The organism is Bradyrhizobium sp. AZCC 1719, assembly GCF_036924525.1.
GTDB lineage: Bacteria > Pseudomonadota > Alphaproteobacteria > Rhizobiales > Xanthobacteraceae > Bradyrhizobium.
Map to the genome: position 1 here is coordinate 1,802,963 of NZ_JAZHRU010000001.1, position 56,956 is coordinate 1,859,918.

Here is a 56,956-nt window from a genome sequence, read left to right on the forward strand (position 1 = left end):
GATGTCGCGCGCGATCGACCAGCCATAGGCGCCGTTGCGCTGGCGGCTGAGCTGCACTTCCTGCATCACATTGTGAAACGCGCGCGCGTTGTCCTGCGCGACGCGATATTCGATTTCGACCACCAGCGGTCCGCTGCGCCCCGTGAGCGACAGCCGCACCTCGGGATCGGCAAGCAGTTCGGTGGCATCCTCGTTGCGCGCGCCGACCGGCGGCATGCGCAGCCAGATGCCGAGCAGGGGCGAGATCAGCATCAGCCCGGCCGAGACCAAGAGCGCGGTCTCCACGCCGGCGAGGTCGGTGAGGTGGCCCCAGCCCCAGCTTCCGACCGCAATGCCGCCGGCGATCGACGCCTGGAAAGCCGCCAGCGAGCGGCCCGCAACCCAGCGCGGCGCTGAAAGCTGCACGCCGATATTGAACAGGGCGACCGCCAGCATCCACACCGCGCCGGCGAGCACGAGTGCAATCGCCGTCAGGATCGCGTTGGTACTCAGGGCGACCGCCGCGATCGCGCCGGCCATCGATATCGCGCAGGCGCGCACCGCGGCCTCGCCGCTCATGCGCCGCCGCACCTCGCCGATATTCAGCGCACCGAATACGGCGCCCATGCCGAATGCCCCGAGCATGATGCCGTAGGTTTGCGCGCCGCCATGCAGGAGATCGCGGGCGACCAGTGGCATCAGCGCCGAGACCGAGCCGCCAATGATGCCGGTGACCAGCGTGCGCGTCAGCACGATCTTGATCGATGGCGAATTGGTGATGTAGCGCACGCCGGAGACCATGGCGCGGTTGAGCCGTTCGCGCGGCAGGCGCGACGGCTCGTGGGCGCGATTCCACAGAAACATCACCGCTATCAGCGGCAGATACAGCACCGCATTGACGGCAAACGCCGCCACGGCGCCCGCGGTAGCAACGACGATTCCGCCGATCGCCGGGCCGAAACTGCGCGCAATGTTGTAGCTGATGCCGTTGAGCGCGACCGCCGCCGGCAGCGTTTCCGCCGGCACCTGCTCGGTCACTGAGGCCTGCCAGGCCGGCCCGAACAGCGCCATGCCGCTGCCGACGACGAAGCACAGCGCCAAGAGGATATTCGGCGTCACGAGGCCGAACCACGCCAGCACCGTGAGCGCGGTTGCGCCGACAAGCGCGATGCCGAGCGAGACTAGGGCGACGATGCGGCGGTCGTGCATGTCGGCGATGGCGCCGGCGGGCATCGAGATCAGCATCACCGGCAGCATCAGCGCGGTCTGCACCAGCGCGACCTTGTCGGCCGAAGAAGTCATCTGCGTCATCGCCCAGGCCGCGCCGACGCCCTGGATCAAAATCCCCAGGTTGGAAACGAGGCTGGCGAGCCAGATGCGCCGGAACACCGCGTGCCGCAACGGCGCTGCGATCCCGTCAGTCGCAAGACGCGAACGTTTCGGCTGGTCGGTCATGATCGGTTCCGTTGGCGTTCTGTCACCGGCTTGATTCCATTCGAATATAAAGTGATGCCTGCGAAAGCCCTGGCCTGTCCAGTCGAAGCAGCACTATCGGCGGTGCTATCGCACAGCTAAGGTATTGAAAAGCAACGGAAGGTTTCGGAATGCGGCTGTCGCGGCGGTTGATCCTCAGGGGTGCCGGAGCGTTGCCTTTGCTGGCGGGCGGTCTTCCGCTGCTCGGTCTGCAGGCGCGAGCGCAGACCGCACCAGCGGCCGTTCCGCCGATCCTGTTCGTGCATGGCAATGGCGACCACGCGGCACTCTGGATAACGACGCTGTGGCGAATGGAATCGAATGGCGTGCCACGCGAGCGAATGCTGGCGTTCAATTTTACCGATCCTCTGGCACGCACCGATGACAAGGTGCAGCAACCGAACCGTTCCTCGACCGACGACCAGCGCCGCGAGCTCGGCGAGGCCGTTAAGGAATTGCAGCGTCGCACCGGCGCGGCGCGCATCGCCCTCGTCGGTAATTCGCGCGGCGGCTATTCGATCCGCAATTACATCAGAAATGGCGGCGGAGCTGATGTTAGCCACGCCGTGCTGTGCGGCGTTCCCAATCACGGAATCTATGATTGGGATGACGGCATCAATAACGAGTTCAACGGTCGCGGCCCGTTCTTGCGCGGCTTGAACGAGGGCGATAGCGAGGCGACGCCGGGCACGGCGTTTCTCACCTTGCGCAGCGACGGCAACGACAAATATGCGCAACCCGACGGACGCTTCGTCGGCAAGCCGGGCATGCCGACCGGCGTCACATCAGATGGTCCTGCGCTGAAGGGCGCGACCAATCTGGTGCTCGGCGCGCTCGATCATCGCGAGGTCGCGTTTCATCCGCGCGCGTTTCGCGAGATCTATAAATTCATCGCTGGCGTCGAGCCGTCCCGAATCGAGATCGTGCCGGAAACGGAAGTCAGGCTGAGCGGGCTTGTGACGGGTACGCCGGGCGGCGTTGTCACCAACCGTCCGGTCTCCGGCGCGACGGTCGAAATCTATCGCGTCTCTGCCGAGACCGGCGAACGGACCGGCGGTCCGATCCATTCTTCGCAAACCGCCGCCGACGGCCGTTGGGGCCCGGCGCAGGTCGAGGCTACCTGGTTTCTCGAAATCGTGTTGACGTCAGCGGGTTCGCCGACGACCCATTTCTATCGCTCGCCGCTTCCGCGCTCCTCCGAAATCGTGCATCTGCGTGCCGCACGCCCGCTCGGGCCGGCCGATACCGGCGCGGGCGCCGTGGTCCTGATGTCGCGTCCGCGGGGCTATTTCGGCCTGCCGCGGGACGTAGTGCTGATCGACGGCAAGGAGCCCAGGGACGTGAAATCCGGCGTGCCGACCGATTCGGTCACGACCTTGCGGCTTCCGGCAGAGGAGGTCGGCAGGCCCGTGGTGACCATGTTCAACACCGAGCGGATCGTGGCGCGGGCCTGGCCGGCCTCGGAAAACCGGATTGCGGTTGCCGAACTGACTTATTAGCTGTTTCCTGACGGGTGCGCCTTTGTGGCGCCCGGATCGAATACATAGTTGGAGCCGTAGCCCGCATGAGCGAAGCGATATGCGGGGCGTTGGTCCCGGATATCGCCACGCTCGTCCGGGCTACGAGAGTGGCGCCGATGAGCATAGCCGAAGCCTACGACATGACGGTTGCGCGCGCACCGCTGGTGCCGCCGAGCCCGCCGCGGGCGCCCGACGACATGACGGTGTTCGGGCGGATGAAGGCGATCCGCGAAAGCCCGATCGGTAGCTGGGGCCAGCGGGCCTATGAGGAAGATATCGTCCAGGGCCGCTTCTTTGGACGCAGCACGTTCATTCTCAACGCGCCGGATGCGATCAAGCATGTGCTGGTCGACAATTACGAAAATTATACGCGAACGCCGGCCGGTATCCGGGTGCTGCGTCCAATCCTCGGCGAAGGTCTTTTGATCGCGGAAGGGCGCGCGTGGAAGCATCAGCGCCGCACGTTGGCGCCGGCATTCACGCCGCGCGCGGTGATGCCGCTCATTCCGCACATGCTGGCGGCGACCGACCAGACGGTCGCCAAGCTGAGAGCCGCCAGCAATGGACACGTCGACCTGCGCGAGGCGATGCAGCGGATGGCGCTCGAGATCGCCGGGCGCACCATGTTCTCGTTCGGGATGGATCGCCACGGCGCTGCCTTGCGCGATTTCGTGATGGAATATGGCGACCGGCTGGCGCGCCCGCATTTCCTCGACCTGCTGCTGCCGTTGAGCTGGCCAAGCCCGCAGGATATTGCGCGCAGCCGCTTCCGCAAGCGCTGGACCGTATTCGTCGGCATGTTGATGACCGAGCGCCGCGCCGCCGGCAAGACCGCGGGCGCGCCGGCGCGCGATCTGTTCGACCTGATGGGCGACGCGCGCGATCCGGAAACCGGCGAAGTCTTCTCAGACGAGCAACTCGGCGATCAGGTCGCGACCATGATTCTCGCCGGCCATGAGACGACGGCGACCGCACTGTTCTGGGCGCTCTATCTTCTGGCGCTCGATCCTGCCACGCAGGAGCAGGTGGCGAGCGAAGTACAGACCGCGCCCGTCAACGGCGCGTCCGATATCGAGCGGTTGAAATTCACCCGCGCGGTGATCGACGAGACCATGCGGCTCTATCCGCCGGCGTTCCTGATCGCACGCGCGGCGATCGGGCCGGATAAGATCGCGGGCCTGCCGGTCAAGAAGAAGGACGTCATCCTGATCGCGCCGTGGCTGTTGCATCGGCACGAAAAATTGTGGCGCGATCCGAGTGCCTTCATCCCGTCCCGCTTCATGACGGGCACGCCGCCCGACCGCTTCGCCTATTTGCCGTTCGGCGTCGGCGCCCGCGTTTGCATCGGCGCGCATTTCGCGCTGGTCGAGGCGACGCTGGCGCTGGCGAAGATGATCGGCGCGTTTCGCGTCACGCTCGTCGACAAGGATCCGGTGATGCCGATCGGCGTGGTGACGACACAGCCCGACCGTTCGCCGATGTTCGCCATCACGCCGCGGTAGTATTTTTTTGATCGGGCCGATTGCCGGCCCCGCGAAGAAAATGCGTCAGAGGAGCAAGCGCACCTTGCGCGGTCGCCTCGGGCGCGACATCTAGGTTGTCACCATGAGCGATACCCAGGCCCAGTTCGCAGTCTTGAAGCAGACCGCCGATCCCGCGGTGGTCGATGCCATCTCACAACTGATCGCCAAGGGCGAGGACCGCGACCTCAACCGGATCAACCTGTTGGATTTCGCCGCGCGCTACGGCCTGGACGAGGAAAAGGTCATCTCGGCTTTCCTGCATTCGGCGCGGCTCGGGCTGTTCGATCTCACCTGGAATGTGCTGTGCCCCGGCTGCGGTGGCGTGCTCGGCGCGCACAGCACCCTGAAATCGCTACGCCACGACGATTACAATTGCGCGCTATGCGCCCAAGGTTACGAGGCATCGGTCGACGACCGCGTCGAGGTCGCTTTCACGGTCAGCCCGCGCGTCAGGCGCATTGCCGCGCACGATCCCAATACGCTGTCGATCTGGGAATATAACCGCCAGATATTCTGGAGCTCGGGGATGGACCTGAGCGAGGAATCGATCAAGCGTCTGATCGACGAGATATCGCTGGAAGCCATCGAGCTGCCGGCGGGCGAGAAGGCGGTGCTGTCGCTGCAATTGCCCAACCAGTTCGTGATCGTGTTCGAGCCGGTGACGCATTCGGCGCATTTCTTCGATGTCCAGGGCGAGCCGACCCGCGAGCGGCAACAGTTTTCGATCGTCTTCAACAAGCTGCAGGCGCCCACGGGCTCGACGGTGATGCGGCCGGGACCGCTACGGCTGTCGCTAGACAATCAGACCGACCACCGGGTGCTGCCCGCGGTCTGGGTCGCCAACGACACGCTCCATGAGCTGCTCGGCAAGCGCAAGCCGATCCTGACCGCCAAGCGTATGCTGTCCAACCAGACGTTTCGTGATGTCTTCAAGGCGGATAATCTCAACGTCGATCAGCGCCTCAAGATCACCTCGCTGACTTTCCTGTTCACGGACCTCAAGGGCTCCACCGCGCTCTATGAGCGGGTCGGCGATCTCGCCGCCTTCGACCTGGTGCGGGCGCATTTCCACGCGCTGCTCGAAATCATCGCCTCGGAGAAGGGCGCGGTCGTGAAGACGATCGGCGATGCCGTGATGGCGACCTTCATCAGGCCGGAACATGCGATCGTCGCGGGCCTGCGCATGCGGGCGGCAATGGCGACGCTGAATGCCGAGCGCGGCCGGGAGGACCTGATCATCAAGATCGGCATCCACGAAGGGCCATGCCTGGCGGTCATGCTGAACGAGCGACAGGACTATTTCGGTCAGACCGTCAACATCGCTTCAAGGGTGCAGCACCTGTCGACCTCGCAGGAGATCCACATCACGGGACCTGTGATCGAATCGCCGGCCGTTGCCACCATTCTGGCGAAAGAGGCGATCAGGCCGATCCAGAAGGAAGCGGCGCTGCGCGGCATCGCCGACAAGGTGATGGTGTACGAGATACCCTAAACGGCGCTACTCGATCACGATCTCGCCGGTCATGCCGAGCTCGGCGTGGGTCTTGCCGTCGCTGGTCTTGATGTCGCAGCGTAGATCGTTGACGCGGCCGGCCGCGATCGGCACCAGCCACCATTCGGCGGATTGTCCCGGATAGACCTCGATCTCGCGAATCGCGCCCTTGAATTCGGCGAGCGTAACGGTCTTGCCGTTCTGCTGCTGCGTCACCTGCACCTTGCGCGTGAACACCATCTGCGAGAACGCGTGCGAGGTGAAGTAGTGCGGATCGTTGCTCGAATTGCGCAGGATCAGCTTGTAGAGCTTGCCGGTTTCGAACTTGAGTTGCTTCGGCGCGAATTCGTGTTTGCCGGGCGAGCCGAGATCGACCGTCACCTCGATCGGCGTCTGTCGCGACAGGTCACCTGCCGCAAGCGCTGCTCCGGACGCGATTCCCAACACAACGGCAGCACCAAGTGCGAAGCGCAACGAGGCCATGGTCGTCTCCCCTTTGAAAATAGCTTGCTGAAACAATGAGTTCTTTCCCTAGTGCAAATGCGAATGATTTGCAATTGGATATCGACCGACTGCCTGCGGCGAATCGCGCAGTCGGCCATTGGCCGATAGGCCGTGTCTTGCCGAAGCAGCAAGGTTACATGCTTTGAACCGGGCTCCGACCCAACAGAAAAGCGAAGGCGCGCCGTTCGCCGTGGCGGCTTTGGGCACTGCCCAGGTTTCGCGCAGATGCTTGCGTCACACCCAACGTGACGCCGATTTAATCTGCGCGCCCTGTCAGCCACTCATCGCGCGGATTGCGAAGGTCAAGTCTTCGACCCATATTTGCTCGACAGCTTCTTCGAATTTGCAGGTAGATTGATGCTCGACGGACTGCGCCAATTCATTGCCGACATCGTTGCCCCCAACGCGGATCCGGACTTCGCGTTCGACGATACTGGGTATCTTCTCGCGGCGACTGCGCTACTGGTCCACGTCGTCTCGCTCGACGGCGAGCCGAGCGCGCTCGAGAAGCGCAAATTGCACAGTTTGATCGAAAGCCGATTCAAGCTTGATCCCGGGACGGCGGATCATTTGATCGCGTCGGCGACGCGGGCCGAAGGCGAGGCGGTCGATCTCTATCGTTTCACCAGCGTCATCATGCGTTCGGTCAACGAGGAGGGCCGGCTTCGCATCATCGAGATGATGTGGGAAGTGGTATACGCGGACGGCCAGGTCAGTGAGTTCGAGGATAACGTCGTCTGGCGCGCGGCTGACCTGCTCGGCATTTCCTCGCGCGACCGGATCGACCTCAAGCGTCGGGTGGCTGAGCGGCAGCCGGTCTCGTCCGCAGGTGCGCCGAAGGCCGAAGACGCAGCAATGTGACAATGAGCGGCGCAGCCACGCGTCATTGCAGATGACGAAACTTTGATGTGCGCCGCAACCGGTTGCGGCAGCGCGCGATAAGCCTGAAAACATAGAGACTTCAGCGCGTGGAGCACACAGGCCGGCATGGGCCATGTTTGGGGGATGGCTTGCGCCACACCGCGCGCCTATGCTCTCGTTCCCGTGCTGGCGGCATAACCCTGATTTGATTTTTAAGAGCATTCAACCGTGACCGAGCGTGTGACGCTGATTACTGGTGCATCGGCGGGCATAGGCACCGAGCTGGCGCGCGTTTTTGCATCGAAGGGTCATCGCGTGGCGCTGGTGGCGCGGCGCGCTGATCGCCTGGAAGCGTTGGCGACGGAAATCAAGGCGGCCGGCGGCACGGCGCCGATCGTCATCCCCTGCGACCTTGCGCAACCCGACTGCGGCGACAGGATTGCCGAGGCCTTGACCGCCTCCGGCGTGGAAGTTGAATACCTCGTCAACAACGCCGGATTTGGCGTGTTTGGCAGAGCAATCCAGCGCGATCGGTCCAACCAGCTCGAGATAATCGCCGTCAACATCCGCGCGCTGACGGACCTGTCACTGCGGTTTTCCGATCACCTGATCCGCAATCGCGGCGGCCTTCTCAACGTCGGCTCGATCGCGGGCTTTCTGCCGGGGCCGGGAATGGCGGTTTATTACGCGTCCAAGGCCTATGTGCTGTCGTTCACCGAAGCCATGCGCGCAGAACTGGCGCCACATGGCGTGCGCGTGACGGTGTTGTGTCCGGGGCCCGTGCCCTCGGAATTTCAGGCACGCGCGGGATTTAGACCCGGCTATGATTCGTCGATCCTCAATATGTCGTCGGCCGATGTCGCGCAGCAGGCCTACAGCGGATTGATGGCGAACAAACGGGCAGTGTTGCCCGGCCTCGGCATCAAGTTTGTGCCGTTCATGCTCCGGCTGTTTCCGCGCTCCTTTATCCTCGGGGCGATCGGTCGCTTCCAGCTCCGCCAGCGCTGAAGAATCCCCGGGTTTTTCCGGTGTTCTTGCCCGTTCGCACCGCGGGCCGGGGGAGCTGACCGCATCTGGCCCGCGGTTTGCTTACATTTTTGGATGTGTGTGTGAACTCACGCGAAATTAATACTCACTTAGGTATGGTTTCGATTCGAGACACGTGAGCAACGTCGATGTCGTTCCGGTCGAGCAAAAATGGCGACAACATTGTGCCCTTTCCGGGCAGAGGGGCGCTGCCTGCGCTTGCGCCTGACGCCGCATCCCTGTCACCAGTTCTGATCGTGCTCCACCAGGAAAGCTCGACACCCGGCCGGGTTGGCAACGCGCTGCGCGCGCTCGGCTATCCCCTCGATATCAGGCGACCGCGGTTCGGCGACCCGTTGCCGGAAACGCTGGCCCAGCATGCCGGCGCCGTCATCTTCGGCGGCCCGATGAGCGCCAACGACTCCGACGACTATGTCCGCCGCGAGATCGACTGGATCGAAATTCCCTTGCGCGAGCGGCGGCCGTTTCTCGGCATCTGCCTGGGCGCGCAGATGCTCGCCAAGCAATTGGGCGCGCCAGTCGCGCCGCATCATGAAGGCAGGGTCGAGGTCGGTTACTATCCGATCCGCCCAACCGCTGCCGGTCACGCGCTCTGTTCGGACTGGCCGGAGCGCGTCTACCATTGGCACGGCGAAGGATTTCAACTGCCTGACGGCGCCGAACTGCTGGCGGAAGGCGATGACTTTCCGGTGCAGGCGTTTCGGCACGGCCACGCGTTCGGCTTCCAGTTTCATCCCGACGTCACCTACGCCATGATGCATCGCTGGACCACGCGCGGATGCGTGCGGATGGATTCGCCGGGCGCGCAGCCGCGTCACCTTCACTTCGAAGGCCGCGCCGTGCACGACGTCGTCGAACGGGCGTGGCTGAAGAATTTCATTGCAGGCTGGATCGTGCGCGCGCCGCACGCGGCTCTGCTGGAAGCGGCCGAATAGCCGCCACGCGGAATTTCATCCGCGCCACCGCACGTCTTTCAAAGACCGCTGATGTGATAGTGTCGCGCTCCTGAGCCCGCACGGCAATGACAAGAACGACAGGGAGACCCGCGGTGACCTATCAGCATATTCTCTACGAGGTGAGCGACAAGGTCGCGACCATCACGCTCAACCGCCCCGACCGCATGAACGCGTGGACTGCGACCATGGAGCGCGACGTGCGCCACGCGATGGAGGCGGCCAGCACCGACGACGATGTCCGCGTCATCGTGCTCACCGGCGCCGGCCGCGCCTTCTGCGCAGGTGCGGACATGGAGGCGTTGCAGGCCATCGACCCCAGCGAGATCAGGCGCGGCGAGAACGTCCCGCCCTTCGACATGAACCGCCGGGCGGACTGGCAGACGCGCTACGCCTATTATCCGGCGATCCCAAAACCCGTGATCGGCATGCTCAACGGCGCCACCGCCGGCATCGGCCTGGTCCACGCGCTTTATTGCGACCTGCGTTTTGCGGCCGACAACACCGTCTTCACCACCTCGTTTGCGCGCCGCGGGCTGATAGCCGAGCACGGCATTAGCTGGATGCTGCCGCGCATCGTCGGCCACGCCAATGCGCTGGATTTGCTGATGTCGGCGCGGCGAGTCTCAAGCGAGGAAGCGCTGCGGATCGGGCTGGTCAACCGGATCTATCCGCCGGAGCAGTTGCGCGAGCAGACGTATGCCTACGCGCGCGATCTCGCCGATTTCGTCTCGCCCAGCGCGATTTCGGTCATCAAGCGCCAGCTCTATGACGTGCCGTTCCAGACGCTGGCGGAAGCCACCATCGACGCCAACCGCGAAATGCAGATCGCGCTGAAGGGGAGCGATTTCCGGGAGGGGGTAGCGAGTTTTGTCGAGAAGCGTCCGCCGCAGTTTACGGGGAAGTGAGGGGAGCTGACTACTTGCGGATCCAGCCCGTCTTCGCCCGTTGGGCTTCGCCGGGCACCACGCTTCACCCTTCGGGCATCACGTGGCTGCGCCACGCGTAGCCCGAAGGGCGAAGCGTGGTGGAGCCAGGCGGGATCGAACCGCCGACCTCGTCATTGCGAACGACGCGCTCTCCCAGCTGAGCTATGGCCCCGTCGCGACCGCCTCGATATGACCCGAAGCAGCCGACAATCGGCGCCATTTACAGTCCGGCCCAAGGCCAAGTCAAGAACGGTGAAAGTACCGATTTTGGCGTGATTTTGCCGGGAACTTCCCTTGTTTGCGGGGGGATGAACCGATATCTAGCTGTCTATCCCTCCTCGCGAGCTCCCCCTCCCATGCGCGCTATCCTCGACATCGTCATCATTGTCCTTGACCTATACGTCTGGCTTTTGATCGCCGCGGCCATCCTGTCCTGGCTGATCGCCTTCAATGTCGTGAACACGCGCAACGGGTTCGTCGCGGCGGTGGCGGAATTCCTGTACCGGATCACCGAGCCGGCGCTGGCGCCGATTCGCAGGTTCATGCCTAACCTGGGTGGGCTCGACATCTCGCCGATCATCCTGATCCTGATCATCATGCTCTTCCAGCGGGTAATTCTCTACTACATCTATCCCAACGTCATCTGACCGCGAGCACTGATAGCTGACGGATGCCCGATGGATCCCTGGCGCTACTCCACCGACGGCATCAGTGTCGCGCTGCGGGTGACACCGCGGGGCGGCCGCGACGATATCGATGGCATTGAGACGCTCGCCAACGGCCGCTCGGTGGTGAAGGTTCGCGTCCGCGCCATCGCCGACGGCGGCGAGGCGAACCGTGCGGTCACGGAACTGCTGGCGAAGGTGCTCGGCGTCCCGAAGGCGCGGGTGAAAATCCTGTCGGGCATGACCTCGCGCATCAAGCAGGTCGCCGTTGATGGCGATCCCAAGATTCTTGGCGAAACGCTGCGAAAGGTAGCCGCCGCCAAAGCATGATCCGGACCCGGAGGGCCGCGGAAGCGCAAAGTGGGAACCGGCTTTCCGAAAGGATCATGCGTCAAAGCGAAGACGAAGGATTGAGATGACGGCACGCATTATCGACGGAAAGGTCATTGCGGCGGAGCTTCGCGCCCGTGTCGCGGAAGAGGTCGCGCGGGTCAAAGGCGAGCATCAGGTCACGCCGGGCCTTGCGGTGGTTCTGGTCGGCAACGACCCCGCCAGCGAGGTCTATGTCCGCAGCAAGCACACCCAGACCCAGGCCGCCGGCATGGCCTCGTTCGAGCACAAACTGCCCGCCGACGTCGCGCAGGCCGATCTCCTGGCGCTGATCGCAAAGCTCAACCACGATCCCGCCGTGCACGGCATTCTCGTGCAATTGCCGCTGCCGAAATCGCTTCACGCCGAAACCATTATCAACGCGATCGACCCCGCCAAGGATGTCGACGGGCTGCATCCCAACAATGCCGGCCGGCTGGCCGGCGGCTTTGCCGCGCTGTCGCCGTGTACGCCACTCGGCTGCATCATCCTGACCAAGAGCGTGCATGCCTCGCTGGAAGGCATGAACGCGATCGTCATCGGCCGCTCCAACCTGGTTGGCCGCCCGCTGGTGCAATTGCTGCTGAACGAAAATGCGACGGTGACGATCGCGCATTCCCGCTCAAAGGACCTGCCGCAACTCTGCGCGCGCGCCGATCTAATCTATGCCGCGGTCGGCAAGCCCGAGATGGTGCGCGCCGCCTGGGTCAAGCCAGGCGCCACCGTGATCGACGTCGGCATCAACCGCCTGCCTTCGGCCGACGGCAAGACGCGGCTGGTCGGCGATGTCGCCTTCAAGGAAGTCGCCGAGGTCGCCGGTGCGATTACGCCGGTGCCGGGCGGCGTCGGCCAGATGACGGTGGCGTGCCTGTTGGTGAATACGCTACGTGCGGCCTGTGCGATTCACGGCCTGCCGAAGCCAGCGGTGTAGGAGTTACCGTCGTTCCGGGTTCGATGCTGACGCATCGCCCCGGAATGACACTACCTCGTCAGCGGCCACGACGCGCTGAAAGAAGCTACTTCTTCCTGGCGCGCTCGATGCCTTCCAGGATGAGGCGGTGAGCGTCCTCGGCGCCGCACCAGCGCAGCACCTTCACCCATTTGCCCTTCTCGAGATCCTTGTAGTGCTCGAAGAAGTGCTGGATCTGCTGCAGCGTGATGTCGGGCAGGTCGTTGTAGTTCCGGACTTTGTCGTAGCGCTGGGTCAGCTTTGAGGATGGCACGGCGATGATCTTCTCGTCGCCGCCGGCCTCGTCTTCCATCAGCAAGACGCCGACCGGCCGCACGCTCATCACGGCGCCCGGCACGATGGCGCGGGTATTGGCAATCAGCACGTCGCAGGGATCGCCGTCACCGGACAGTGTATGCGGGATGAAGCCGTAATTGCCGGGATAGCGCATCGCCGTATAGAGGAAGCGATCGACCACCAGCGTGCCGGCTTCCTTGTCCATCTCATATTTGATCGGCTCGCCGCCAACGGGCACCTCGATGATGACGTTGACGTCGTGTGGCGGATTTACTCCGATCGGGATGGCGTCAATGCGCATAAGTGGCTCCGCTTGGCGTTAAGGGGCGCGCCAGGAATCAGGCGTGCGTCAGGGTCCCTTTAGACCCGCAGCCGAGCAGGGAAAAGCCTGAAATAGCTTCAGTTGGTCCAGGCAAAAGCGACTTTATCGAGCGATTTGGCCCCGAACTTCTCCGAGGAGCGGGCCACCATGCGACCGCCGAGCGCGCGGTAGAATTCTGTCGCCGGATCGTTGTCGGACAGCGCCCAGATCACCATGCTCTTCAGCCCGCTCTGCATCAGATCGCGCCGGGCGGCGGTGAACAGGCGGCGGCCGAAGCCGAGGCCCTGGAATTCCGGCCGCAGATAAAGCTCGTAGATCTCGCCTTCGAAATGCAGGCTGCGGGCGCGGTTGCGGCCGTAATTGGCGTAGCCCGCGACCTTGTCGCCGAACACCAGCACGCTGACGCGGCTGCCTTTGCGGATTGCGCTGTCCCACCATTGCGGGCCGCGACGGTTAATAAGTTTTTCGAGCTCGGCGCCGGGAATGATGCCCTGATAGGCGGAGCGCCAGGCTTCATCATGGGTAGACGCCACCGCGGCTGCGTCTGCAGCCTTGGCCGGTCGAACCTCGATCAGGGTTGTGCTCATATCCTGATCAAAGCAAGTCGGCGGGCCGGCTTCAAGGTCCATCGTTAATTATCGGTTAACCTGTGGATTTTCTGCATCAGTTTTATGTTGGTCTGTACCGAAAGAGGACAAGGGGGCTGTCTCATCAGGTGTTTGGCCACGGCAATGGCGGCGGAATCGTTGTTAGAATCATCCAACCAAACGGCCCGGTGAAATCCGTTCACGGAAAAATGCGCGGGATTTGATTCGCCGGCGGTATTCTGTTGGTGACTTCGCAATACGCCCTTCCCTCGGCTGCACCAGGCCAGTTCATGCGTCCCCTAAACATGCTTCCTGCGCTGGTCCTCGTCGCCGCGATCGGTGTGAAGGCGGCCGCCGCGCAGCCCAGCCATGGCGCGCAAGGCCCGGAAGGCGAGCCTCACCGGCTGCAACAATGGCTGGTGCCTGCTCCCGATCCTGCCACCGCCGCGCATGCGGTGCTGTTTCGGCCGCCGGGCAAGGGGCCGTTTCCACTTACCGTGATTGCGCACGCCTCCACCCAGAACGTGTTGCGACGGGCGCAGATGCCGCAGCCCGAATACCGCGCGCTCGCCGGATGGCTCGTGGCCCGTGGTTTTGCCGTGCTTGTCCCTGAGCGCCCGGGCCACGGCGCGACGGGCGGAAAATACCTGGAGGATCAGGGCGGTTGCGACGAGGCTGATTACGCCAGGTCTGGCCGCGTCGTGGCGGATGCGATCGCCGCTGCCGCCGGCTTCATACGCAAGCAGCCGTTCATCCGCGCCGAGGGCATGGTCGTGATCGGCCATTCCGCCGGTGCCTGGGGTGCACTGGCGCTGGCCGGCGAAGATCCGAAGAACGTTGCTGCCATCATCGCGTTCGCGCCGGGGCGCGGCGGGCATGCCGATGATTCTTCCAGCCGGGTCTGCGCGCCGCACACACTGATGGCTGCCGCGGGCGAATTCGGCAAGGCCGCACGCGTGAGAGTGACGTGGCTGGTGGCTGCCAATGACAGCTACTTTTCGCCCGCGTTCTCGCGTCAACTGGCCGATGCGTTTCGCGCCGCCGGCGGCAAGGCCGATTTTCGCGTGCTGCCGGCCCTGGGCAGTGAAGGCCACTGGCTGGTGGAAACTGGCGGCGGTGTAACCCTCGCCGGACCTGAACTCGATCGTGCCTTGAGGGCGCGGTCTCGCACCCCGGCGGCCAAGCGATGACGCTGTATTTCCTCGTCAAATATCTCCATGTCCTCGGCGCGGTCGTCATTCTCGGCACCGGCGCCGGCATCGCGTTCTTTATGCTGATGGCCCATCGCAGCCGGGACGTGGCGTTCATCGCGCGCACGGCAGAGACCGTCGTGATCGCCGACATGCTGTTCACGCTGACGGCGGTGCTGCTGCAGCCGGTGAGCGGTGGCGCGCTGATGTGGCTGTCCTCCACCGCGTGGAGCGAGCGTTGGCTGATGATCTCGCTCGGGCTCTATGCGGTGGCGGGGCTGTTCTGGGTGCCGGTCGTCCTCATGCAGATTGAAATGCGCGATCTCGCGCGCAAGGCGGCGGAGCAAAACCGGGAGTTGCCGTCGCGCTATTTCGCACTTTTCCACCGCTGGTTTCTGTTTGGGATTCCCGGGTTTGGGTCAGTCATGGCTATTCTCTGGCTGATGATCGCCAAACCGTTCTAGGCAGCATGAACGCCGACATCCGAAAAATCCTCGTGCTCGGCGCCTCCGGCCTGATCGGCCGCTTCGTGACCGACGATCTGCGCGGGAGGGGATTTCGTGTGGTCGGCGTCGCCCGAAGATTATCCGCCTCGCAGAAGAACGGCGCGCTCGATCTCGAACTGCCGCTTATGTCGATGGATGCGGCAGCACTTGCGCGACTGCTGCGCGATCAAGGCATCGGTGTCGTCGTCAATTGCGTCGGCGTGCTGCAGGACGGCCCCGGCAGCGACACCGCCGCCGTGCATCGCGAATTCGTCGCGCGGCTGTTGCAGGCGATCCGCGAAAGCCGCCTCGCGATCCGGCTGGTGCATATCTCGATCCCCGGTGTCGCCGAGACCGACGCCACCGCCTTCAGCACCACCAAGCGCGAGGCCGAACGGCTGATCGCCGATTCCGGCGTCCCGTACACGATCCTGCGGCCGGGTTTCGTGGTGGCATTGGCCGCCTATGGCGGCAGCGCCATGCTGCGCTCGGTCGCAGCACTTCCGATCGATCTTTCGCCCGCCGAACGGCTGACGCCGTTCCAGCCGGTCGCCATGGAGGATATCGCGGCGACGATCGCCTGGCTTGCCGCGCGCGATCCGGGCGAGGCGAACGCGGTGACGTGGGACCTGATGCAGGAGCAGCCGGTCACGCTCGGCGACGTGATCGATCAATTTCGCGAGGTGTTCGGCACCGGCAAATGGTGGCGCATTGTGATGCCGGCGTTCCTGCTCGATCTCGGCGCCAGGCTCGGCGACCTCACGAGCTTGCTCGGCTGGACGCCGCCGATGCGAACCACCGCGATTGCGGAGCTGCGGCGCGGCGTCAGCGGCAGCCCCGCGGGCTGGATGGCCGCCACCGGCATCATACCGAAGACAATCGGGCAAATGGCGGGAAAACGCGTAGCGACCATCCAGGACAAATGGTTTGCCCGGCTGTTTCCGATCAAGGCCCTGATGATCGCAAGCCTCGTGCTGTTCTGGATCGTCTCCGGCTTCATTGCGCTGGTGATTTCCTATGACGCGGCGGCCGGAATCCTGCGCAGCCACGGTTTTCCGCCGGCGCTCGTCGCCCCCATCACGGTAGGTACCAGCCTGATGGACATGACCATCGGCGTGCTGATCGCGTTCCGCCGCACCTCGGCATTTGGCCTTGTCGCGGGTATCATTGCCTCGCTCGGCTATATGATCGGCGCCGCAATCCTGACGCCGGACCTCTGGATCGAGCCGCTCGGCGCGCTGGTGAAGACGGGACCCGCGGTCGTGCTGATGCTGGTGGCGCTGCTGACGCTGGATAACCGATGAGCCCAAATCCGTGACCCAATGGCCCGATGATGACGTGATCCTCTATGACGGCGTCTGCGTCTTCTGCTCGCGCTGGGTCCGCTTCGTCGCGAAACGCGACGTCGAGCGGAGGTTTCGCTTTACGGCGATCCAGTCGGGGTACGGTACACGACTGGCGCAGACGTTTGGCATCGATCCAAACGATCCCGACACCAACGCGGTAGTGCATGGAGGTGTCGCCTATCTCAAGTCGGACGCCGCGCTGACAGTGGTCGGCATGCTGCCGGGCTGGCGATGGACGCGCGCGCTGTTTACGGTGCCGAAGCCGCTGCGCGACGCGGTCTACAGCCTCGTGGCGAAAAACCGCTATCGAATATTCGGGAAGTATGACGAGTGCTTCGTGCCGGACGCGGAGATGCGGGCGAGGGTGATGGAGTAGGTCGCCGTCATTGCGACCAGTTGGCTCCGCGCAATGACAGCGTAGACGTCAGCGCTTCGTCGTCGCAGCCAAAACTTCCTCTGCCGCCCGCTCACCCGAATCCCTTGCGCCATGCGCGGTCGAGAAGAACTCCGGCGAGGTTGCTTCTCCGGCGAAGAACAGCCGGCCATCGACGGGCGCGGCGAGGACCTCGCGATCTCCCGCATGCCCCGGCAGCGCGTGTGAATAGGAGCCGCGGGCGAAAGGATCATGCGCCCAGCGTGACTCCGCGAGCGGCTTCAGCTTGCGGCGAAAATCGTTGCCGAGGATCGAGACGATCTCGTCGATGCTTGCTGCGGCCAGCGCACCGGGGCCGGCGTCCTCCAGCGATTGCGCAAAGCGGCCGCCGAAAAAGCCCTCGATGCAGGGTTGGCCGAAGGGGCGGATGTGATAGGTGCCCATTTCGGTGCGCATGGTGGCGGCGCGCAGATTGCCCTCGACGGGCAACGCCTCCGGCTCATCCACTGCCAGCGTCACCTTGTCGGCGAGGCCAAGCGGCAGGCCGCGCGCGGCATCGACCTTTTGCGGCAATGGCGGGTGAAAGCGGATCGCCTCGTCGGCGATCAGGCTGGTCGGCACCGTGATGATCACCTTGTCGGCCGTCAGCGTGCCGCGCGACGTCTCGATGCGGACGCGCTTGGTGGAATGATCGATCAGCGTTACGGCGCAATTGAGCGCAAGCGGACACGTGGCGCCATAGGCCGCTATCAGCGCGCCATAGCCGCGGCGGACGCGCCAGTTGATGTCGGTGTCTTCATAGGCGTCCATGTCGAGGATCGAGACCTGGTCGAGCTCGCAGCCGTTGACGTAAGTCGAGATCGCATCGATCATCGGGTTCCAACGATTGCCGGGCTCAAGATAAAGGCTTGCGGCGCAGTCGCGGCCACTCTTCTCGGCTTCCGCCGCTGCTACTTCGGCGCGGTCGTAGAACGCATTGAGCGCGTGCATGAAGTCGTCGCGCTCGGCCTGCGGAAACGCCTTGCCGTGAGCGCGCTCGCGCCAGGGCGGCAGTGACCTGTTGATCTCGAAACCGAGCTGTTCGGCGATTTTGACGAAGGAGTTCTCATCCGCCGAATGCAGCCAGCCGCAGCCGACGTCGAAGGTGACGTCAGGCGAGGCCATGATGGTGTGCGCGCGGCCGCCGACCCGGTCACGCGCTTCCAGCACGATGATGGAGAGGCCGGAATTTTTCAGCGCATTCGCCGCGCCGAGCCCGGCAGCGCCGGCGCCGATGATGGCGACATCGACTGAGGAGGGGAGAGACGTCATGCGCAGGCTCTAGCACGTTCGCCGCGAGGGCTGAATAGGCCGTAACGCCGCCTTGAAGCCAGTTGCCGATTTGCGCGGCCGGCGCAAAGCTGCTTGTCACTCTGCCTGAAGTTGTGTTGAATGAACCATTCCCTTTTTATATTTTTAGGCAGGAATTTTCCCCATGACCGATGCCGAATTCGACAAGGCTCACAAGCGAACGGCGGTGCTCGTCGTCCATGGCATTGGGAGCCAGCGGGCGCTGGAAACCGTACGTGGCGTCATCAAGGGCGTCTGGTTGAACAGTGAAAATCCCTATGACGCGGGCCGAAGGCTGTGGAGCCATCCCCAACGGGACGGCGCGGATATCGACCTGACGGTGATGACAACCAACGAGGTGCCCGAATCAAGGGACAAGCGCGCGGTCGATTTCCACGAACTTTATTGGGCCCACCTGATGAGCGAAACCAAGCCGGTCGCAGTTTTGCTCTGGCTGTACGAGCTTTGCCGAAAGGGCCCGATCATGAAGGAGGGGATCAACGGGCTCTGGTGGGTCGCGTCCATATTCCTGTCTTTCATGAATCTTTCTCTCGCCCTGCTGGCGCTAAAAGGCGCGGTCATTTTTGCGCAAGTCTCTGTCGTCCAGAATCTGCTGGTCGCTCCGTTCCTGCTGATCTTCAGCTCGCTGGTATTCGGCTTCTTTATCGCGCTGAAATGGCAGGCTTTCCGTCTCATCAGAAAGCTTGCCGCGTTTTGCGTGATCGGCGTGATTGTCAGCGCGGTCTACTTTGGCGTTGAGTTCAATCCGCTTTGGGAGCCGACGGAGAAATTACCGGATGCGGCCGAGCTCGCCACCATCGTAGCGCTCCCAACGCTGATCGGCTTGATCGCCACCTATCTCCTAACCGGAGAACCCGGCTTGCGGGCGTTCTGGCGTGCGCTTCTAATATCGCTGATCGTGGCCGGCATGTTCGTCGGCGTCGACCGACTCTGGCATTCGGACACGCCCTTTGTGGAGACTTTGGTTACGGCTTGGCCCTGGGGCTTGAACTCACCCTGGAGCGCGCCGGTGGCCTTTGCCATCCTGGGCATCTATCTCATCGTCAACGCGGCGTTCCTGCAGCCATATCTCGGCGACGCGGCGCGCTATTTCCGTGCCTCGCCGGCCAATGTCGCAGTGCGCCGCGCGATCCGAATGGAGGCGGTCAACGCGCTTCATAACCTGCACCAGAGTGGCTATTACGACCGCATCATCGTCGTGGCCCACAGCCTCGGAACCGTCGTCGCATATGACATGCTGCGCGCCTATTTCAGCCGGATTTGCCGAGATCTGCCTCCAGTCACGACCTTCGGAACCGATTTTGACGAGATCGACACCGCCTCCTGGCAGCCAAGCGGCACGGCATCCGCCGCCGACAAGAAGACCCTGCGGGAGAAAGCGCGACGTGCCGTCGCGAGCATCGCGGCGGCAGCGGAAAAGGCCGGTCAAGATAAAAAGACAAAGACATGGCTAGTGACCGATTTCGTAACACTAGGAAGCGCACTGAGCCATGCGACCTTCCTGATGTGCATCGGCAATACCCGCCGTCTTCTCGAATCCGATTTCTGCCGTCGCGTTGCCGAGCGCGAATTCCCGACTTGCCCGCCGAAACGTCTCGACAATGACGGCCTGCTTACTTTTCGCAACCCGAAGACAGGGCAGAAACAGGTCCATCATGGCGCACTGTTCGGCCTGACCCGATGGACCAACATCTTTTTTCCGATGGTGCAGATCTTCTGGGGCGACGCGATCGGCGGCAAGCTCGCGCCGATCTTCGGGTCGCACATCGTCGACTACCCGGTCGCGACGCGCGGGGATGGCGCCGCGGACTTCTTCACCCATACCGCCTATTGGGACGTTTGCCGCGAGCCTGAAACGTTTCAGGCCCCGCATGTCATCGCGCTTCAGGAGGCCATCGACCTTGCGGATAATGGCAAGGCCGTCGCCGTGGTCGACAGCGCCCTGGCATCCAACGCAGCAGGATAGTTTACGCCACCGCTTCCTTGGCCTTTTCCGCGCGCTTGCGGTCGTTGGCGTCGAGGAACTTCTTGCGCAGGCGGATCGACTTCGGCGTCACTTCGACCAGCTCGTCGTCCTCGATATAGGCCAGCGCCTTTTCCAGCGTCATCCTGATCGGGGGCGTCAGGCGCACCGCCTCGTCCTTCGACGTGGTGCGGATGTTGGTGAGCTGCTTGCCCTTGAGCACATTGATCTCGAGGTCGTTGTCGCGGGTGTGCTCGCCGACGATCATGCCCTTGTAGACCTTCCAGCCGGGCTCGATCATCATCGGGCCGCGATCTTCCAGCTTGAACATCGCGTAAGCCACCGCTTCGCCCTGGTCGTTGGAGATCAGCACGCCGTTGCGGCGGCCCTGGATGTCGCCCTTGTAGGGCGCATAGCCGTGGAACAGGCGGTTCATGATCGCGGTGCCGCGGGTATCGGTGAGCAGTTCGCCCTGATAGCCGATCAGGCCGCGGGTCGGCGCGTAGAACACCAGCCGCAGGCGGTTGCCGCCGGAAGGGCGCATCTCGATCATCTCGGCCTTGCGCTCGCTCATCTTCTGCACGACGACGCCGGAGTGCTCCTCGTCGACGTCGATCACGACTTCCTCGATCGGCTCCTGCCACTGGCCGGTGGCTTCGTCCTTCTGCAGCACGACGCGCGGACGCGACACCGAAAGCTCAAAGCCTTCGCGGCGCATGGTCTCGATCAGGATCGCGAGCTGCAATTCGCCGCGGCCCGATACTTCCATGGAATCCTTGTCGGCGGCCTCGACCACGCGCAGCGCGACGTTGCCTTCGGCCTCGCGCAGCAGGCGGTCGCGGATCATGCGCGAAGTCACCTTGTCGCCTTCGGTGCCGGCGAGCGGCGAGTTATTGACGATGAACGACATCGACACCGTCGGCGGATCGATCGGCTGCGCCACCAGCGGCGTCTCGACGGAAGGATCGCAGAAGGTGTCGGCGACGGTGCCTTTGGTCAGGCCCGCAATCGCGACGATGTCGCCGGCTTCGGCTTCATCCAGCGGGGTGCGCTCGATGCCACGGAAGGCGAGGATCTTTGTGATACGCCCTTGTTCGATCGTCTTGCCGTCAGCGCCCAGCACCTTCACCTGCTGGTTCGGCTTGATGGCGCCCGAGGTGATGCGGCCGGTGATGATGCGGCCGAGATAGGGATTGGCTTCCAGAATGGTGCCGATCATCCGGAACGGGCCCTGCTCGACGCTCGGCGGCGCGACATGGCGCACGATCAGATCGAACAGCGGCTGCATGCCGGCTTCCTGCGAGCCGTCCGGGCTGTCGGCCATCCAGCCCTGCTTGGCCGACCCGTAAAGAATCGGGAAATCGAGCTGCTCCTCGCTGGCGTCGAGCGCCGCGAACAGGTCGAACACCTCGTTGATGACTTCGGTCGGGCGCGCATCGGGACGATCGACCTTGTTGATCACGACGATCGGCTTCAGCCCGACCTTGAGCGCCTTGGAGACCACGAACTTGGTTTGCGGCAGCGGGCCTTCGGCGGCGTCGACCAGCACCAGCGCGCCGTCCACCATGTTCAGGATGCGCTCGACCTCGCCGCCGAAATCGGCGTGGCCGGGGGTGTCGACGATGTTGATACGGGTGTCCTTCCACTGCACCGAGGCGGCCTTAGCCAGAATGGTGATGCCGCGCTCGCGCTCCAGGTCGTTGGAGTCCATCGCGCGCTCGGTGACCTTCTGGTTCTCGCGATAGGTACCGGATTGCTGCAGCAGACGGTCGACGAGGGTGGTCTTGCCGTGGTCGACGTGGGCGATGATGGCGACGTTACGAAGGTTCATGGCTCTTCTTCTGGTCGTGCATGTGGAGGCGCGATCTCACCGGAAAACCGGGACCCACTTTTCCGGATCGCGCTCAAACCTGGGATGCGAACGGGGCCATGGCTCAAACCTGGCCCCAAAAAGGAAGCCCGGCCAAAAGGACCGGGCACACCTTACGCGTTGCGGCGCAATATATTCAGAAAACGCCAAAAAACAATGGTTCGTTTGGCATTTGGTTAGCCGATTTGGGCATGGCGCCGGGTTCAATTGCCCGTTTCAGGGGCGGGATAAACTGCGCAAACCTCGTCAAAATGAGCTTTGACCGCCCCATTTCAGCGGCAGGACCGGTTCCATAGCGATCGCACATGGTCGAGACGTGCTTCGTCATGCTCTAGACCGGCTTCGGATCGAGCGTCGTCGACCACAGCGCAACATCGGCGCGGTCGCGCAAGGTCACCGTCATCTGTCCGCTGCCGCCGTCGATCCTGACGTGGCCGAAAAACTGCATTCCAGCGGACGGCGGCAAATTCTGTTTGCCAGCCCCCGGCGCCTTGATGAACTTCACCTCGGGTCCGAACGTGTTGTCGAGGTCGTTCGGGCCGAAGGTGCCGGCATGCAGCGGCCCGGCGACAAACTCCCAGAACGGGTCGAATTCTTGAAACTGCGCTCTGTCGGGATTGTAGTAATGCGCGGCCGCGTAGTGCACATCCGCCGTCAGCCACACGATGTTGACCACGCCCGACGTCTTGATGAAACGCAGGAGATCGGCGATCTCCAGCTCGCGGCCGCGCGGTGGGCCGTCGCTTTGCGCAACGGCTTCCGAGCCTTTTCTGTTGCGCGCATCGTCATAGACGATGATGCTGAGCGGCATGTCGGATGCGATCACCTTCCAGGTGGCGCGTGAGTTCAACAGTTCCCGTTTCAGCCACGCGAGCTGCGCCGGCCCGAGAAAAAAACTTTCCGCCCCGTAGGCGGTCTCCTGGTTCGCGCCATTCGGTCCGCGATAGCTGCGCTCGTCCAGCATGAACACGTCGAGATGCGGGCCATAACGCAGCGTGCGGTAGACCCGTCCCGGCTCCGTGATGCTCGCGCGAATCGGATACATCTCGTGGAAGGCGCGCGCTGAGCGGGCCGCGAGCAGGGCGAGGTTGCGCTCCTTGTAGGCGGCAGGCAGTTCCTTGGACGACGACCAGTTGTTGACGACCTCGTGGTCGTCCCACTGCACGAAGATCGGTACCTCGGCATTGAACGCGCGCAGATGCTCATCCATGAAATTGTACTTGTGCGCGGCGCGGAATTCGTCGGTCGTTTCGGCGACCTTTGCTTTCTCGGGCGTCGTCACGTTCTTCCAGACCTTGCCGTCGGCAAGCGTCACCTCGCTCTTGATCGGGCCGTCGGCATAGATGGTGTCGCCCGAGTGCAGCAGGAAATCCGGGCGATGCTTGCGCATGGTGGAGAAGGTGAGCATGCCGCCGTCATCCGGGTTGATACCCCAGCCCTGTCCGGCAACGTCGCCGCCCCAAACGAAACTGACGTCGCGGCGGTCGCCAGGTGCGGTGCGAAACCGCCCGACCACCGGCTCGCTTTCGATGCCGGTATGGGCGAGGTCGCGAAACCGGACGCGATAGAAGATCTCCTGCCCGGCAGGCAGGTTCTCCAGCAGCATTTTCGCGGTGAAGTCGCTTTCGGGCAGCGCCGCGATCGGCGGCAAAGCCCGTGCGTTGGCAAAGGATTCATTCGTGGCGACCTCGACCAGCATTTGCGAGGGCCGGTCGGCGCGCGCCCATACCACGCCGCCGTCAGCGCCGACATCGCCCGACTGCACGCCGGAGGTGACCACGGGCCGGTCCGCGGCGCGGCTGAGATAAGGCGTCGCAATGACGCCGATGGCGCCTGCTCCGGCGGTCGCGAGGAAATGACGCCGCGAAATTCCAGGAAGGCGGTTGCGGGAAATCCTGAACCTCATGCGGGCCTCTCCGGATCTGGCGCGGGTGCAGTGTAGCACCGTCAGACCTAGAAAGAATTGATGACGGCCCGATTACCGTGTTGGCAGATCAGGCGTTGCCGGCCGCGCGGAACTGCGCGCTGGCGCGTTGCAGGTTTTGCGGCATGCTCAGCAACAGCGCCTTGCGGTCGGCGACCGCGTTGTGGAATTGCTCGATCGCGATGTTGAAAGCGGTCAACGTGCCTTCCTCGATCGTGCCGTGTTCGTAGCACAGCAGCGTGTGGCGCAAAATGTCGTCCGCTTCCGCCTGCATCTGGTCGAGCTCGTCCATCGAATCGCACTGGCGGGCGGCGCTGAGCATGTCGAGAAGCCGGTCGCGCTGCGATGTGTTGACGTTGCGCTCGTCCTTCTTGAGATAGCCGGCAAACCACGCGCCGGCGGAGCCCATCGCCGACATCGCCATCAACGTCCACCAGATGTAATCGCTGTAACGGTCGAGAAAGGTCTTTTCCTCGCCGTCGACAAAGGCGGCGGCGCCGGGATGCACGGGAATCGTGGCGTCCTTGTCGGTGTCGGGCGTTTCGATCTTTGCGGTGAGCGGAAATTCGTTCTTCAGGATTTGCCGGATGGCGAACAGTTGGCGGGTAAAAGCGGCGATGGTCGATTCCGAAATGCCTCTGCGCGCCACGATGTGATGCGCGAAACTGATGGTCTTGACCTCTGCCTCGGGCTTGTCCGGCGCGCCGCCAAAGGTCCCGGCGGGAATTTCGGAAGCCTCGTAGGCGGGGTGGTTCTGCGCAATCGCCTCCGCCGAATCGATCGCCAGGAATTTCGGCGAGCCGCCGTCGCGCGTCGAAGCCGCGATCGCGTCCGAAGTGATTTTGCTGTTGACCGGGCCGGCCGCGAGATAGGCATCCGCCTTCTGGCTGCGAATGGCTTCCGCGGCCTCGTTGGCCGGAAACTGAACAATCTCGACCTTGCCGGGATCGACGCCGTATTGGCGCAGGATCACCTTGAGCAAATTGACATTGGCCTGGGTGCGGCCGACCACGCCGATGCGACGGCCGGCGAGCTGCGTAATGTTCTTGATTTCGGGCGCGGCCTTCCTGCCCCCGGCAGCCTTGGCCTTGCCGGCCGACGGCACCCATAACACCGCGACGTTCTTGCGCAGCGTTGCCACGGCCTGCGCGTTCTTCGGCACCTCGAGGTCGCCGCGGATGATGGCGAGATCGGCTTTGCCTTCGCCGAGCAGGTTGGCGCTCGCGAGCGCACCGTCAGTTTGCACCGGACGCAGCCGGACCTGGCTGTTTCGGGGATTATTGAAGGCCTGCGCCAGATTCTGAACCACCTTGAGATCGTCGCTGTTGGCAGGGCCAACCGCGATCCGCAGCGTTACTGGCCGCATCGCAAAGTAATAGCCGGCCGCCAGCGCGCCGACGACGGCCAGCACGCCGGCCAGCGTCACGAATGTCAGCCGTCGTTTCGCAGAGCGGGGCGAGGGGGCGGCCGGCGTTTCCGCAGAATGGGGGCCGTCGGTCATCAATCCCCGTAGGTTTGAGGGTGGAATCTTCACGCAGCCGGCACGCTTCGCTCAGCATTCTAGCAAATTTTCCCGCGGAACCTTTGTTACATCTCTGTCATGGTTACCGGCGTCCGGGGCCGCCATTCGACGCACCTTGCTTGCCAATTTTGGGCATGGGGATCCCCGAGGCCGCCTTGGGTGTTAGGCTTGGATGTTAGGTGACGGGCTGATTCAAGCGCGGAGGCGATCATGGCGGAACGGCTGTCGGCAGAAGCGCGAAAATCGGCGCTGGCGGAACTGACCGGCTGGTCGGAAACGGCCGGCCGCGAGGCGATTGCCCGCACCTTCACTTTCAAGGACTTCAACGAGGCGTTCGGTTTCATGTCCCGCGCCGCTCTCGTGGCCGAAAAGAACGACCACCACCCGGAATGGAAGAACGTCTACAAGACGGTGGAAGTGGTGCTGGCGACCCATGACGCTGGCGGCGTCACCAGGCGCGACATCGATCTGGCCAGGGCCATGAACGCCATCGCCGGGCAATTGGGCGTCGCCTGAGGTCGCCTCGCCGCGATCTTGCGGGGTGGGGCGGACATCCCCAATTCTTCATTCGTACATGTTGGCCGCGGCGATCTGCCGCGCCGGATGCGAGGGGAGCGCCGCGATGGCATCGTCCGATCACACCGCGGGTTTTGAGCCGGCCGACCGGCTGGTGCAGGACCGCGAGAATGTGCGCCGGCGCTTCTGGATCAAGTTCAAGCGGGTGGTGGCGCAGCTTCCGTTCGCCGAGGATCTGCTCGCGGCATACTATTGTGCATTCGACAAGGAGACGCCGCGTCACGTGCAGGCGGCGCTGCTCGGCGCCGTCGCCTACTTCATCCTGCCGCTCGATTTCATGCCGGACGTGATGCCGCTGCTCGGATTCACCGACGATGCGGCTGTGCTCGCCACCGCCATCCGCTTGGTCGCAAGTCACATCACGCAGGAGCATCGCGATGCCGCCCGCGCTGCGCTGAAGCGCGGGATCGACGCTGGTGAAGCGACGGAATAGCGGATGGCAAAAGCCCGTTCCGCTTGAATCGGAACGGGCTTTTGATTTTCTAGCCTTGATGAACCGGCCGCCGCCCCGGACCAAATCCGACGCCGGCTTCCACCGGAAGACGCCTAGCGAGTCTGCGCCCTTGCGCCCCGCTCCGCTTCCCACGCCTGGAACTGCTTGAAGAGCGCCTCCTTGTCCGCGTCGGTCTTTACGCTTGCCGCGGTAGTCGGGCTCTGTTTCAGGAATTCATCGAACCTGGCGCGCGACACCGCCTCGACGTTGTGGGTCTTGAGCCATTGCTCGGCAACCGGCAGACGCTGCCAATCCGGGAGCGGTGCCGACAGCGAGACCTCCTTCCACTTCGGGTGGAACGGCGGGTTCTGGAATTTCGGAAACTTCGTGAAGAAGGCGTCCACGAACTGGGCCAGCTTGCGGTAGCGGTCGGTGTTGGGTGCCCAGTTGTAGGCCGCGAGCACCGCAGGCACGGCAATGGTATCGACCTTCGCGCCCTCGGCGATCAGGTTCGGATAGTCCTTCGAGGTCAGAGTGGCCGGCAAATAGTCGCCCTGCAGCGGCCGCGAATAGTCGACCGGAACGAGGTGGAAGCGGTCGTCCTTAAATCCGGCGACGGACTTGTACGGTTTGCCGCCGACGGCAATCACGGCGTCGATCTCGCCAGCCCGCATTCTCTCCATCGCGATGCGCTGCTCGAGATAGAGGAAATTCGGTTTGATGCCGAGCCGTTCGAACACGATCGCGGCGGTTACGAAGGTGCCGCCATTGGGAAGGTCGACGCTGACCTTCTTGCCGTTGAGCTGGCTGATGTTGGTCACCGATTTCGACGCGAGGACGTACATCTCTTCATTGTAGAGCTTCGTCACATAGGTGAATTGCTTCTTGATGTCCTTCGCAAAGCCCTTCTTCTCGAGATAGTCCAGCGTGTCGGCGCGCACGATGCCGAGGTCGACGCCCTGCAGGAACAGGATGTCGGCCACGCTCTGCACAGAGCCGCGCCCGACGATCGGAAGTACGCGCAACTTGTTTCCGTCGTCGAGCACGGAAGCGAGGTCGGCACCGAACTGCACATAGGTGCCGCCGATTGTTCCAGAGATCAGCGTGACTGTGTTGGCGTTCAGCGCCTGCTTGGTGGCGACCGAACCGAACTGGAAAATGGCCTTCAGGCTTTCGCTGACTTTGGCCGGATCGTATTCCGTCTCAGCGGCCTTGGCCGCCGTATTGCTGCATGCCACCGTTATGGCAAGCAACGCCATTCCCAGTAAGTGTCGCATGGGTTCCTCTGCGCTGGTCTTGAGTAATTTTCTTGAGTAATTGCATAGATCGAGATGACTTTTCTTCGAATCGTCATCTCGCTCTATGTCTTTGATTTGAGCATGATCCTTTCGGAAAACCGGTTCCCACTTTTCCGGATCATGCTCTAGTTCTGGAACTGGCCGAGCCGCCGCTTCGCATCAGCCGACCCGAGCTGGGCGGCCTTCTGGTACCAGAGCCGCGCCGCCGCCGGATCGGGCGTGACGCTCCGCAAATCCTGGCTGCCCAGCACTTGCGGATCATACGTTCCGGCCAGCATCAATGCCGCGTCCGCCTCCTGCGCGTCCGCCGCGCGCTCAAGCAACAGTCGGGCGGAAGTAATATCGCCGATCGCAAGCAGGCCTTTCGCTCGCTTCAGCAACGCCGCAAGTTCGTCCGGATCGATGCGACGTGCCGGAGCCGCCTCGCGCGCGGGCTCACGAACCGCCGGTGCAGCCGCAGCAACCGGGGCCACCGGATTAATCGCAGCGACGACGTCGCCGCGTGATGCTTCGAGCGCCACCGGCTCAGGCACCGCGACCTTGCCCTTGAGCGCGCTCTGATAGGCGGCGGCAATTTCGTCGCGCGTCGGCGATGCGGATGCCAGCGCGGTCGGCGGCGAGCGGCGAGCGGCCGCCATCTCAGCACCGGATGGCTCGGCGGCCAGCGGCGGCGCGGCAACGCGCTGCTGCGGCTGCGGCGCGGGCTCCGGCACCGCCGCGGCGAGCTGGGCGGCTGGCGGCGCGCTGCCGCCACCGCTGCCGCCGAGCGAGGCGTTGAAAATGACGGCCCGGGTCGAATCGATCGAAAACAGCGCGAGAACGGCCGCTATCGCCGACACGATCACGACGCCGGTTACGATGCGCCCGGCGCGCGCCTTCTTCAGGCCGCCGCTGCCGAACCTTCCGCTGCCGAACGTATATTCGGAAAGCTGCTGATGTGACTCCTCCTCGTAGTTGGAGAGGAAAAGCGGCACCGGCTCGTGTGGCGGGAGCTCCTCCGGCAGCACGTCGGTCCGCTCAAACGATGGCGCAAAAGACTGCGCATATTGCGGCTGCTCGTATTGCGGCTGCTCGTATCGGGGCTGTTCGTATTGAGGCTGTTCGTATCGGGGTGGCTCGTATCGAAGCTGCTCGTACCGAGGCTGATCGGCCTCGTACAACCGAGGATCGCTGATGGCTTCGTCGAATCTGTCGAACGGATCTCTCGCCTGAATCGGCTTGGCGTTCTCCGCCATGATGATGCTCCCCACTACTGAACGCAACGACGGGCGTTCCCCTGCACCTACTTCTTGCTCTTGTTGACGTACAGGAGCCCCTTCACTGATGGTTAAAATCGCACACGGAATGGGCTCAAAAAACGGCGGCGGCGGGTGGGAATGAGGAGATATTTTGGTATGATTGAGGCAAACAAGCGGCATCCTGCCGTTTGAAAACACGCATTGTTACCGAGAAACTATATCGGTGAAATGAAATTCATGCCGCAGGCGCGAAAAAATGTGCGCCGCTGGTCCGCGCCCGCGCAACGCTGACGCGAACCGGTGTCCACCCCGGATCAAGTCCGGGGCAGGCTTTCGCTGGAAAACGCTAAGTTCGACAGATGATCCCGCGCCTCAGGGATGCAGGATCACCTTGCCCATCGCTTTGCGGCCGGCAAGCACCTTCAACGCTTCGGCGGTTTGTGCCAGCGGAAAGGTGCGGTCGACATGCGAGGAAATCTTGCCTTCCGCCGTCCACTTCACGAGCTTTTCCAGGTTGGCGCGGTTCTTCTCGGGATTGACCCTGGTCCAGGCGCCCCAGAACACGCCGCGGATATCGCAGCCCTTGAGCAGCGCGAGGTTGAGCGGCATCTTCGGAATGTCGCCCGCCGCGAAGCCGATCACCAGGAAGCGGCCTTCCCAGGCGATCGAGCGCAGGGCGGCTTCGGCGTAAGTGCCGCCGACCGGATCGAAGATGATGTCGACGCCCTTGCCCCCGGTGAGCCGACGCAAGCCCTCTTTCAAATCTTCCTTGCTGTAGTTCAGCGTCAGCTCGGCGCCGTGCGCCTTGGCAAATTCCAGCTTCTCGTCCGACGACGCGCAGGCGATCACCTTCAGGCCCATCAGCTTGCCGAGCTCGCAGGCTGCAAGGCCGGTGCCGCCGGCAGCGCCCAGCACGGCAAGCGTCTCGCCGGGCTTCGGGCTGGCGCGATCTTCCAGGGCGTGCAGTGCGGTGCCGTAGATGATGATGATCCCGGCGGCGCGGTCAAAATCCAGATTGTCGGGGATCTTCACGATCGAGCTTGCCGGCAGCGCGATCTTTTCGCGCGCGCCGTTGTGGCCGCAGGACGCCACCACGCGGTCACCGACCTTCAGGTCGGTCACGCCGGCGCCGACGCTTTCGATCACGCCGGCAACTTCGGCGGCTGGCGAAAACGGGAACGGCGGCTTGATCTGGTACTTGCCCTGGATCATCAGGATATCGAAGAAATTCAGCGCCGCGGCCTTGATCGCGATCACGGCCTGTCCCGGTTCGGCCACCGGATCGGGCACGTCGGCCAGCACGAGATCGTCCGGTTGGCAATATTGCGAGCAGAGAATGGCTTTCATGGACACACCTGATTTTCGGACCGACGATGAGCTGACTGCTTCATGCCGGATTTGAAGCCGGGCTACAATCCGATTCGGACGCATGACTCGCGCGGGTGAAGGGGATTCAAACGATGTTTGAAAACAGCCTGTTGGCCGGAAAGCGGATATTGGTCACCGGTGGCGGCTCGGGGCTTGGAGCAGCGATGGGACGCCGCTTCGTCGAGCTTGGCGCAGAGCTCGTTATCTGCGGCCGACGGCTCGAATTGCTGGAGGCGACTGCCGCGCAGATGCGCGGTGAATTCGGCGGCAAGGTCACTGCAGTCCGATGCGACATCCGCGACGGCGCGGCCGTCGATGTGATGATGGACCAGATCTGGCGGGAGGCGCCGATCGACGTGCTGGTCAACAATGCTGCCGCGACCTTCATCGCGCAGACCGAACATCTTTCGTTCCGCGCGGCGGATGCGATCCTGGCGCCGACGCTGCACGGCACGATGTACTGCACCCTCGCCGCGGGCAGGCGCTGGATCGACAGCAAGCACAAGGGCGTGGTGCTGAGCATACTCTCGACGTCGACGATCACCGGCCGCGCGTTCACCGTGCCTTCGGCGATGGCGAAATCCGCCGTGCTCGCGATGACCAAAAGCCTTGCGGTGGAATGGGGACCGAAGGGCGTGCGCACGGTTGCGATCGCGCCCGGCGCGTTTCCGACGCCCGGCGCGTCAGGCCAGCTCCGCCCTGAGGGCCGCGATGAAAGCTGGGCGCAACGCAATCCGCTTGGCCGCGCCGGCAAGCATGGCGAACTTGCGAATCTTGCGAGCTTTCTGATTTCCGACCAGGCCGGTTACATCAATGGCGAGATGGTGGTGCAGGATGGCGGCGCGCATTTGCGCAGTTCCGGCGCCGAGGACCTGCTGCAATGGACCGATGCGCAGTGGCAGAAGCAGCGCGAGCGCCGTTCCAGGGACTGAAGTCGAGACCCGCGCTCTTAATTCGAAGGTATCAGGGACGAAGCGTTCCCGCGGCGGTGAGTAACACCGTAACTGCCTTCCCAAAAAAGCATTTCCCGGCTATCCATCCCCGGCGGCGCGAAGCGCCCGCGGGCCATCTTCCAGTCACAATAATGAGGGAACCAGTTGTCCGTGTTGCGAATACTGGCATTTCTGGTTGCGATTGCGGCGTTGTGCGGGACGACAGCCCTCGCGCAAACACCGAGCCCTGCTTCGAAGGGCGCCAAGGACTCAGGCAAGGCGGCACCTGCACCGGCGGCGAAGAAGCCGGAACCGGCAGCCGCCGCGGCGGCCGGCGGCGCGGAGCCAACCCTGATCGGTCAGTACGGCACCTGGGGTGCCTACACGGCGGCGCCGAACGGCAAGAAGGTTTGCTTCGCACTGGCGAAGCCGTCGTCGTCGAAAACCAATCCGCCGAATCGTCCGCGCGATCCCGCCTACGCCTTCGTCTCGACGCGTCCGGCAGAAAAGGTCTTCAACGAGGTCTCGATCATGATCGGCTACGCGCTGAAGCCGGGCTCGGAATCCTCTCTCGAGGTCGGTGGCGCGTCCTACGCGATGTATACCCAGGGCGATGGGCTCTGGATCAAGAACGCCGCGGAGGAAGAGCAGATGGTCAACGCCATGCGCAAATCTGCCGAGGTCACCATCAAGGGCGTCTCTGCCAAGGGCACCGAGACCACGGACGTCTTCTCGCTCAAGGGGCTGTCCCAGGCGCTCGACCGGCTGGCGCAAGATTGCAAGCGCTAGGCGGCATTTAGCCCAAATTGACGTTGTTTGCGGGCCTCGGAGGGCCTATTTGAGTGACTTCGTAGGGTGGGCAAAGGCGCAAAGCGCCGTGCCCACCATTGACGTTTGTGGTGGGCACGCTGCGCTTTGCCCACCCTACGCCGCCCTCAACCATCTCGTGTGACTTAATGACGCTTTCATCTTCCGTGGCGCCGCTGGAGAAGGTTCCACTCGAAACCTATGTGCCGCCGGCAAAGCCCTCGCTGATCGGCCTGTCGCGCGCCGAGATCGCCGACCGGCTCGGCGAGATCGGCGTTGCGCCTGCGCAGCGCAAGATGCGCACGCAACAGCTCTGGCACTGGATGTACTTTCGCGGCGCCAAATCCTTTGCGGAGATGAGCAGCGTCTCCAAGGACATGCGCGCGCAGCTCGAGCAGCATTTTACCGTCGATCGTCCCGAGGTGGTGGCCGAGCAGATTTCCAACGACGGCACCCGCAAATGGCTATTGCGTCTGCCGAGCGGCGACGCGTTCCAGAAGGCGCATGAAGTCGAGTGCGTCTACATCCCCGAAACCGATCGCGGCACGCTCTGCGTTTCCTCGCAGGTCGGCTGCACGCTGAATTGCTCGTTCTGCCACACCGGCACGCAACGGCTGGTGCGCAACCTCACCGCGGGCGAAATCGTCGGCCAGATCATGGTGGCGCGCGACCGTCTCAACGACTGGGCCGACCGCGAGACGCCGACCGGCAGTCGCCTCGTCACCAATATCGTCATGATGGGCATGGGCGAGCCGCTCTATAATTTCGACGCGGTGCGCGACGCGCTGCTGATCACAGCCGATAATGAAGGCATCGGCATTTCCCGCCGGCGCATCACGCTTTCGACCTCGGGCGTGGTACCGAACATCATCCGCACCGGTGAGGAGATCGGCGTCATGCTCGCGATCTCGCTGCACGCGGTTCGCGACGAATTGCGCAACGAGCTGGTGCCGCTGAACCGAAAATATCCGATTGCCGAATTGCTGCAGGCCTGCCGCGATTACCCGGGCTCGTCGAATGCGCGGCGCATCACCTTCGAATATGTGATGCTCAAGGGCGTCAACGATTCCCTCGACGACGCCAAACTGCTGGTCAAGCTGCTCAAGGGCATTCCGGCCAAGATCAACCTGATCCCGTTCAACCCATGGCCGGGTTCGCGCTACGAGTGCTCGGACTGGGAGCAGATCGAAAAGTTCTCCGAATACATCTTCAACGCCGGCTATTCCTCGCCGGTCCGCACGCCGCGCGGCCGCGATATTCTCGCCGCCTGCGGCCAGTTGAAGTCGGAGACCGAAAAACTGTCCGTGCGCGAGCGCCAGGCGCTCCGCGCCATGGCGATGACGGATTGAGCGATCCTCGCAATGACGGTGCATGAGCCATGGCACTAGTCGGCCGCTTCTTCGTCATCCTGTTCGCCTTCCTCGCCGCCTGCTTCGTGGCGGGAATGATCGTGGTCGGCGCGGTGCTGTATCCGGAATTCAGCGATCTCGGCGGCGGACCGATCGATCAGGGCGCGCTGAATGTCGTGCTCGGCTTCGGCTTCATCTTCCTGTCCGGCTTTGCGCTGCTGCCGGCGCTGGTGGTCGTGCTCATCACCGAAGCGTTCTGCATCCGCAGCGTGCTGGCTTACGCGGTCGGCGGCGCGATCGTCGGCGCGGCCTGCTATCTCGGCCTCGTTCCCTTCGACCCCGAGACGTTGACTTTCGATGGCATCGTGCGCCGTCATCTCGAAATCATGACCGGCGCCGGCATCGTCGCCGGCCTCGTCTACTGGCTGATCGCAGGCCGCAACGCCGGCGCCTGGCGCGAACCGCCGCCCCCGATAAAGCCGCCGCCGCCGCTGCCATCGCAGTCACGGCCATTCTCTTGATGCTTCTCCCACAACAAGGCGAGAAGGGACGCGCGCTTGTGCCTTTTCATCCCCAATCGCCTCGGCTAAACCCCGCGCCATGAACCGTACCGGACTTATTATCGCGTTGGGCTTGTCGCTCGTTGTCGGACTGCTGTTTGGAATCTTTCCCGAACTCGACCTGAAGCTGGCGGCATTGTTCTACGATCCCGCGAGCACTTCGTTTCCATCGAAACAGAACGGGCTTTACGCTTTCGCGCGCGATGCCGCGATGTGGATCGCGTGGGCGCTGGCGCTGCCTGCCCTGATCGCCATTGTCGCGAAGCTGCTGCGGCCGGACCGGCCGATGTTGGTTCCGGGACGCGCGGCGGTGTTCCTCCTGGCCACCATCCTGCTCTCCGCAATCGTGCTGACCAATCTGACCTTCAAGAGCCATTGGGGACGGCCAAGGCCGGTGGTGGTAACGGAGTTCAACGGCCCCTGGGAATTCGTGCCGTGGTGGGATCCGCGCGGGGCTTGCGGGCGCAATTGCTCGTTCTTCTCGGGCGAGGGCGCGACCGCGTTCTGGACCTATGCCCCAGCGGCGCTGACGCCGCCGGCGTGGCGGCCCTTGGCCTATACGGCGGCGACCCTGTTCGGTATCGCGACCAGCGTGCTACGGATGGCGTTCGGCGGGCATTTCTTCACCGATGTCGCAGCCGCCGGCCTCGTCAGCTTTTTCGTGATCTGGCTGGCCTATGCCTGGATTTACCGCTGGCCGTCGACGAGGCTCACCGATGCGCAAATCGAAGCCGCGCTGGCGCGCTGGGGCTGGCCCGGCTACCGCCTGTGGCAGCGCTGGCGCGGGCGCGAGGCGGGGTAGTCCGTCCTCAGCCGCCAGGCGCCATTAAACGCGTGCCCATTGCTGCGAAATTTGTTATTCGCCGCCCTCAAACGACATCCGCCATTTCGACCGATTGGAAGCTCGATGAGTACGATCCTGAAAAGCCTGCCCAAGGGGGAAAAAGTCGGCATCGCTTTCTCGGGCGGTCTCGACACCAGTGCGGCGCTGCTCTGGATGAAGCAAAAAGGCGCGCGCGTTTTTGCCTATACCGCCAACCTCGGCCAGCCTGACGAGGCCGACTACGACGAGATTCCGCGTAAAGCGCTGGAGTTCGGCGGCGAAAAAGCCCGGCTGGTGGATTGCCGCACCCAACTGGTCCACGAGGGTATTGCCGCGATCCAGTCTGGCGCCTTCCACGTTTCTACCGGCGGCATCGCATACTTCAACACCACGCCGCTCGGGCGCGCGGTGACCGGCACGATGCTGGTGGCGGCCATGAAGGAGGACGGCGTCAACATCTGGGGCGACGGCTCCACCTACAAAGGCAACGATATCGAGCGGTTTTATCGCTACGGCCTGCTGACCAATCCGAACTTGCGGATCTACAAGCCCTGGCTCGACCAGCAGTTCATCGACGAGCTGGGCGGGCGCGCGGAAATGTCGGCATTCATGACCGCCAACGGCTTCGCCTACAAGATGAGCGCCGAAAAGGCGTACTCGACCGACAGCAACATCCTCGGCGCCACCCATGAGGCCAAGGATCTCGAGCGTCTCGACAGCGGCATCAAGATCGTCAACCCGATCATGGGCGTGCCGTTCTGGCGCGACGACTGCGCCGTCAAGGCCGAACAGGTCACCGTGCGTTTTGAGGAGGGCCAGCCCGTCGCGCTGAACGGCCAGACATTCACCGATCCGGTCGCCTTGTTCCTCGAGGCCAACGCCATTGGCGGCCGACATGGCCTTGGCATGAGCGACCAGATCGAGAACCGGATCATCGAGGCCAAGAGCCGCGGCATCTACGAAGCCCCCGCCATGGCGCTGCTGCACATCGCCTACGAACGCCTGGTCACGGGCATTCACAACGAGGACATGATCGAGCAGTACCGGATCGGCGGCATCCGCCTTGGCCGACTGTTGTACCAGGGGCGGTGGTTCGATTCGCAAGCCCTCATGCTGCGCGAAACCGCCCAGCGTTGGGTGGCGCGCGCCGTCACCGGCGAGGTGACGCTGGAACTGCGCCGTGGCAACGACTACTCGATCCTGAACACCGAGAGTCCCAACCTGACCTATCAGCCGGAGCGGCTGAGCATGGAGAAGGTCGAGGACGCCGCGTTCTCGCCGGCGGACCGCATCGGCCAGCTCACCATGCGCAACCTCGACATCGCCGATACCCGCGCCAAGCTGAAGCTTTATTCGGACACGGGGTTGCTGTCCGGCAGCGAAGGCTCGGAGATCTTCAAGCTCGAAAGCGACAAGGGCTGAGCCGGGACACGAGGGCCGGTCAGGCGTCCCGTTATGGATACGTCATGCGGGACTGATAGATTTGCCCGTCTGAATTTCTTGCGGAGCAAGCCACATACGCTGCCCGCTCCGTGTGGTCCGACCGGAGCCTCGACCATGATCAAGCCTGTCACCATCACCCTCGGCCTCCTGCTTTCGGCATCCGCGGCCTACGCCCAGACGATCTATCCCATCGACCGCGCCGAAATCCTTTCCGGCGCGCGTTTCGATTTCAAAGTCGAATTTCCCGACAAGATCGATCCGGCGACGCTGAAGGTGACGGTCAACGGCCAGGACTATGCCGCCGCCTTCGGCCGGGCCGGAACGTTCGTCGAGCGTGAGGATGGCAAGGACCAGTCGGCGCTGATGCTCCGCGATGTCGCGCTGACCGCGCCCGGCCCTGTCGTCGTCGAGGCTGGTGACGGCGCACGCAGCCGCAAAGTGACATGGACCGTCTACGACACCGGCCCACGCAAGGCGAAGAACGTCATCCTGTTTATCGGCGACGGGCTGTCGCCCGCGCATCGTGTAGCGGCTCGTCTGCTCTCCAAGGGCATCGCGGAGGGCAAGAGCCTCGGCAAGCTTGCGATCGACGATATGCCGCACATGGCGCTGGTGGCGACCGCAGGCTCGGATTCGATCATCACCGATTCAGCGAACGCCGCCAGCGCCTACGCCACCGGCCACAAGGCCGCGGTCAATGCCATGGGCGTCTATGCGGATCGCACCGCGAGCCCGTTCGATGATCCGAAAGTGGAGACCATTGCGAGCCTGGCGAAACGACGGCATGGCATGGCAATCGGCATTGTGACCAATACCGAAGTCGAGGATGCAACCCCGGCGGCGATGGTGGCGCACACCCGCCGCCGCGCGGCCTATGATGAAATTGTCGAGCAGTTGTTCGCCGCCAAACCCGATGTATTGATGGGCGGCGGAGCTGCGAACTTCCTGCCGAAGGCCGCGGCCGGTTCCAAGCGCAAAGACGACGTCGATTACATCGCCCGCTTTCGCGAGGCCGGCTATCCGGTGGCCATGACAAAGTCCGAGTTGGAAGCGACCGCGGCGAAATCGGAAACGCGCCAATTGCTCGGGCTGTTTGCCAGCGGCAACATGGATGGCGCTCTCGATCGCAAATTTCTCAAGGGTGGTAGCGTCAAGAAGTTTCCCGATCAGCCCGACCTGACCGAACAGGTGCAGGCGGCGCTGAACGTGCTTTCGAGGAACGAGGCCGGCTTCTTCCTGATGGTGGAGTCCGGGATGATCGACAAATACGCGCACCTCCTGGACATGGAGCGCGCGGTCTATGACACGATCATGCTCGACAATGCCGTTCGCCAGACGCGCGGCTGGGCGCGCGCTCGCAGCGACGACACGCTGATCCTGGTGGTTGCGGATCACAATCATCCCAACAGTCTGGTTGGTACCGTCAATGACGACATGAGCACCACGCCCAACGTGCCGCTGCGCGAGCGCGTCGGCACTTACGACAAAGCCGGATTCCCCAACTATCCGGCTCCCGATGCCGAGGGCTATCCGTCACGCGTCGATGTCAGCCGGCGGCTCGCGATCTTCTCGGCGAGCCTTCCGGACCATTACGAAACCTTCCGTCCGAAGCTCGACAATCCCAACGAGCCCAGCGTCAAGGGTGATGCACCGGGCACCTTCAAGATCAACGAGAAGTACAAGGATGTCCCGGGGGCCGTGCTGCGCCTCGGCAATCTGCCGGCGATGATGGGCGCCAGCGTGCATTCGGGAGAGGACGTGATCCTGACGGCGACCGGCCCCGGCAGCGACCGGGTCCATGGCTCGATGGACAACACCGAAATATTCCGCATCATGGCGGACGCGCTCGGCCTCGCAGCCGCAGGGCAATAGTTTGTGCAGGCGCTCCTTGCGCGTCAGCAAAGCGATGGCGGTGCAAACATCAGTTTGACGCAGCTTCGAAAGATCATGATCTGCCGTTCGAGACGGCCGGGATCGTTCAGTGTCTTCGACATGATGATGGCGCCGTCGACGATGCAGGACAGCATGTCGGCGACATCGTCGAGGTCGATCGGCTCTCTCGGCGGATAGACCGCCGCGATGCCGTCGAGGATGGTGCGGAAGCGTGCGTTCCAGTCTCGCACGGATTGCGCGGTGAGATCGCGTATCTCACGGTCGAACAGCCGTTCCTGATAGCAGATGCTGGCGATCAGGCAGCCGGGATGTCCGTTCGGCAGATCGGCCATCGTTTCCGCAAGCAGCTTCAGTGAAATCAGGAACGCCTGCAGCGGATCGTCCGATAGCTGTTGGCCGCGCCCGAAGATTTCGTCGAACAGGCGATCATTGGTTGCGACATATCGCCGGACCATTTCGCGGGCGAGCGCATTCTTGTCCTTGAAGTGGTAGAAGAAGCCGCTCTTGGTGAGGCCGGCCTCCGCGATCACTTCCTCGATCGAGGTCGCGCCGAATCCCTTGGCGAGCACGGCCGCCTCCGCGATCTCGAGAATGCGCTCGCGGGTGGCTTCGCCCTTGCCCTTCGGGGTCTCCAAAACTGCACTCATGGTACGGTTTCTCCACGGCCGAAAGCCGCAGGAGCTTTGCGCCCTGCCGGCAACTATCTGATTTCGTATCATTTTGCAGCTCAAGGTTCATCCGCACCACGAGCCGCCTAGGCCGCCGCGACACTATGAGGCACCAACATCGCCGGACCTGGCCGATGCGTGAGAGACGTATCGAGGTCCTCTAATTCGCGGAGATGTTGAAATGGCCAAATATCGACACGCCCTGCCGCAGCGCCGCGGTGGCGTTTTCCTCACCGATGGCGGCATGGAGACCACGCTGATCTTCCACGAAGGCGTGGAGCTGCCGCACTTCGCTGCCTTTGTGCTGCTGGATAGCGCCGAAGGGCGGGAGAAGCTGAAGCAATATTATGCCGCCTATCTCGCGGTCGCGCGTGAGCATGGGGTTGGCTTCGTGCTCGACAGCCCGACATGGCGTGCCAATCCGGATTGGGGCACCAAGCTCGGCTATGACGCGTCCGCGCTCAAGGCGATCAATGTCCGTTCGATCGAATTCCTGCAGGAGCTGCGCACCGGCTGGGAGCGGCCAGCCGCACCCTGCGTCATCAGCGGCGCGATCGGCCCGCGCGGCGACGGCTACAAGGCAGGCAACATGCAGGCCGACGAAGCCGAGGCCTATCATCGGGCGCAGATTGCGGCCTTCGTCGAAGGCGGCGCCGACATGGTCACCGCCTATACGCTTACCAGCATCAATGAAGCGATCGGCATCGCGCGCGCCGCGCGGTCGCAAGGGATTCCGGCGGCCATCTCGTTCACCGTGGAGACCAATGGCCGCCTGGTGAAAGGAGAAACGTTGCGTGAGGCGATAGAGACCGTGGATCGCGAGACAGATGGTGCGCCCGAATACTTCCTGATCAACTGTGCGCACCCAACGCATTTCGAAGACGCGTTGAAGGCGGGCGAAGCCTGGACCGAACGTATCCACGGCATCAGGGCCAACGCCTCGACAAAGAGCCATGCCGAACTCGACGAATCCGAAACGCTCGATGCGGGTGATCCGGCCGATCTCGGGCGGCGTTATGTTGCGCTCAGAAGCGCGTTTCCGACGATGCGCATTCTTGGCGGCTGCTGCGGCACCGATCACCGGCACGCCGCTGCCATTTGCGAAGCGTGCGTGTCACCGCGGGCCATCAGCGCTTGATTCAAAAAATGGCCGGGATTGCTCCCGGCCATTTTCATGTTGATCGACTGCCGGCTTAGCGCGGCGGCGCGGTACCGGGCGGGGGCGGCGGCAGCGAGGCCTGCCCGCCGTTGAGCAGCGGCGTGATGTTGCGGATGGTGACGCGCCGGTTGACCGGGCTCGGCCCGTCGATCTGCTCCTTCAGGTACTGCTCGCCATAGCCCTGCGAGGTCAGGTTTTCCGCAGGCACGTTGAACTGCTGCGTCAGCAAGGTGGCCGCCGATTCGGCGCGGCGATCTGACAGCGACAGATTGTCGACGTCGTTTCCGACCGCGTCGGTGTGGCCCTCGATCAGGAATACCGCGCGCGGGTTTTGCTGGATTGCGCGGTTAAGGCCGTCGGCGATCACTTGCAGCTTCGCCGCCTGATCGGGCGGGATTTCCCACGATCCGGTTTCGAAGTTGATGGTGTTGACGTCGATGCTCGGCATGCGCTGGCGCACGGTCGGGCTGTAACGGATTTCGTCCAGCGAATAACGCCGTTCGATCCGTTCCACCGGCGGCGCCATCAAGGTGTCGTAGATCACCTCCGGCTCCGCCTCCTCGGCATCGACGATGTAGCGGTTATACGGGATGCGTATCGTCGGCGGCGGCAGCGCGACAAAGAAGCCGCCGGTCGCCCGCGGGTCACGGTAGCTGTTGTCGATGATGATGACCTCGCGGCCTCGGTCATCGCGGCGGATACGGCGCAGCAGCTGGCCGTCACGGCCCATCACGGTGATGACCTGGCTGCCGTCGGGCCTGATGACGACAGTACGGGTCTCGCCGCCGACGGTCTGGGTCTGGATATCACGCGCACCGTAGCGGAAGCGGTCCACCTCGCTGTGACGGACATATGACTGTCCGCCCGGATCGCGAATGATGATCCGGCCCGGTTCGGTGATGACGGTGCGGCCGCCTTCCTGAACTTCGCGACGCTGGCCGCGGAAGTCATCGAGGCGTTGCGGTCCTGTGGCCCGAGTGCCCGGGGCGATCACCCGGAGTCCCTCTTGAGGCGGAGGAGGCGCCGGCAGTGGCGCCGTGACCTGAGGCGCACGCTGGAAGGCCGGCGCGACTGTTGGCGGCGCGTTCTGGACCCGGCCGGCCGGCGGCGTGGCGGCCGGGGCACCGGGTACGGCGGTCGGCGCCGCGGGAGCGGTCGTGGTGCCCGGCGCGGCCGGAGTGCCGGCGGCCGGGGGTGCCGTCGGCGCGGGTGTCGGCGCCGTTCCAGCGGGGGCGCCGGGGCGACCCGTCGGTGGCGTTGGCGCCGGCGTTGGAGCACCCGCGGCCGGAGGCGGTGTGCCGGGGCGTCCCTGCGGTGTAGTTGGCGCGGTCGCCGGGGCTCCCGCAGCCGGAGGCGTCGTAGGGGTGCCCGCGGCTGGTGGCGTCGCGGGCGGCGGCGCGCCGGGACGCGCCGGCGGCGCGGCCGTGCCGGGCGATGGGGCGGTGGTTGGCGACGCGGCTGGAGCCGGCGTCGGCGAAGGTCTCGCGCCGGCCGCCGGGGGTGGCGGCACGGGAGACGGCGTCCCCTTCTGAGCGGAAGGCGGTGTAGGCGTCGGCGTCGGTGCCGCCGGCTGCTTCGGCGCAGTGGGAGCTGCCGCCGGTGGCGGAGGCGGCGGTGGGGTCGGACGCGCAGGCGCCGCCGCGGGAGGTGGCGGTGTCGGAGTCGGACGTGCAGGTGCGGCCGCAGGAGGCGGCGGCGGAGGCGGTGTTGGACGCGGCGGCGCGGCTGCCGGGGGAGGCGGCGCCGGTGTTGGACGTGGCGGCGGTGCAGCCGCCGGTGGCGGGGGCGTCGGTGCCTGGCGTGGCGGTGGGGCGGCCGCCGGCGGCGGTGGGGCAGGCGTCGGACGTGGAGGCGGCGCCGCGGCGGGAGGCGGGGGAGTAGGCGTCGGTCGGCTGGGAGCAGCGGCCGGCGGCGGTGCGCCCTTCGGCGGCGGCTGCTGCCCCTTGCCTCTGCCTTCCTCTTCCTTGGCTTGCGCCAGGACAAGTGGAGCGGTCTGCGCATGCGATGCGGAGCTCGCTAGCTGCGTTACCGACAGGGCAGTTGTGGCAAGCAGCACGATGCGAAGGTTTGTCATGATGTCCTTTGGTCCCCGGAAAAGGCCTGGCCGTAGAAAAGGCCTGGCAGTAACGGAAGTGCCGTATTGAGGTATCAGTTGGTCGATCAGCAGCTAATCATTAGGCCGGATTGTGGCGGCTTACAAATCGCCCGTAGCCTTTTATTTCATGAAAGCAAAGGGTTGCATGGCCCCTCGTTCATTGGGCGTTCAGACGGTACCTTCAAAGTTTGTTTCAAAGTTTGTATCATTCGGTCCCCGGATCGGTGGCTGGGTTAGGCGTTCGTGGGCCATTCGGCCCACGCACGGGTAGCTCGTCTGGCATCTCGCCCGGCAATTCCCGCGGCTGGGGCGGCCGGCCCGGTTCATGCACCGGTGGCGGCACCTCCGGACGAGGACGGCCCGGTGGCTCCTCGCGCGGCGGCTCCGTCGGTTGTCCCGGTGTCGCCGGCGGTACTTCCGGCGGTTCGATCGGCATCACATCTCCCGGACTACAAGTTCCGGGAGCGACAACGGCGACGGCGGCGTCAAGTTCCCGCGTGATCCAACAATGGAACCGGATTACTCGGGTGCGTGGCAGACGGCCTCGATGTTGTGGCCGTCCGGATCGAGCACGAACGCGCCGTAATAGTTCGGATGATAGATCGCGCGGATCCCGGGCGGGCCGTTGTCGCGTCCGCCCGCGGCCATCGCCGCCTTGTAGAAGGCGTCAACCGTGGCGCGGTCCTTCGCCACGATCGCGACATGCAGCGGCTTGTCCAATCCGCCCTCGCCGCCGATCCAGAAATCGGGCTTTCCGTTGGCGCCGAAGCCTGCGGCGGGTTCGTGGCTGTGTTGCTCCTGCGTGACTTCCATCACGAGGCTGTAGTCGAGCGGCGCCAGGGCTTTCAGATAGAAGGCCTTGGAACGTTCATAGTCCGAAACCGGAAATCCGATGTGGTCGATCATCAAACTCTCCTGCGGTTTGAGAGATGGGTTCGCAACGGAAATTCAGCCCCGCGCCAACAGCGTGTTGCTGCGGGTCTTGCCGGTCTCGGCATAACCCCGCGAGCGCATGTCGGCGATGCAGTCCTGCTGCCATTCGTCCTTCGACAGATGCTCGATCACGATCGCGCGGGGCCACAGCGTCTGCGGCGCTTCGGCGAAGAAGCCGGTCAGCACGCGATCCTCAAATCCTTCGACGTCGATCTTGAGCGCGTCGACATGCGAGACACCAGCCTCCTGCAGGATGCGCTGCAGCCGCAGCGACGGCACCTTGATCGCCTTGCCGGAGGCCCCGCTTGATACGATGTGGCTGGCGCCGAGATTGTCGCCATCAGTCTCGATCATCAACTCGCCATCTGCGGGACCGGCGGCGGCCGCGACCAGTCGCACCTGCCTGTAGCCGGAGGCGGCATTGTTGAAGGCAAGCCGCGCATGGGTGACCGGGTGCGGCTCGATTGCGATCACCTTGCCGCCGGCGCCGACATGGCGCGCCAGCGCAAGCGCATAGGTACCGACATTGGCGCCGACATCGACGAATACGCCGCCGGCGGGCACATGCGCGCGGAGAAAATTCAGTTCTTCGAGATTGTAGTCGGGATTGAACAGCGCGCCGCGCTCGGTGGCGCTGGCCTGATGATAGAAGCGGAACGAAGCGCCCTGGTATTGCACGTCGACGGGCCCTGTCCGCAACAGGTTCACCAGCCGCGACAGCATCGGCCGGAACGCACCGCGTTTCAGCCGCGAGCGGTGGGCCAGCGCGATAATGGCGGCCTGTGCGGCATTCGGGGCGAACGCGCCGAACGGCGCGGGCGAAGGGTCGTTGTCGGGCGTCAAACGGTGGTCCTCGGGTAGAAGCGGCGCATGCATAGCCGGTTTTACGGCGACGAAACAGGTTCATCTGAGTCAGACAGTTCATCGCGGACAATTGGATGGCGCATCGTATCCATCACCTGTCACTGAATACGGATGGTCTTGCGACGCGGGCGGTTGAGCAACCGGCGACATAGGTAACAGTTCAAACCGACGACATGGGTAACACAATTCTCGTTTCGTTCAGGTCTGTTGTTGCTGGGGCTGTGGGCCCTGGGGGCAACGCGCAGCGTTGTCCCCAAGTCCACAGCCCTTGCGCTTTGGTTTTCGGAGTTCATCGCTCCGATAGGCGATGGTGCCGAGCATGATCGGGCCGTAGCTGACGGTCCAACAGCCGTCCGATTCAGCCAGACCAACCGGCTCCCCCACCAGAGCCGCGTTGATGTAGACGAACTTGCCATCGAGTTTGATCTCTCCATTGTGGCGAACCCAGCGGACTTCCTGGTCGTCATATTCCGGCGAGCGCAGAATGCCATCAAAACGGCGCGTTGAAGCCTGGTAACGCTCGGCAGGCGTAGCATTGCCGAGCGCCTGGTGAGGACGTTCTTCGTTGTAAAGTTGCTGGAAGGCACGCAGTCGCTTGAGCTGTTCGCGCATGCTGTGTGCCGGCGGGTTGGCCACCTCCTGCAACAGCGTGAGATGCATGCGCTCATGGCGGCCGTTCTGCTGCGGCTTGCCGGGGGCAATGCGTTCCGGCGTGACGCCGGCCTTGATCAGCTTCACCGACAGCTTTGACAGTCCGCCAGCGCCGCGTGACGCAAAGGGGGAGCCATTGTCCGACCGCATGTAATGGGGCAGCCCGAACTCGCGGAACGCTGCATCAAGTACCGGCCAGACATGATCGGCGTCCGTGTGAGGCAGGGCCTGGCAACGCAGAAGATAGCGGCTATGGGCATCGGTGATCGTCAGCGGTTCACACCGCTCGCCGTCGCCCGTCAGGAACCAGCCCTTGAAATCGATGCACCAGACGTCGTTGGCGGCCTCACAATGGGCAAAGGGCGCACTCGATGGCGGGCTGCGCCGGCGCAGCCTGCGCTTTACCGTCAGCCCCTCGCGATCGAACAGCTCTCCAATCGTGCTCGCCGCCGGCCAATCTGTCTTGGGCGTGCACCGTTCCAGATAGGCCCGCACCTTCACCGGCCCCCAAGTCGGATGCGCGCGCCGCACCTCCAGGCAGCGCTCGGCAAGGTCCGGCGCAATCGCTTGCGGGTGGTGCAGCGGAGCCCGCGAACGGTCGAGCAGGCCGGCAGCCCCTTCCTCCTCAAAGCGCGCCAGCCACTTGTACCCGATCCGCCGGCTCACTCCGAACCGCCGGCAGATTGCCGCAAACGATTCCTCGCCCTTCTCAACCGCCACCATAAACCGCATCCGCTCTTCCACGGTACAGGTCTCCTTCCACCCCATCGGCAAGGCCCTCCTTGCCGACTAGTTGACCTGTTACCCATGTCGCCGGTCTATTCTGTTACCCATGTAGCCGGTCAGGACCCGGTCGGCTCCCTCCCCCCTTGCGGGGGAGGGCTGGGGAGAGGGGTAAGCCGCGAGCACCGCCGATGCCGCCACCCCTCTCCCTAACCCTCCCCCGCAAGGGGGGAGGGAACAGACCGTTCGAGCGGTGACAGGGGACGCAATGACAGTCGCCTTCACGCCGCCTTCTTGGCAGCTTTCCGATGGCGCAGGAAGCGGCCGAGCAGGCGGCGTTTGTCCTTGCGCGGAATCAGGTCGACGTCACTGACGAGTTTGGCGCCGCCCTTGCGTCGCTCCAGTACGATCTTGCGGCTGTGGAACGCCTCCAGCTCGGCGCGATGGGCGACGCTGACGATGGTGGCGTTCGGCAATTCCTTGATGACGAGCTCCATCAACTTGTCCTGGCTCTTCTCGTCGAGCGCCGACGTCGCCTCGTCCAGCACCACGATATCGGGGTTGTGCAGCAGGAGGCGCGCGAAGGCGAGCCGCTGCTTCTCGCCGCCGGACAGCGTCTGGTCCCAGGGTCCCTCTTCCTCGATCTTCTCCTTGAGATGGTCGAGGCCGACCTCGTGCAGGGCGTCGCAGATCTGCTCGGCGAGCCAGTCGTCGGCCGCGCCGGGATAGGCGATCGCGCGCCGCAGCGTGCCGGAGGGGATGTAGGGTTTCTGCGGCAGCATGAAGAGCCGGCGGTCGGGATGGAAATTGACGCTGCCATCGCCCCAGGGCCACAGCCCGGCGAGCGCGCGGACCAGCGTGCTCTTGCCGGTGCCGGACTCGCCGGCCACCAGCAATCGCTCGCCGGGTTCGATCACGACTTCGGTCTCGCCAACGACGGCGGTGCCGTCGTCCAGTGTCACCGAGAGATCGTTGAGGCTGAGCATGGCGCCGCCTTCCGTCTTCCCACGCTGGATGCGGCCAATGCCGTCGCCCTGCTCGGCGCGCTCCAGGCCGTCGAGCGACATCATCAGCGAAGCGATGCGGCGCGCGCAGGCGTTCCAGTCGGCCAGCCGGGGATAATTGTCGACCAGCCAGCCGAACGCGGTTTGCACGATGGTGAAGGCGGACGCCGCCTGCATCACCTGGCCCAGGGTCATGCTGCCCTCGAGAAATTTTGGCGCGCACAATAATATCGGAACCACCGGAGCGATGAGGTGCGATCCCTGCGACACCAGCGTGGTGCGCATGTGCTGGCCGGCAAGCCGCGCCCATTGCTGCAGGACTTTTGAGAATGTCTTGTTGATGCCGTCGCGCTCTTCCTCTTCGCCGCCGAGCAGCGCGATGCTCTCACCGTTCTCGCGTACCCGGGTCAGGACGTAGCGGTATTCGGCCTCGGCCTGGTTCTTGTTTTCGGACACCTGCACGAAACTTCGTCCGATCGCCGTGATCGAGCCCGAAGCGATCCCAGCGTAGACGATCGCGGCGATCACGAGGAAGCCGGGGATGGTGACCGTCGAGTCGGCCAGTGTGATCGTGAACGCGCCGCCGATGGTCCAGAGCACGACGATGAAGGTGGCGGCCGACAGAAATGCCGACGTGACGCCGGCAACGAAATCCACCGGCGAGTCGGTCGCGATCCGCAAATCCTCGGCGATGCGGTATTCGGGATTCTGATGATCGCCGCCGACGAGGTTGAGTTGATAGTAGCGGCCGTTGGCCAGCCAGCGCGAGATCACCGCATTCGTCAGCCAGGCGCGCCAGCGTCGTTGAATGCCCATGCGGGCGAACACCTGGGCCACGCCGAGCAACGCGCTGCCGATGGCCAGCGGAAAGAACACCGCGGTGAGAAAATAGACGGTCGCGGCGTCGCGCCTTTCGATGGCGTCGAAGATTGCGCGATTCCAGACATTGATGCCGTATTGAAATCCGACATTGGTGACGATCAGGAGCAGCAGGCCGATCGATAGCAGCCACGCCAGCCGGTCGCCGCCGCTGCCCCAATAGCCGCGCGCGCTGATCCAGAACCGCGTCAGCAGATAATTTTTGCGGGCCTGCTCGGCCTCCTCCGGAGACATTTCCGGATCGGGCTCGACGACCTCCGGCGGCGGCGGTTCGACACGTCCGCCGCCTTCCGCCGTGACGTCGACGAACTCCGAATCTTCTTCCTTCTCAGGGGATTTCTTGGCCGAGGATTTCCTGGCAGATGGCTTGGGCTTCACATCGGATCTGGCCATGCCGCGATAACGCAAGGAAAATCAGATGGTTCCCGCTGGTTATCTGAGTATCGCTCCGCTGTCATTGCAATGACGTGGAAAGCGCCGAAGCCAATCATCGGCACTTACAGTGCCTGGACTACGCCCGCGTTTCCGCGCTGGGCTCTACCTTCCGCCGGCCAACCCGGTGCAGCACACGGGAGAGCTGCTCGATCGAGTAGGGCTTTTGCAGCAGCTCGAAACCGTAGCTGCCGTGCTCCGACAGCACGTGGCTGTAGCCGCTGGTCAGCACGACGGGCAGGTCGGGATGGCGGCGGCGGACTTCCTGGGCGAGTTCAATGCCGGTCATGCCGGGCATCACGACGTCGGTGAATACGGCATCGAAATGCTCGGCGCCGGCCGCCAGTTCTTCGAGCGCATGGACGGCGTTGCCGACGAGTCTGGTGGCGTAGCCAAGTTCGGCCAGCGCGTCGGTGGCGAAGCGTCCGACCTCGGCATTGTCCTCCACCACGAGCACCGACATCCCGCTTCCGTCGATCGCCGCGGCATCTGCTGCCGGCGTCTGTCGCGATTTGACGCTGCCGGCGGTGCGCGGCAGATACAGCGTGAAAATGCTGCCCTTGCCCACTTCGCTGGCCACAGCCACTTCGCCGCCGGATTGCTTGGCGAAGCCGAATACCTGCGACAGGCCGAGCCCGGTGCCATGGCCGGCCTGCTTGGTTGTGAAGAAGGGTTCGAAGATGCGTTCGAACTGGTCCCGCGGAATGCCGCTGCCGGTATCGGCGACGGATACGGCCACATAACCATATGGATGTTGCGGCTGCGGGGCGGCGTTGGGCAGGCTGGCTGCCATTCCGACCGCAATTGTCAGCCGTCCGCGGCCTTCCATCGCGTCCCGCGCGTTCACGGCCATGTTGATGATGGCGGTTTCGAACTGGCCGGCGTCGGCGTTGACGAAGCACGGCTCTTCCGGCCCAAGGATGACAATTTCGATGCGCGAGCCGATCAGGGTGCCGATCATTTCGCTCAGCATCTGCACGGTCCGCCCGACGTCGAACACCTCCGGCTTCAACGTCTGCCGTCGCGCGAAGGCCAGCAATTGCCCGGTCAGCTTGGCGGCGCGGGTCACCGTATCCGAGATCGCATCGATGTAGCGCAGCCGCCGCGCTTCCGGCAGGTCGGGCCGCCGCAACAGGTCCACGGAAGCGAGGATCACCGTCAGCAGATTATTGAAATCGTGCGCAACGCCGCCGGTCAACTGACCCAGCGCCTCCAGCCGCTGACCGTGCTTCAGCGCTTCCTCGGCCACCCGGCGCTTCTCGGCCTCGAAATAAAGGTGGCGCGTCCGGCGCAAGGCCAGCCCCAGCAGGGCAAACAGCAGCGCGGTGGCCGGCGCGCCGAAAATCAGGTGCTGGCTCATGGTGGACAGCCAGCGCGCCCGGATCGTCGACGTCTCGAGGCCAGCGCTGACATAGATGGGGTATCCGGCCAGCCGCTGATATCCGAGGCGCCGTTCGATGCCGTCGGTCGACGAGGTCATGGTGACGAGGCCGGATTTGGTATCGGCTTTGGGATTGGGATCGGCCGTGATCGGTTTTCCGATCGGGTCGCTGCGGTCGAGGCGGACCTCGCGGCCTGCGGTGGGAAAACGCGCCAGTACGGTGCCGTCCGCGCGACCGACCGCGAAGAAACTGCCCGGCTCGCGGCCGATCCGGGCGTAGTAATTTTCGAAATACTCCGGCAGCACAGAGGTCTGGATCACACCTGCGAAGCTGCCGTCCTCGCTCGGGCGCCGTCTGCCGACGCCGAAGAATGCGGCGCCCTGATAGGGCGGCCGCGGCGCGAGCGCCTCGCCAATATAGGTTCCGATATCGCCGGCGACGTGGGCCTTGAAATAGTCCCGGTCGGAAAAATCGATCTCGGGCGCCGGGACGACGAGGCTGTTGACGAGGGCGTGGCCCTTGGCGTCGAAGATCCAGGCCGACTTCACCTGCGGTAGCGAAGCGACCAACTGCTTCAGCCGCAAATGCAGCGCTTGTTCGCGGGCAACGATGTCGGCGTCGGGAAGGTCGCGGATGATCTCGGCGATCTCCGACAGGCTGCGGTCGATGGTTTCGAATACTTTCAGCGCATGCTCGTGCGCGACGTCCAGCGTACGCTCGATTTCACGGTCGGCCGTTTCGCGGATCGAGACCCAGGAGACAGCCGATGCAAATACAAAGAGCGCCAACGGAAGCGCCAATGAGGCGACCATCATCCATTGCAGCAGTCTCAGCGAATTAGGTTGCGCGGTCTGCACGCTCGCTCCGGCTTCGAGGCGAGCTTAACGCAAGACTTGGCCGCGAATAAAGTGCGGCGAAATGGAACTCCCAGCAAGGGGCGGTCCATTCCGGATCGATAACAATCGATTCAAATCCGGGCGACGGCATCACGCCTAGATCTGGCGCTCGACCATCTTCAGCTTGAGCTCGGCGATGGCTTCCGACGGGTTCAGGCCCTTCGGGCAGGCCTTGGCGCAGTTCATGATGGTGTGGCAGCGGTAGAGCCGGAACGGGTCTTCGAGGTTGTCGAGCCGTTCGCCGGTGGCCTCATCGCGGGAATCCTTCACCCAGCGCGTCGCCTGCAGCAGCGCGGCGGGCCCGAGGAAGCGTTCGCTGTTCCACCAGTAGCTCGGGCAGGAAGTCGAGCAGCAGGCGCACAGGATGCACTCGTAAAGTCCGTCGAGCTTTTCGCGGTCCTCGTGGCTTTGCTTCCATTCCTTCTGCGGCGTCGGCGTCGTGGTCTTCAGCCACGGTTCGATCGAGGCATATTGCGCGTAGAAGTTCGTCAGGTCGGGCACCAGGTCCTTCACGACCGGCTGATGCGGCAGCGGATTGACTTTCACCGCGCCGCCTGCGGCCACGTCGTGCATCGACTTGGTGCAGGCCAGCGTGTTCTGGCCGTCGATGTTCATGGCACAGGAGCCGCAGACGCCTTCGCGGCAGGAGCGGCGGAAGGTCAGCGTCGGGTCGATGTTGTTCTTGATCCAGATCAGGCCGTCGAGCACCATCGGCCCGCAATCGTTGATGTCGACATGATAGGTGTCGACGCTCGGGTTCTTGCCGTCGTCCGGATTCCAGCGATAGACGCGAAACTCGCGCGTCTCGGTCGCGCCGGCCGGCTTCGGCCAGGCCTTGCCGCCGGTGATTTTCGAGTTTTTCGGAAGCGTGAATTCAGCCATTATTCTAACCTTTCGTCATTCCGGGATGGTCCGAAGGACCAGACCCGGAATCTCGAGATTCCGGGTTCGATGCTTTGCATCGCCCCGGAATGACGGTATTGTTCATCAATACACCCGCGCCTTCGGCGGGATGTACTGGACGTCGTTTGTCATCGTGTAGTCGTGCACCGGGCGGTAATCGATCACGGTCTTGCCGTTCGGATCGATCCAGGCCAGCGTGTGCTTCATCCAGTTCTTGTCGTCGCGCTCGGCAAAGTCCTCGCGCGCATGGGCGCCGCGGCTTTCGGTGCGGTTCGCCGCCGAATCCATGGTGACCACCGCCTGCACGATCAGATTATCGAATTCGAGCGTCTCGATCAGGTCGGAATTCCACACCAGGGAGCGGTCGGTGGTCGCGATGTCGCCGATGCCGCCATGCACTTTGTGAATCAGGTTCTGGCCTTCGTGAAGGATTTCGCCGGTGCGGAACACCGCGCAATTGTTCTGCATCACGTGCTGCATGCTGTCCCGCAGCTTCGCAGTCGGTGTGCCGCCCGAGGCGTGGCGGTAATGATCGAGGCGTCCGAGCGCCATGTCGGCGGAATCCTTCGGCAGTTCGGGCTGCTTGCCGTTCGGCGTCAGCTTTTCCGCGAGCCGCAGCGCGGCGGCGCGGCCGAACACGACGAGGTCGATCAGCGAGTTGGAGCCGAGCCGGTTGGCGCCGTGCACGGACACGCAGGCCGCTTCGCCGATCGCCATCAGGCCCGGCACCACGGCATTGTCGTCGCCGTCCTTCTTGGTCAGGACTTCGGCGTGATAATTGGTGGGAATGCCGCCCATGTTGTAGTGCACGGTCGGCACGATCGGAATCGGCTCGCGGGTGACGTCGACATTGGCGAAGATCTTCGCCGATTCGGAAATGCCGGGCAGCCGTTCCTGCAGCACCTTCGGATCGAGATGATCGAGGTGCAGGTAGATATGGTCTTTCTTCTTGCCGACGCCGCGGCCTTCGCGGATCTCGATGGTCATCGAGCGCGAGACCACGTCGCGGGAGGCGAGGTCCTTGGCGGAGGGCGCATAGCGCTCCATGAAGCGCTCGCCCTCGGAATTGACGAGATAGCCGCCTTCACCGCGCGCGCCTTCGGTGACGAGACAGCCGGCGCCGTAAATCCCGGTCGGGTGGAACTGGACGAACTCCATGTCCTGCAACGGCAGGCCGGCGCGCAGCACCATGCCGCCGCCGTCGCCGGTGCAGGTATGCGCCGAGGTGCAGGAGGCGTAGGCGCGGCCATAGCCGCCGGTGGCGAGGATGGTGGTCTGGGCGCGGAAGCGGTGCAGCGTGCCGTCGTCGAGCTTGAGCGCGATGACGCCGCGGCAGGCGCCCTGGTCGTCCATGATCAGGTCGATGGCGAAGAATTCGATGTAGAACTCGGCCGAATGGCGCAGCGCCTGGCCGTACATCGTGTGCAGCATGGCGTGACCGGTGCGGTCGGCGGCGGCGCAAGTGCGCTGCGCCTGGCCCTTGCCGTAGTCCATGGTCATGCCGCCGAACGGACGCTGGTAGATCTTGCCGTCCTCGGTGCGCGAGAACGGCACGCCCCAATGCTCCAGCTCGTAGACGGCTTCCGGCGCGTTGCGCACCATGTATTCGATCGCGTCCTGGTCGCCGAGCCAGTCCGACCCCTTGACGGTGTCGTACATGTGCCAGCGCCAGTCGTCCTGATGCATATTGCCGAGCGAAGCCGATATGCCGCCTTGGGCCGCGACCGTATGCGAGCGCGTCGGGAACACTTTTGTAATACAGGCGGTACGCAGGCCAGCCTCGCTGCAGCCGACCACGGCGCGCAGGCCCGCGCCGCCGGCGCCGACGACCACGACGTCGTAGGTGTGGTCCTCGATCGGATAGGCTTTTCCGTTGCTGGCCGGGCCACTGCCGCTCGTGGCCTTGCCGTTACCTTCAGCAGCCATGGGCTACACTCCCGATGACAATTTGACGATCGCGTAGATCGACGCCAAGGCGACCGCGATACAAAAGAAATTATTGGCCATTACGCTGGCGAGCTTCAGCGTCTCGTTGTGCACATAGTCCTCGATTATGATCTGCATGCCGATCTTCATGTGCCAGGCGCTGGCGATGATGAAGAGGACCAGGATGATGGCGATCGGAAGCGAGCCGAGGATTTGCGCCGCGCCGGCCTGATTGCGGCCGATCAGCATCAGCACGATCACGATGACGGGCACGATCAGCAGCGTCATCGCCACCGCCGTGAGGCGCTGGCGCCAGAAATCGGTGGTGCCGGAATGTGAGGAACCGAGATTGCGGACGCGGCCGAGCGGCGTGCGCATCGAGGAGGGGCGGCTCATCGTCCGCCTCCGACCGTGTAGGCGATGATCCAGACCAGGACGGTCAGCGAGATGCCCGCGATCAGCGCGCCCCAGGTGAGGGCCTCGCGCTCGTTGGCCTTGAAGCCGTAGCCAAGGTCCCAGAAGAAGTAGCGGATACCGCTGACCAGATGGTGCAGCAGTGCCCAAGTGTAGCCGAACACGATCAGCTTGCCGATGATGCTGCCGGTGAAGGCCTGGACATTGGCATACGCCCCGGGGCCGGACGCCGCTGCAATCAGCCACCAGGCGAGCAGTAGCGTACCGAAATAGAGCGCAATCCCGGTGGCGCGGTGGACGATGGAAAGCGCCATCGTCAGGGTGACGCGATAGGTCTGCAAATGGGGCGATAGCGGTCGTTCGATCCTGGCGGTCATTTGGCGGCTTTTTACGTTGTGTGGACCGCGGCCGGGCCCATCGGGAACGCGGTAGATGAATTCTATTTACGGAGTCGAGTCCGTCCGCGCAACGGCCAAATGGCTTGGAATGAAATCATCGTTCATTGCTATAGAGCTACGAAACGCGACTATTCAGCGGCTTGGTATACCACGGATGTTGACCTGGCTGAAGAATTGAATGAATATTCTGTTCATGGAAGAGCCAGCGGGCATCGGCTCGTAACAGGCGAGCAATCGCACCAGCAGGCGGTAGGCGGTAGACGGACCAGATCGGCTCGGCCAGCCACGAGGGCGATGCCGGCGCCTCCTTCGCTGCGGTGGCGACCGCATCGAGGCTATTCATCCAGAGCCGACCGGATATGCGGTTTTTGCGGCCCGCTTTGCTGCCGCCGGCGAAGCGCCGTTCAGCGCTGCCAGATGCGTCCGCACGACAGTGCCGATAGCAACGGTGCCTGCGAGAGATAATGGATACTCCCGCATTTCAGAAGCAGCTAAGTCTCTCTGGCGATCGTCATCGCGGTCTGCCAGCGGCCGTGCAGATGCGCGGGTCACAGGCGCTAACGTGGGATGCTTAGGACATGGCGGCCGGCCTCGATCCGAAAGAGCTCATCGAACTCGCCCTGCTGCTGATTGCGGTCGGCGCGCTGTCGGGTTTTCTTGCCGGATTGTTCGGCATCGGCGGCGGCGCCATCCTGGTGCCGGTGTTTTACGAATGCTTCCGGCTCGCCGGCGTGCCGCTCGAGGTGCGGATGCCGCTCTGTATCGGCACCTCGCTTGCGATCATCATCCCGACCTCGCTCTCCTCGTTTCGCGCCCATTACAACAGGGGCGCGGTCGACATGGAAATCCTCAAGCGCTGGTGGCTGCCGATTGTGATCGGTGTGATCGCAGGCAGCGTCACCGCACGTTTCGCGCCGGAGCGCCTGTTCAAGATCGTGTTCGTGATGGTGGCGTGGTCGGCGGCGGCGCGGCTGTTGCTGGCGCGAGAAACCTGGAAGTTCGGCGACGACGTTCCGAAGGGTTTTCTGATGCGCGTCTACGGCTTCTTCGTCGGGCTATTGTCGACGTTGATGGGGATCGGCGGCGGTCTGTTCGCTAACTTGCTGATGACGTTCTACGGTCGTCCGATCCACCAGGCGGTCGCCACCTCATCGGCGCTGGCGGTGTTGATTTCGATCCCCGGCGCGATCGGCTATGTCTATGCCGGCTGGCCGGCGGCGGCGCGTTTTCCCGACGTCGCCGCACTGCAGGTGCCGTTCGCGTTCGGCTATGTGTCGCTGATCGGCGCGCTGCTGGTGATGCCGACCACGCTGATTACGGCGCCGCTCGGCGTCCGCGCCGCGCACGCGCTGTCGAAACGCGCGCTGGAGATGGCGTTCGGGGCGTATATGTTCATTGTTGGTGGGAGGTTCGTGATCAGCCTGCTGAGCGGGCAATAGGCAGCTGGCTCACATCGCCTCTGCAGCACCGTTCGGCAAGAGCCTGAGCGCGCGGACGTCTCCTCCCTTGGCGTCGCGGCACGCAGCGTGCTCGGGAGGCAGGACCAGCATGATATTTCGGGAAATGCCGACCATGGTTCCAACCGGGCAGGAATAGCCACCGACGGTCAACGGCCTGTGGGCCTTGTATCGCCAGTGATAATTGCCTTTCGCTTCGATATCCTTCTCCGGATCGATCCCGATCGCCCGCACGGCAGCCAATTTCTCTTCGGTCATCCACGGCACCGCCACCTCTTGCGCAAAGCCTGGCCGCACGAGGAGGATGCCGGCGGCGACGGTGGCGGCAAGTGACAGCTTCACCTTGTTTGCTTCCTCGTATTCGTCGATGTCGTGTGCAACCTATCCAACCCCGCCGGTCCAGTTGCAACCGGGTTGCGAAATTAGGGTTAGCATTGCGTAAGTTGCTCCGTGGCTTCGCGGGACGCGCCGTCTCAGTGCGGCAGGCGCACTTCGCTATGGCACCACATGTGGGCATCGCCGGCGCTGTCGATGCGGCCCTGCGTTCGCAGGGACGACAGCAAACTACTTCGCGTAAATCTTCGCGTAGGTGTCACGCAAAATGTTCTTCTGCACCTTGCCCATGGCGTTGCGCGGCAGTTCGTCGACGACGAACACGCGCTTCGGCATCTTGAATTTGGCAAGTCGTCCGTCGAGCGCCTTCAGCACGCCCGCCTCGGTGACGTCTGCGTCCTTGTTGCAGACCAGCACCGCGGTGACGCCTTCGCCGAAATCGGCATGCGGCACGCCGATCACGGCGGATTCGATCACGCCCGGCATGGCGTCGATCTCGCTCTCGATTTCCTTGGGGTAGACGTTAAAGCCGCCTGAAATCACAAGATCCTTGCCGCGGCCCAGGATGTGCACGTAGCCCTTGGCGTCGATCTTGCCGAGATCGCCGGTGATGAAGAAGCCGTCGTCGCGAAATTCGGCTTTTGTCTTCTCCGGCATGCGCCAGTAGCCCTTGAACACATTCGGGCCTTTCACCTCGATCATGCCGATCTCGTCGCGCGCGAGCTCCTGGCCGGTCTCGGGATCAGTGACGCGGACGGAAACGCCGGGCAGGGGATGGCCGACGGCGCCGGGGACGCGCTCGCCGTCATAGGGGTTGGAGGTGTTCATGTTGGTTTCGGTCATGCCGTAGCGTTCCAGCACGGCGTGGCCGGTGCGCGCGGCCCATTCGCGATGGGTGTCGGCGAGCAGCGGCGCCGAGCCCGATATGAACAGCCGCATGTGCTTGGTCGATTCCTTCGACAGCGCCGGGCTCTGCAACAGCCGTGTGTAGAAGGTCGGCACGCCCATCAGCACGGTGGCGCGCGCCATCAGCTTGATGATCATTTCAGGATCGAATTTCGGCAGGAAGATCATCGAGGCGCGGGCGAACAGCGTAACGTTGCTCGCCACGAACAGGCCGTGGGTGTGATAGATCGGCAGCGCGTGGATCAGCACGTCCTTGTCGGTGAAGCGCCAATAGTCGACCAGGCTGTAGGAGTTCGACGCCAGATTGTCGTGCGTCAGCATCGCGCCCTTGGAGCGGCCGGTGGTGCCTGAGGTGTAGAGAATGGCAGCCAGATCGTCATTGCCGCGGGCGACCGTTGCGAAGGCGGCATCGGCCTTGGCGGCGGCGTCCGTCAGTGATCCCTTGCCGTCGGGCCCAAGCGTTTCGACCTTTGCCTTCACCTTCGCGGCGATGGCGCCGATGCCCTCGGCCTTGGACGGATCGCAGACGACCAGCGCGGGCTCGGCGTCGGAGATGAAGTAGTCGAGCTCGTTCAGCGTATAGGCGGTGTTGAGCGGCAGGTACACCGCGCCCGCGCGTACGGCTGCCAGATAGAGCACCAACGCCGGGACCGATTTCTCGGTCTGGGCTGCGACGCGGTCGCCGGGCTTGACGCCGCGCGCGACCAGCACATTCGCCAT

51 protein-coding genes and 1 tRNA gene (2 of these 52 cut by a window edge) are annotated in these 56,956 nt (G+C 63.8%); 26 read left to right on the top strand and 26 right to left on the bottom strand.

Features of this window, described 5'->3' with window-relative positions; all coding sequences use genetic code 11:
- Positions 1-1,434: the 5' portion of an MFS transporter gene (locus V1292_RS08625; protein ID WP_334371788.1), read on the bottom strand. Its footprint begins 258 nt before the window's first position; 1,434 of the gene's 1,692 nt are visible here — the first part of the coding sequence; its start codon is at positions 1,432-1,434; the stop codon falls past the left edge of the window.
- A gap of 149 nt (positions 1,435-1,583) precedes the next feature.
- On the opposite strand from V1292_RS08625, the gene V1292_RS08630 reads away from it, so the two are divergent.
- The 3 genes from V1292_RS08630 to V1292_RS08640 all read left to right on the top strand — a co-directional run bounded on the left by V1292_RS08630 (position 1,584) and on the right by V1292_RS08640 (position 5,987).
- Positions 1,584-2,951, top strand: a complete 1,368-nt coding sequence (locus V1292_RS08630) for a hydrolase (RefSeq protein WP_334371790.1) — start codon at positions 1,584-1,586, stop codon at positions 2,949-2,951.
- A 137-nt stretch (positions 2,952-3,088) separates the two neighbouring features.
- On the top strand, positions 3,089-4,474 hold the full coding sequence (locus V1292_RS08635; protein WP_334371792.1) for a cytochrome P450: 1,386 nt from the start codon (positions 3,089-3,091) through the stop codon (positions 4,472-4,474).
- 103 nt (positions 4,475-4,577) lie between these two features.
- Positions 4,578-5,987 carry an adenylate/guanylate cyclase domain-containing protein gene (locus V1292_RS08640; protein WP_334371794.1) on the top strand — a complete coding sequence of 470 codons (1,410 nt, stop codon included), beginning with the start codon at positions 4,578-4,580 and terminating at the stop codon, positions 5,985-5,987.
- A gap of 6 nt (positions 5,988-5,993) precedes the next feature.
- Here V1292_RS08640 and V1292_RS08645 read toward each other — a convergent pair whose 3' ends face one another.
- Positions 5,994-6,470 (bottom strand): hypothetical protein, encoded by a 477-nt coding sequence (locus V1292_RS08645; protein ID WP_334371796.1) that lies wholly within the window; start codon positions 6,468-6,470, stop codon positions 5,994-5,996.
- 378 nt (positions 6,471-6,848) lie between these two features.
- Here V1292_RS08645 and V1292_RS08650 point away from each other — a divergent pair, with 378 nt between their 5' ends.
- From V1292_RS08650 to V1292_RS08665, 4 genes are all read left to right on the top strand, one after another.
- On the top strand, positions 6,849-7,352 hold the full coding sequence (locus V1292_RS08650) for a tellurite resistance TerB family protein (protein ID WP_334371798.1): 504 nt from the start codon (positions 6,849-6,851) through the stop codon (positions 7,350-7,352).
- Between the two features lie 228 nt (positions 7,353-7,580).
- Positions 7,581-8,360, top strand: coding sequence for an SDR family NAD(P)-dependent oxidoreductase (locus V1292_RS08655; protein ID WP_334371800.1), 780 nt, complete (start codon positions 7,581-7,583; stop codon positions 8,358-8,360).
- A 167-nt stretch (positions 8,361-8,527) separates the two neighbouring features.
- Complete coding sequence (locus V1292_RS08660) at positions 8,528-9,334, top strand: glutamine amidotransferase (protein WP_334371802.1); 807 nt, start codon at positions 8,528-8,530, stop codon at positions 9,332-9,334.
- Between the two features lie 113 nt (positions 9,335-9,447).
- Positions 9,448-10,260, top strand: a complete 813-nt coding sequence (locus V1292_RS08665; protein WP_334371804.1) for an enoyl-CoA hydratase — start codon at positions 9,448-9,450, stop codon at positions 10,258-10,260.
- A 117-nt stretch (positions 10,261-10,377) separates the two neighbouring features.
- On the opposite strand, the gene V1292_RS08670 is transcribed toward V1292_RS08665, so the two are convergent.
- Positions 10,378-10,453: transfer RNA gene (locus V1292_RS08670), tRNA-Ala, on the bottom strand.
- 184 nt (positions 10,454-10,637) lie between these two features.
- Here V1292_RS08670 and V1292_RS08675 point away from each other — a divergent pair.
- From V1292_RS08675 to folD, 3 genes are all read left to right on the top strand, one after another.
- Positions 10,638-10,928 (top strand): YggT family protein, encoded by a 291-nt coding sequence (locus V1292_RS08675; protein ID WP_334371807.1) that lies wholly within the window; start codon positions 10,638-10,640, stop codon positions 10,926-10,928.
- Between the two features lie 30 nt (positions 10,929-10,958).
- Positions 10,959-11,276 carry a DUF167 domain-containing protein gene (locus V1292_RS08680; protein WP_028348404.1) on the top strand — a complete coding sequence of 106 codons (318 nt, stop codon included), beginning with the start codon at positions 10,959-10,961 and terminating at the stop codon, positions 11,274-11,276.
- Positions 11,277-11,361: 85 nt separating this feature from the next.
- Positions 11,362-12,246: a bifunctional methylenetetrahydrofolate dehydrogenase/methenyltetrahydrofolate cyclohydrolase FolD gene (gene folD / locus V1292_RS08685; RefSeq protein WP_334371809.1), complete on the top strand. Its 885-nt coding sequence runs from the start codon at positions 11,362-11,364 to the stop codon at positions 12,244-12,246.
- 85 nt (positions 12,247-12,331) lie between these two features.
- Here the strand turns inward: folD and ppa are convergent, their stop codons facing one another.
- Together ppa and V1292_RS08695 are read right to left on the bottom strand one after the other, a co-directional pair.
- Entirely contained in the window at positions 12,332-12,862 is a 531-nt protein-coding gene (gene ppa, locus V1292_RS08690) for an inorganic diphosphatase (protein WP_334371810.1), read from the bottom strand.
- 98 nt (positions 12,863-12,960) lie between these two features.
- Positions 12,961-13,470, bottom strand: coding sequence for a GNAT family N-acetyltransferase (locus V1292_RS08695; protein WP_057842744.1), 510 nt, complete (start codon positions 13,468-13,470; stop codon positions 12,961-12,963).
- 290 nt (positions 13,471-13,760) lie between these two features.
- Between V1292_RS08695 and V1292_RS08700 the strand changes: the two genes are divergently transcribed.
- From V1292_RS08700 to V1292_RS08715, 4 genes are read left to right on the top strand one after another with little or no spacing between them, the layout of a single operon-like run.
- Entirely contained in the window at positions 13,761-14,660 is a 900-nt protein-coding gene (locus V1292_RS08700; RefSeq protein ID WP_334371812.1) for an alpha/beta hydrolase family protein, read from the top strand.
- Complete coding sequence (locus V1292_RS08705) at positions 14,657-15,124, top strand: DUF2269 family protein (protein WP_334371814.1); 468 nt, start codon at positions 14,657-14,659, stop codon at positions 15,122-15,124. The genes V1292_RS08700 and V1292_RS08705 overlap by 4 nt, the downstream gene beginning before the upstream one ends.
- Before the next feature lie 5 nt (positions 15,125-15,129).
- Positions 15,130-16,449, top strand: a complete 1,320-nt coding sequence (locus V1292_RS08710) for an SDR family oxidoreductase (protein WP_334371816.1) — start codon at positions 15,130-15,132, stop codon at positions 16,447-16,449.
- Positions 16,450-16,459: 10 nt separating this feature from the next.
- The gene (locus V1292_RS08715) at positions 16,460-16,867 is read left to right on the top strand and encodes a thiol-disulfide oxidoreductase DCC family protein (RefSeq protein ID WP_334371819.1); all 408 of its coding nucleotides are present in this window, start codon (positions 16,460-16,462) and stop codon (positions 16,865-16,867) included.
- Positions 16,868-16,915: 48 nt separating this feature from the next.
- Here V1292_RS08715 and V1292_RS08720 read toward each other — a convergent pair whose 3' ends face one another.
- The gene (locus tag V1292_RS08720; RefSeq protein WP_334371821.1) at positions 16,916-18,175 is read right to left on the bottom strand and encodes a flavin monoamine oxidase family protein; all 1,260 of its coding nucleotides are present in this window, start codon (positions 18,173-18,175) and stop codon (positions 16,916-16,918) included.
- A gap of 163 nt (positions 18,176-18,338) precedes the next feature.
- On the opposite strand from V1292_RS08720, the gene V1292_RS08725 reads away from it, so the two are divergent.
- Positions 18,339-20,180, top strand: coding sequence for a hypothetical protein (locus V1292_RS08725; protein ID WP_334371823.1), 1,842 nt, complete (start codon positions 18,339-18,341; stop codon positions 20,178-20,180).
- A 1-nt stretch (position 20,181) separates the two neighbouring features.
- On the opposite strand, the gene typA is transcribed toward V1292_RS08725, so the two are convergent.
- The 3 genes from typA to V1292_RS08740 form a co-directional block, all read right to left on the bottom strand.
- A complete protein-coding gene (gene typA, locus V1292_RS08730) occupies positions 20,182-22,008 on the bottom strand; it encodes a translational GTPase TypA (protein ID WP_334371825.1) in 1,827 nt (608 codons plus the stop codon).
- 370 nt (positions 22,009-22,378) lie between these two features.
- Positions 22,379-23,953: an alkaline phosphatase D family protein gene (locus V1292_RS08735; protein WP_334371827.1), complete on the bottom strand. Its 1,575-nt coding sequence runs from the start codon at positions 23,951-23,953 to the stop codon at positions 22,379-22,381.
- Positions 23,954-24,041: 88 nt separating this feature from the next.
- Entirely contained in the window at positions 24,042-25,472 is a 1,431-nt protein-coding gene (locus V1292_RS08740; RefSeq protein WP_334371828.1) for a TAXI family TRAP transporter solute-binding subunit, read from the bottom strand.
- Between the two features lie 228 nt (positions 25,473-25,700).
- Between V1292_RS08740 and V1292_RS08745 the strand changes: the two genes are divergently transcribed.
- Positions 25,701-26,009 (top strand): 4a-hydroxytetrahydrobiopterin dehydratase, encoded by a 309-nt coding sequence (locus V1292_RS08745; RefSeq protein WP_334376973.1) that lies wholly within the window; start codon positions 25,701-25,703, stop codon positions 26,007-26,009.
- A 106-nt stretch (positions 26,010-26,115) separates the two neighbouring features.
- Positions 26,116-26,502 carry a YkvA family protein gene (locus V1292_RS08750; protein WP_334371830.1) on the top strand — a complete coding sequence of 129 codons (387 nt, stop codon included), beginning with the start codon at positions 26,116-26,118 and terminating at the stop codon, positions 26,500-26,502.
- A 113-nt stretch (positions 26,503-26,615) separates the two neighbouring features.
- Here V1292_RS08750 and V1292_RS08755 read toward each other — a convergent pair whose 3' ends face one another.
- The 3 genes from V1292_RS08755 to V1292_RS08765 form a co-directional block, all read right to left on the bottom strand.
- On the bottom strand, positions 26,616-27,779 hold the full coding sequence (locus V1292_RS08755) for a TAXI family TRAP transporter solute-binding subunit (protein WP_334371832.1): 1,164 nt from the start codon (positions 27,777-27,779) through the stop codon (positions 26,616-26,618).
- Between the two features lie 146 nt (positions 27,780-27,925).
- Positions 27,926-29,236 carry a hypothetical protein gene (locus tag V1292_RS08760; protein WP_334371834.1) on the bottom strand — a complete coding sequence of 437 codons (1,311 nt, stop codon included), beginning with the start codon at positions 29,234-29,236 and terminating at the stop codon, positions 27,926-27,928.
- A gap of 174 nt (positions 29,237-29,410) precedes the next feature.
- The gene (locus V1292_RS08765; protein ID WP_161850887.1) at positions 29,411-30,385 is read right to left on the bottom strand and encodes an NADPH:quinone oxidoreductase family protein; all 975 of its coding nucleotides are present in this window, start codon (positions 30,383-30,385) and stop codon (positions 29,411-29,413) included.
- 113 nt (positions 30,386-30,498) lie between these two features.
- Here V1292_RS08765 and V1292_RS08770 point away from each other — a divergent pair, with 113 nt between their 5' ends.
- From V1292_RS08770 to V1292_RS08800, 7 genes are all read left to right on the top strand, one after another.
- The gene (locus V1292_RS08770; protein WP_334371838.1) at positions 30,499-31,338 is read left to right on the top strand and encodes an SDR family oxidoreductase; all 840 of its coding nucleotides are present in this window, start codon (positions 30,499-30,501) and stop codon (positions 31,336-31,338) included.
- Positions 31,339-31,503: 165 nt separating this feature from the next.
- Complete coding sequence (locus V1292_RS08775) at positions 31,504-32,127, top strand: invasion associated locus B family protein (RefSeq protein WP_334371840.1); 624 nt, start codon at positions 31,504-31,506, stop codon at positions 32,125-32,127.
- A gap of 167 nt (positions 32,128-32,294) precedes the next feature.
- Complete coding sequence (gene rlmN / locus V1292_RS08780; RefSeq protein ID WP_334371842.1) at positions 32,295-33,494, top strand: 23S rRNA (adenine(2503)-C(2))-methyltransferase RlmN; 1,200 nt, start codon at positions 32,295-32,297, stop codon at positions 33,492-33,494.
- Between the two features lie 29 nt (positions 33,495-33,523).
- On the top strand, positions 33,524-34,015 hold the full coding sequence (locus V1292_RS08785) for a hypothetical protein (RefSeq protein ID WP_334371843.1): 492 nt from the start codon (positions 33,524-33,526) through the stop codon (positions 34,013-34,015).
- 79 nt (positions 34,016-34,094) lie between these two features.
- Positions 34,095-34,856 carry a phosphatase PAP2 family protein gene (locus V1292_RS08790; RefSeq protein WP_334371845.1) on the top strand — a complete coding sequence of 254 codons (762 nt, stop codon included), beginning with the start codon at positions 34,095-34,097 and terminating at the stop codon, positions 34,854-34,856.
- Between the two features lie 105 nt (positions 34,857-34,961).
- The gene (argG, locus tag V1292_RS08795) at positions 34,962-36,299 is read left to right on the top strand and encodes an argininosuccinate synthase (protein ID WP_334371847.1); all 1,338 of its coding nucleotides are present in this window, start codon (positions 34,962-34,964) and stop codon (positions 36,297-36,299) included.
- Positions 36,300-36,434: 135 nt separating this feature from the next.
- Positions 36,435-38,192: an alkaline phosphatase gene (locus V1292_RS08800; protein WP_334371849.1), complete on the top strand. Its 1,758-nt coding sequence runs from the start codon at positions 36,435-36,437 to the stop codon at positions 38,190-38,192.
- Between the two features lie 23 nt (positions 38,193-38,215).
- Here V1292_RS08800 and V1292_RS08805 read toward each other — a convergent pair whose 3' ends face one another.
- On the bottom strand, positions 38,216-38,860 hold the full coding sequence (locus V1292_RS08805) for a TetR/AcrR family transcriptional regulator (protein ID WP_334371850.1): 645 nt from the start codon (positions 38,858-38,860) through the stop codon (positions 38,216-38,218).
- Positions 38,861-39,062: 202 nt separating this feature from the next.
- Between V1292_RS08805 and V1292_RS08810 the strand changes: the two genes are divergently transcribed.
- Positions 39,063-40,019 carry a homocysteine S-methyltransferase family protein gene (locus V1292_RS08810; RefSeq protein ID WP_334371852.1) on the top strand — a complete coding sequence of 319 codons (957 nt, stop codon included), beginning with the start codon at positions 39,063-39,065 and terminating at the stop codon, positions 40,017-40,019.
- Between the two features lie 55 nt (positions 40,020-40,074).
- Here V1292_RS08810 and V1292_RS08815 read toward each other — a convergent pair whose 3' ends face one another.
- The 11 genes from V1292_RS08815 to sdhC form a co-directional block, all read right to left on the bottom strand.
- Positions 40,075-42,114, bottom strand: coding sequence for an OmpA family protein (locus V1292_RS08815; protein ID WP_334371853.1), 2,040 nt, complete (start codon positions 42,112-42,114; stop codon positions 40,075-40,077).
- A 226-nt stretch (positions 42,115-42,340) separates the two neighbouring features.
- Positions 42,341-42,571, bottom strand: coding sequence for a hypothetical protein (locus tag V1292_RS08820; RefSeq protein WP_083754615.1), 231 nt, complete (start codon positions 42,569-42,571; stop codon positions 42,341-42,343).
- An 83-nt stretch (positions 42,572-42,654) separates the two neighbouring features.
- A complete protein-coding gene (locus tag V1292_RS08825; RefSeq protein WP_334371854.1) occupies positions 42,655-43,041 on the bottom strand; it encodes a VOC family protein in 387 nt (128 codons plus the stop codon).
- A gap of 42 nt (positions 43,042-43,083) precedes the next feature.
- Positions 43,084-43,911 (bottom strand): FkbM family methyltransferase, encoded by an 828-nt coding sequence (locus V1292_RS08830; RefSeq protein WP_334371856.1) that lies wholly within the window; start codon positions 43,909-43,911, stop codon positions 43,084-43,086.
- Positions 43,912-44,130: 219 nt separating this feature from the next.
- Positions 44,131-45,351, bottom strand: coding sequence for an IS481 family transposase (locus V1292_RS08835; protein WP_334371768.1), 1,221 nt, complete (start codon positions 45,349-45,351; stop codon positions 44,131-44,133).
- A 236-nt stretch (positions 45,352-45,587) separates the two neighbouring features.
- On the bottom strand, positions 45,588-47,582 hold the full coding sequence (locus V1292_RS08840; protein ID WP_334371858.1) for an ABC transporter ATP-binding protein/permease: 1,995 nt from the start codon (positions 47,580-47,582) through the stop codon (positions 45,588-45,590).
- Between the two features lie 118 nt (positions 47,583-47,700).
- A complete protein-coding gene (locus V1292_RS08845) occupies positions 47,701-49,860 on the bottom strand; it encodes a hybrid sensor histidine kinase/response regulator (protein ID WP_334371860.1) in 2,160 nt (719 codons plus the stop codon).
- A 135-nt stretch (positions 49,861-49,995) separates the two neighbouring features.
- Positions 49,996-50,781: a succinate dehydrogenase iron-sulfur subunit gene (locus V1292_RS08850; RefSeq protein ID WP_028348437.1), complete on the bottom strand. Its 786-nt coding sequence runs from the start codon at positions 50,779-50,781 to the stop codon at positions 49,996-49,998.
- A gap of 105 nt (positions 50,782-50,886) precedes the next feature.
- The gene (gene sdhA, locus V1292_RS08855) at positions 50,887-52,728 is read right to left on the bottom strand and encodes a succinate dehydrogenase flavoprotein subunit (RefSeq protein WP_334371863.1); all 1,842 of its coding nucleotides are present in this window, start codon (positions 52,726-52,728) and stop codon (positions 50,887-50,889) included.
- Between the two features lie 3 nt (positions 52,729-52,731).
- Positions 52,732-53,106, bottom strand: a complete 375-nt coding sequence (gene sdhD, locus V1292_RS08860; RefSeq protein ID WP_065744792.1) for a succinate dehydrogenase, hydrophobic membrane anchor protein — start codon at positions 53,104-53,106, stop codon at positions 52,732-52,734.
- A 14-nt stretch (positions 53,107-53,120) separates the two neighbouring features.
- A complete protein-coding gene (sdhC, locus tag V1292_RS08865; protein WP_171713625.1) occupies positions 53,121-53,519 on the bottom strand; it encodes a succinate dehydrogenase, cytochrome b556 subunit in 399 nt (132 codons plus the stop codon).
- A gap of 599 nt (positions 53,520-54,118) precedes the next feature.
- On the opposite strand from sdhC, the gene V1292_RS08870 reads away from it, so the two are divergent.
- Positions 54,119-54,979, top strand: a complete 861-nt coding sequence (locus V1292_RS08870; RefSeq protein ID WP_334371867.1) for a sulfite exporter TauE/SafE family protein — start codon at positions 54,119-54,121, stop codon at positions 54,977-54,979.
- A gap of 9 nt (positions 54,980-54,988) precedes the next feature.
- Here V1292_RS08870 and V1292_RS08875 read toward each other — a convergent pair whose 3' ends face one another.
- Together V1292_RS08875 and V1292_RS08880 are read right to left on the bottom strand one after the other, a co-directional pair.
- A complete protein-coding gene (locus V1292_RS08875) occupies positions 54,989-55,339 on the bottom strand; it encodes a hypothetical protein (RefSeq protein ID WP_334371869.1) in 351 nt (116 codons plus the stop codon).
- A gap of 222 nt (positions 55,340-55,561) precedes the next feature.
- A protein-coding gene (locus V1292_RS08880; RefSeq protein WP_334371871.1) for a malonate--CoA ligase crosses the window boundary here: on the bottom strand, positions 55,562-56,956 show its 3' portion. It continues 132 nt past the right edge of the window; 1,395 of the gene's 1,527 nt are visible here — the last part of the coding sequence; its start codon lies off the right edge, out of view; it ends in the stop codon at positions 55,562-55,564.

What these genes read in the sequence shown, in the direction of transcription:
- V1292_RS08630 (WP_334371790.1), top strand. Translation starts at nt 1,584, where the DNA reads ATGCGGCTGTCGCGGCGGTTGATCCTCAGGGGTGCCGGAGCGTTGCCT.
- V1292_RS08635 (WP_334371792.1), top strand. Translation starts at nt 3,089, where the DNA reads ATGAGCATAGCCGAAGCCTACGACATGACGGTTGCGCGCGCACCGCTG.
- V1292_RS08640 (WP_334371794.1), top strand. Translation starts at nt 4,578, where the DNA reads ATGAGCGATACCCAGGCCCAGTTCGCAGTCTTGAAGCAGACCGCCGAT.
- V1292_RS08645 (WP_334371796.1), bottom strand. Translation starts at nt 6,470, where the DNA reads ATGGCCTCGTTGCGCTTCGCACTTGGTGCTGCCGTTGTGTTGGGAATC.
- V1292_RS08650 (WP_334371798.1), top strand. Translation starts at nt 6,849, where the DNA reads ATGCTCGACGGACTGCGCCAATTCATTGCCGACATCGTTGCCCCCAAC.
- V1292_RS08660 (WP_334371802.1), top strand. Translation starts at nt 8,528, where the DNA reads ATGTCGTTCCGGTCGAGCAAAAATGGCGACAACATTGTGCCCTTTCCG.
- V1292_RS08675 (WP_334371807.1), top strand. Translation starts at nt 10,638, where the DNA reads ATGCGCGCTATCCTCGACATCGTCATCATTGTCCTTGACCTATACGTC.
- V1292_RS08680 (WP_028348404.1), top strand. Translation starts at nt 10,959, where the DNA reads ATGGATCCCTGGCGCTACTCCACCGACGGCATCAGTGTCGCGCTGCGG.
- folD (WP_334371809.1), top strand. Translation starts at nt 11,362, where the DNA reads ATGACGGCACGCATTATCGACGGAAAGGTCATTGCGGCGGAGCTTCGC.
- ppa (WP_334371810.1), bottom strand. Translation starts at nt 12,862, where the DNA reads ATGCGCATTGACGCCATCCCGATCGGAGTAAATCCGCCACACGACGTC.
- V1292_RS08695 (WP_057842744.1), bottom strand. Translation starts at nt 13,470, where the DNA reads ATGAGCACAACCCTGATCGAGGTTCGACCGGCCAAGGCTGCAGACGCA.
- V1292_RS08700 (WP_334371812.1), top strand. Translation starts at nt 13,761, where the DNA reads ATGCGTCCCCTAAACATGCTTCCTGCGCTGGTCCTCGTCGCCGCGATC.
- V1292_RS08705 (WP_334371814.1), top strand. Translation starts at nt 14,657, where the DNA reads ATGACGCTGTATTTCCTCGTCAAATATCTCCATGTCCTCGGCGCGGTC.
- V1292_RS08710 (WP_334371816.1), top strand. Translation starts at nt 15,130, where the DNA reads ATGAACGCCGACATCCGAAAAATCCTCGTGCTCGGCGCCTCCGGCCTG.
- V1292_RS08720 (WP_334371821.1), bottom strand. Translation starts at nt 18,175, where the DNA reads ATGACGTCTCTCCCCTCCTCAGTCGATGTCGCCATCATCGGCGCCGGC.
- V1292_RS08725 (WP_334371823.1), top strand. Translation starts at nt 18,339, where the DNA reads ATGACCGATGCCGAATTCGACAAGGCTCACAAGCGAACGGCGGTGCTC.
- typA (WP_334371825.1), bottom strand. Translation starts at nt 22,008, where the DNA reads ATGAACCTTCGTAACGTCGCCATCATCGCCCACGTCGACCACGGCAAG.
- V1292_RS08735 (WP_334371827.1), bottom strand. Translation starts at nt 23,953, where the DNA reads ATGAGGTTCAGGATTTCCCGCAACCGCCTTCCTGGAATTTCGCGGCGT.
- V1292_RS08740 (WP_334371828.1), bottom strand. Translation starts at nt 25,472, where the DNA reads ATGACCGACGGCCCCCATTCTGCGGAAACGCCGGCCGCCCCCTCGCCC.
- V1292_RS08750 (WP_334371830.1), top strand. Translation starts at nt 26,116, where the DNA reads ATGGCATCGTCCGATCACACCGCGGGTTTTGAGCCGGCCGACCGGCTG.
- V1292_RS08755 (WP_334371832.1), bottom strand. Translation starts at nt 27,779, where the DNA reads ATGCGACACTTACTGGGAATGGCGTTGCTTGCCATAACGGTGGCATGC.
- V1292_RS08765 (WP_161850887.1), bottom strand. Translation starts at nt 30,385, where the DNA reads ATGAAAGCCATTCTCTGCTCGCAATATTGCCAACCGGACGATCTCGTG.
- V1292_RS08770 (WP_334371838.1), top strand. Translation starts at nt 30,499, where the DNA reads ATGTTTGAAAACAGCCTGTTGGCCGGAAAGCGGATATTGGTCACCGGT.
- rlmN (WP_334371842.1), top strand. Translation starts at nt 32,295, where the DNA reads ATGACGCTTTCATCTTCCGTGGCGCCGCTGGAGAAGGTTCCACTCGAA.
- V1292_RS08785 (WP_334371843.1), top strand. Translation starts at nt 33,524, where the DNA reads ATGGCACTAGTCGGCCGCTTCTTCGTCATCCTGTTCGCCTTCCTCGCC.
- V1292_RS08790 (WP_334371845.1), top strand. Translation starts at nt 34,095, where the DNA reads ATGAACCGTACCGGACTTATTATCGCGTTGGGCTTGTCGCTCGTTGTC.
- argG (WP_334371847.1), top strand. Translation starts at nt 34,962, where the DNA reads ATGAGTACGATCCTGAAAAGCCTGCCCAAGGGGGAAAAAGTCGGCATC.
- V1292_RS08800 (WP_334371849.1), top strand. Translation starts at nt 36,435, where the DNA reads ATGATCAAGCCTGTCACCATCACCCTCGGCCTCCTGCTTTCGGCATCC.
- V1292_RS08805 (WP_334371850.1), bottom strand. Translation starts at nt 38,860, where the DNA reads ATGAGTGCAGTTTTGGAGACCCCGAAGGGCAAGGGCGAAGCCACCCGC.
- V1292_RS08810 (WP_334371852.1), top strand. Translation starts at nt 39,063, where the DNA reads ATGGCCAAATATCGACACGCCCTGCCGCAGCGCCGCGGTGGCGTTTTC.
- V1292_RS08815 (WP_334371853.1), bottom strand. Translation starts at nt 42,114, where the DNA reads ATGACAAACCTTCGCATCGTGCTGCTTGCCACAACTGCCCTGTCGGTA.
- V1292_RS08820 (WP_083754615.1), bottom strand. Translation starts at nt 42,571, where the DNA reads ATGCCGATCGAACCGCCGGAAGTACCGCCGGCGACACCGGGACAACCG.
- V1292_RS08825 (WP_334371854.1), bottom strand. Translation starts at nt 43,041, where the DNA reads ATGATCGACCACATCGGATTTCCGGTTTCGGACTATGAACGTTCCAAG.
- V1292_RS08835 (WP_334371768.1), bottom strand. Translation starts at nt 45,351, where the DNA reads ATGGGGTGGAAGGAGACCTGTACCGTGGAAGAGCGGATGCGGTTTATG.
- V1292_RS08840 (WP_334371858.1), bottom strand. Translation starts at nt 47,582, where the DNA reads ATGGCCAGATCCGATGTGAAGCCCAAGCCATCTGCCAGGAAATCCTCG.
- V1292_RS08850 (WP_028348437.1), bottom strand. Translation starts at nt 50,781, where the DNA reads ATGGCTGAATTCACGCTTCCGAAAAACTCGAAAATCACCGGCGGCAAG.
- sdhA (WP_334371863.1), bottom strand. Translation starts at nt 52,728, where the DNA reads ATGGCTGCTGAAGGTAACGGCAAGGCCACGAGCGGCAGTGGCCCGGCC.
- sdhD (WP_065744792.1), bottom strand. Translation starts at nt 53,106, where the DNA reads ATGCGCACGCCGCTCGGCCGCGTCCGCAATCTCGGTTCCTCACATTCC.
- sdhC (WP_171713625.1), bottom strand. Translation starts at nt 53,519, where the DNA reads ATGACCGCCAGGATCGAACGACCGCTATCGCCCCATTTGCAGACCTAT.
- V1292_RS08870 (WP_334371867.1), top strand. Translation starts at nt 54,119, where the DNA reads ATGGCGGCCGGCCTCGATCCGAAAGAGCTCATCGAACTCGCCCTGCTG.